The 57,671-nt window shown below is 59.0% G+C and carries 49 protein-coding genes and 1 pseudogene (1 of these 50 running past the window's edge); 25 read left to right on the top strand and 25 right to left on the bottom strand.

Features of this window, described 5'->3' with window-relative positions; all coding sequences use genetic code 11:
• From clpX to GIR22_RS19470, 5 genes are all read left to right on the top strand, one after another.
• Positions 1-358, top strand: partial view of an ATP-dependent Clp protease ATP-binding subunit ClpX gene (gene clpX / locus GIR22_RS19490; protein ID WP_154744901.1) — the end only. The gene continues 926 nt to the left of window position 1, outside the view; the window shows 358 of its 1,284 coding nt (coding positions 927-1,284); its start codon lies off the left edge, out of view; it ends in the stop codon at positions 356-358.
• A 145-nt stretch (positions 359-503) separates the two neighbouring features.
• A complete protein-coding gene (gene lon / locus GIR22_RS19485; RefSeq protein WP_154744900.1) occupies positions 504-2,900 on the top strand; it encodes an endopeptidase La in 2,397 nt (798 codons plus the stop codon).
• Positions 2,901-3,048: 148 nt separating this feature from the next.
• On the top strand, positions 3,049-3,321 hold the full coding sequence (locus tag GIR22_RS19480) for an HU family DNA-binding protein (protein ID WP_003174819.1): 273 nt from the start codon (positions 3,049-3,051) through the stop codon (positions 3,319-3,321).
• A 231-nt stretch (positions 3,322-3,552) separates the two neighbouring features.
• Positions 3,553-5,427: a SurA N-terminal domain-containing protein gene (locus GIR22_RS19475; RefSeq protein ID WP_154744899.1), complete on the top strand. Its 1,875-nt coding sequence runs from the start codon at positions 3,553-3,555 to the stop codon at positions 5,425-5,427.
• Positions 5,428-5,803: 376 nt separating this feature from the next.
• Positions 5,804-6,616, top strand: coding sequence for a DUF2242 domain-containing protein (locus tag GIR22_RS19470; protein WP_154744898.1), 813 nt, complete (start codon positions 5,804-5,806; stop codon positions 6,614-6,616).
• A 1-nt stretch (position 6,617) separates the two neighbouring features.
• Here the strand turns inward: GIR22_RS19470 and GIR22_RS25995 are convergent.
• A pseudogene (locus GIR22_RS25995) lies at positions 6,618-6,782 on the bottom strand (transketolase-like TK C-terminal-containing protein); the annotation flags it as partial.
• 99 nt (positions 6,783-6,881) lie between these two features.
• Here GIR22_RS25995 and GIR22_RS19465 point away from each other — a divergent pair.
• Positions 6,882-7,058 carry a hypothetical protein gene (locus GIR22_RS19465; protein WP_154744897.1) on the top strand — a complete coding sequence of 59 codons (177 nt, stop codon included), beginning with the start codon at positions 6,882-6,884 and terminating at the stop codon, positions 7,056-7,058.
• Positions 7,059-7,066: 8 nt separating this feature from the next.
• On the opposite strand, the gene GIR22_RS19460 is transcribed toward GIR22_RS19465, so the two are convergent.
• Together GIR22_RS19460 and GIR22_RS19455 are read right to left on the bottom strand one after the other, a co-directional pair.
• Positions 7,067-8,107 (bottom strand): AraC family transcriptional regulator, encoded by a 1,041-nt coding sequence (locus GIR22_RS19460; protein WP_154744896.1) that lies wholly within the window; start codon positions 8,105-8,107, stop codon positions 7,067-7,069.
• Positions 8,108-8,110: 3 nt separating this feature from the next.
• Positions 8,111-9,241 (bottom strand): carbon-nitrogen hydrolase family protein, encoded by a 1,131-nt coding sequence (locus GIR22_RS19455; RefSeq protein ID WP_154744895.1) that lies wholly within the window; start codon positions 9,239-9,241, stop codon positions 8,111-8,113.
• 211 nt (positions 9,242-9,452) lie between these two features.
• Between GIR22_RS19455 and GIR22_RS19450 the strand changes: the two genes are divergently transcribed.
• Positions 9,453-11,492, top strand: coding sequence for an NADPH-dependent 2,4-dienoyl-CoA reductase (locus tag GIR22_RS19450; RefSeq protein WP_154744894.1), 2,040 nt, complete (start codon positions 9,453-9,455; stop codon positions 11,490-11,492).
• Between the two features lie 56 nt (positions 11,493-11,548).
• Positions 11,549-12,445, top strand: a complete 897-nt coding sequence (locus tag GIR22_RS19445) for a 1-aminocyclopropane-1-carboxylate deaminase/D-cysteine desulfhydrase (RefSeq protein WP_154744893.1) — start codon at positions 11,549-11,551, stop codon at positions 12,443-12,445.
• On the opposite strand, the gene GIR22_RS19440 is transcribed toward GIR22_RS19445, so the two are convergent.
• From GIR22_RS19440 to GIR22_RS19430, 3 genes are all read right to left on the bottom strand, one after another.
• Positions 12,442-12,987, bottom strand: a complete 546-nt coding sequence (locus GIR22_RS19440) for a cytochrome b (protein ID WP_154744892.1) — start codon at positions 12,985-12,987, stop codon at positions 12,442-12,444. The genes GIR22_RS19445 and GIR22_RS19440 overlap by 4 nt on opposite strands.
• Before the next feature lie 802 nt (positions 12,988-13,789).
• Positions 13,790-14,620: a phosphonoacetaldehyde hydrolase gene (phnX, locus tag GIR22_RS19435; RefSeq protein ID WP_154744891.1), complete on the bottom strand. Its 831-nt coding sequence runs from the start codon at positions 14,618-14,620 to the stop codon at positions 13,790-13,792.
• 40 nt (positions 14,621-14,660) lie between these two features.
• Positions 14,661-15,770, bottom strand: coding sequence for a 2-aminoethylphosphonate--pyruvate transaminase (locus tag GIR22_RS19430; RefSeq protein ID WP_154744890.1), 1,110 nt, complete (start codon positions 15,768-15,770; stop codon positions 14,661-14,663).
• A gap of 127 nt (positions 15,771-15,897) precedes the next feature.
• On the opposite strand from GIR22_RS19430, the gene GIR22_RS19425 reads away from it, so the two are divergent.
• Positions 15,898-16,770: a LysR substrate-binding domain-containing protein gene (locus GIR22_RS19425; protein ID WP_154744889.1), complete on the top strand. Its 873-nt coding sequence runs from the start codon at positions 15,898-15,900 to the stop codon at positions 16,768-16,770.
• Between the two features lie 142 nt (positions 16,771-16,912).
• Positions 16,913-17,617 carry a YebC/PmpR family DNA-binding transcriptional regulator gene (locus tag GIR22_RS19420; protein WP_154744888.1) on the top strand — a complete coding sequence of 235 codons (705 nt, stop codon included), beginning with the start codon at positions 16,913-16,915 and terminating at the stop codon, positions 17,615-17,617.
• A gap of 101 nt (positions 17,618-17,718) precedes the next feature.
• On the opposite strand, the gene GIR22_RS19415 is transcribed toward GIR22_RS19420, so the two are convergent.
• The 3 genes from GIR22_RS19415 to GIR22_RS19405 form a co-directional block, all read right to left on the bottom strand.
• On the bottom strand, positions 17,719-19,032 hold the full coding sequence (locus GIR22_RS19415) for a leucine-rich repeat-containing protein kinase family protein (RefSeq protein ID WP_154744887.1): 1,314 nt from the start codon (positions 19,030-19,032) through the stop codon (positions 17,719-17,721).
• A gap of 120 nt (positions 19,033-19,152) precedes the next feature.
• Positions 19,153-19,902 carry an anti-sigma factor family protein gene (locus tag GIR22_RS19410; RefSeq protein ID WP_154744886.1) on the bottom strand — a complete coding sequence of 250 codons (750 nt, stop codon included), beginning with the start codon at positions 19,900-19,902 and terminating at the stop codon, positions 19,153-19,155.
• Positions 19,899-20,405 carry a sigma-70 family RNA polymerase sigma factor gene (locus tag GIR22_RS19405; RefSeq protein ID WP_154744885.1) on the bottom strand — a complete coding sequence of 169 codons (507 nt, stop codon included), beginning with the start codon at positions 20,403-20,405 and terminating at the stop codon, positions 19,899-19,901. The genes GIR22_RS19410 and GIR22_RS19405 overlap by 4 nt, the downstream gene beginning before the upstream one ends.
• A 170-nt stretch (positions 20,406-20,575) precedes the next feature.
• On the opposite strand from GIR22_RS19405, the gene GIR22_RS19400 reads away from it, so the two are divergent.
• Together GIR22_RS19400 and GIR22_RS19395 are read left to right on the top strand one after the other, a co-directional pair.
• Positions 20,576-21,658, top strand: coding sequence for a catalase family peroxidase (locus tag GIR22_RS19400; RefSeq protein WP_154744884.1), 1,083 nt, complete (start codon positions 20,576-20,578; stop codon positions 21,656-21,658).
• A complete protein-coding gene (locus tag GIR22_RS19395) occupies positions 21,655-22,194 on the top strand; it encodes a cytochrome b (RefSeq protein WP_154744883.1) in 540 nt (179 codons plus the stop codon). The genes GIR22_RS19400 and GIR22_RS19395 overlap by 4 nt, the downstream gene beginning before the upstream one ends.
• Before the next feature lie 3 nt (positions 22,195-22,197).
• Here the strand turns inward: GIR22_RS19395 and GIR22_RS19390 are convergent, their stop codons facing one another.
• Positions 22,198-23,397, bottom strand: coding sequence for an MFS transporter (locus GIR22_RS19390; RefSeq protein ID WP_154744882.1), 1,200 nt, complete (start codon positions 23,395-23,397; stop codon positions 22,198-22,200).
• 99 nt (positions 23,398-23,496) lie between these two features.
• Between GIR22_RS19390 and GIR22_RS19385 the strand changes: the two genes are divergently transcribed.
• On the top strand, positions 23,497-23,943 hold the full coding sequence (locus GIR22_RS19385) for a winged helix-turn-helix transcriptional regulator (RefSeq protein WP_154744881.1): 447 nt from the start codon (positions 23,497-23,499) through the stop codon (positions 23,941-23,943).
• A gap of 31 nt (positions 23,944-23,974) precedes the next feature.
• On the opposite strand, the gene GIR22_RS19380 is transcribed toward GIR22_RS19385, so the two are convergent.
• Positions 23,975-25,126 carry a M14 family metallopeptidase gene (locus GIR22_RS19380; protein WP_154744880.1) on the bottom strand — a complete coding sequence of 384 codons (1,152 nt, stop codon included), beginning with the start codon at positions 25,124-25,126 and terminating at the stop codon, positions 23,975-23,977.
• A 480-nt stretch (positions 25,127-25,606) separates the two neighbouring features.
• Positions 25,607-25,954 carry a DUF6124 family protein gene (locus GIR22_RS19375; protein ID WP_154744879.1) on the bottom strand — a complete coding sequence of 116 codons (348 nt, stop codon included), beginning with the start codon at positions 25,952-25,954 and terminating at the stop codon, positions 25,607-25,609.
• A gap of 130 nt (positions 25,955-26,084) precedes the next feature.
• On the opposite strand from GIR22_RS19375, the gene GIR22_RS19370 reads away from it, so the two are divergent.
• Positions 26,085-26,732: a LexA family protein gene (locus GIR22_RS19370; protein WP_154744878.1), complete on the top strand. Its 648-nt coding sequence runs from the start codon at positions 26,085-26,087 to the stop codon at positions 26,730-26,732.
• Here the strand turns inward: GIR22_RS19370 and GIR22_RS19365 are convergent.
• From GIR22_RS19365 to GIR22_RS19350, 4 genes are all read right to left on the bottom strand, one after another.
• Complete coding sequence (locus tag GIR22_RS19365) at positions 26,729-28,678, bottom strand: acetyl-CoA carboxylase biotin carboxylase subunit (protein WP_154744877.1); 1,950 nt, start codon at positions 28,676-28,678, stop codon at positions 26,729-26,731. The genes GIR22_RS19370 and GIR22_RS19365 overlap by 4 nt on opposite strands.
• A complete protein-coding gene (locus tag GIR22_RS19360; protein ID WP_154744876.1) occupies positions 28,675-29,481 on the bottom strand; it encodes a gamma-carboxygeranoyl-CoA hydratase in 807 nt (268 codons plus the stop codon). Before GIR22_RS19360 ends, GIR22_RS19365 begins: the two co-directional genes overlap by 4 nt.
• Positions 29,482-29,498: 17 nt before the next feature.
• Entirely contained in the window at positions 29,499-31,103 is a 1,605-nt protein-coding gene (locus GIR22_RS19355; protein WP_154744875.1) for a carboxyl transferase domain-containing protein, read from the bottom strand.
• A gap of 77 nt (positions 31,104-31,180) precedes the next feature.
• Complete coding sequence (locus GIR22_RS19350) at positions 31,181-32,344, bottom strand: isovaleryl-CoA dehydrogenase (RefSeq protein ID WP_154744874.1); 1,164 nt, start codon at positions 32,342-32,344, stop codon at positions 31,181-31,183.
• Positions 32,345-32,518: 174 nt separating this feature from the next.
• Here GIR22_RS19350 and GIR22_RS19345 point away from each other — a divergent pair, with 174 nt between their 5' ends.
• Positions 32,519-34,201: an AMP-binding protein gene (locus GIR22_RS19345; protein ID WP_154744873.1), complete on the top strand. Its 1,683-nt coding sequence runs from the start codon at positions 32,519-32,521 to the stop codon at positions 34,199-34,201.
• A 616-nt stretch (positions 34,202-34,817) separates the two neighbouring features.
• On the opposite strand, the gene GIR22_RS19340 is transcribed toward GIR22_RS19345, so the two are convergent.
• From GIR22_RS19340 to GIR22_RS19330, 3 genes are all read right to left on the bottom strand, one after another.
• Complete coding sequence (locus GIR22_RS19340) at positions 34,818-35,720, bottom strand: hydroxymethylglutaryl-CoA lyase (protein WP_154744872.1); 903 nt, start codon at positions 35,718-35,720, stop codon at positions 34,818-34,820.
• A gap of 11 nt (positions 35,721-35,731) precedes the next feature.
• Positions 35,732-36,130 carry a MerR family transcriptional regulator gene (locus GIR22_RS19335; protein WP_154744871.1) on the bottom strand — a complete coding sequence of 133 codons (399 nt, stop codon included), beginning with the start codon at positions 36,128-36,130 and terminating at the stop codon, positions 35,732-35,734.
• Positions 36,131-36,252: 122 nt separating this feature from the next.
• Entirely contained in the window at positions 36,253-37,203 is a 951-nt protein-coding gene (locus GIR22_RS19330) for a LysR family transcriptional regulator (protein WP_154744870.1), read from the bottom strand.
• A gap of 150 nt (positions 37,204-37,353) precedes the next feature.
• Here GIR22_RS19330 and GIR22_RS19325 point away from each other — a divergent pair, with 150 nt between their 5' ends.
• Entirely contained in the window at positions 37,354-38,583 is a 1,230-nt protein-coding gene (locus GIR22_RS19325; protein ID WP_154744869.1) for an acyl-CoA dehydrogenase, read from the top strand.
• A gap of 52 nt (positions 38,584-38,635) precedes the next feature.
• Here the strand turns inward: GIR22_RS19325 and GIR22_RS19320 are convergent, their stop codons facing one another.
• A complete protein-coding gene (locus GIR22_RS19320; protein WP_154744868.1) occupies positions 38,636-39,973 on the bottom strand; it encodes a substrate-binding domain-containing protein in 1,338 nt (445 codons plus the stop codon).
• A gap of 90 nt (positions 39,974-40,063) precedes the next feature.
• Complete coding sequence (xthA, locus tag GIR22_RS19315) at positions 40,064-40,876, bottom strand: exodeoxyribonuclease III (RefSeq protein ID WP_154744867.1); 813 nt, start codon at positions 40,874-40,876, stop codon at positions 40,064-40,066.
• A gap of 146 nt (positions 40,877-41,022) precedes the next feature.
• On the opposite strand from xthA, the gene GIR22_RS19310 reads away from it, so the two are divergent.
• From GIR22_RS19310 to GIR22_RS19280, 7 genes are all read left to right on the top strand, one after another.
• Positions 41,023-41,664, top strand: a complete 642-nt coding sequence (locus GIR22_RS19310; RefSeq protein ID WP_154744866.1) for a GNAT family N-acetyltransferase — start codon at positions 41,023-41,025, stop codon at positions 41,662-41,664.
• A 64-nt stretch (positions 41,665-41,728) separates the two neighbouring features.
• Complete coding sequence (locus GIR22_RS19305; protein ID WP_154744865.1) at positions 41,729-43,456, top strand: autotransporter assembly complex protein TamA; 1,728 nt, start codon at positions 41,729-41,731, stop codon at positions 43,454-43,456.
• Positions 43,453-47,127 (top strand): translocation/assembly module TamB domain-containing protein, encoded by a 3,675-nt coding sequence (locus GIR22_RS19300; protein ID WP_178122359.1) that lies wholly within the window; start codon positions 43,453-43,455, stop codon positions 47,125-47,127. Before GIR22_RS19305 ends, GIR22_RS19300 begins: the two co-directional genes overlap by 4 nt.
• Positions 47,128-47,339: 212 nt before the next feature.
• Complete coding sequence (locus GIR22_RS19295; protein WP_154744864.1) at positions 47,340-47,810, top strand: MarR family winged helix-turn-helix transcriptional regulator; 471 nt, start codon at positions 47,340-47,342, stop codon at positions 47,808-47,810.
• Positions 47,810-49,261: an efflux transporter outer membrane subunit gene (locus tag GIR22_RS19290; protein ID WP_154744863.1), complete on the top strand. Its 1,452-nt coding sequence runs from the start codon at positions 47,810-47,812 to the stop codon at positions 49,259-49,261. The genes GIR22_RS19295 and GIR22_RS19290 overlap by 1 nt, the downstream gene beginning before the upstream one ends.
• Positions 49,262-49,276: 15 nt before the next feature.
• Positions 49,277-50,479: an HlyD/EmrA/EmrK family protein gene (locus tag GIR22_RS19285; RefSeq protein WP_154744862.1), complete on the top strand. Its 1,203-nt coding sequence runs from the start codon at positions 49,277-49,279 to the stop codon at positions 50,477-50,479.
• Positions 50,479-52,008 (top strand): DHA2 family efflux MFS transporter permease subunit, encoded by a 1,530-nt coding sequence (locus GIR22_RS19280; RefSeq protein WP_154744861.1) that lies wholly within the window; start codon positions 50,479-50,481, stop codon positions 52,006-52,008. The genes GIR22_RS19285 and GIR22_RS19280 overlap by 1 nt, the downstream gene beginning before the upstream one ends.
• A 60-nt stretch (positions 52,009-52,068) precedes the next feature.
• Here GIR22_RS19280 and lpxH read toward each other — a convergent pair whose 3' ends face one another.
• Both lpxH and GIR22_RS19270 read right to left on the bottom strand, forming a co-directional pair.
• The gene (lpxH, locus tag GIR22_RS19275; RefSeq protein ID WP_178122358.1) at positions 52,069-52,818 is read right to left on the bottom strand and encodes a UDP-2,3-diacylglucosamine diphosphatase; all 750 of its coding nucleotides are present in this window, start codon (positions 52,816-52,818) and stop codon (positions 52,069-52,071) included.
• A complete protein-coding gene (locus tag GIR22_RS19270; RefSeq protein WP_154744859.1) occupies positions 52,815-53,318 on the bottom strand; it encodes a peptidylprolyl isomerase in 504 nt (167 codons plus the stop codon). Before GIR22_RS19270 ends, lpxH begins: the two co-directional genes overlap by 4 nt.
• Positions 53,319-53,584: 266 nt before the next feature.
• Between GIR22_RS19270 and GIR22_RS19265 the strand changes: the two genes are divergently transcribed.
• Together GIR22_RS19265 and cysS are read left to right on the top strand one after the other, a co-directional pair.
• Positions 53,585-55,282: a glutamine--tRNA ligase/YqeY domain fusion protein gene (locus tag GIR22_RS19265; protein WP_154744858.1), complete on the top strand. Its 1,698-nt coding sequence runs from the start codon at positions 53,585-53,587 to the stop codon at positions 55,280-55,282.
• Between the two features lie 40 nt (positions 55,283-55,322).
• A complete protein-coding gene (gene cysS, locus GIR22_RS19260) occupies positions 55,323-56,705 on the top strand; it encodes a cysteine--tRNA ligase (protein ID WP_178122357.1) in 1,383 nt (460 codons plus the stop codon).
• A 66-nt stretch (positions 56,706-56,771) separates the two neighbouring features.
• Here cysS and GIR22_RS19255 read toward each other — a convergent pair whose 3' ends face one another.
• On the bottom strand, positions 56,772-57,203 hold the full coding sequence (locus tag GIR22_RS19255; RefSeq protein WP_154744857.1) for a hypothetical protein: 432 nt from the start codon (positions 57,201-57,203) through the stop codon (positions 56,772-56,774).
• Positions 57,200-57,671, bottom strand: a 472-nt coding sequence (locus tag GIR22_RS19250; protein ID WP_154744856.1) for a scabin-related ADP-ribosyltransferase, incomplete at its 5' end; no start/stop codon positions are given. The genes GIR22_RS19255 and GIR22_RS19250, both read right to left, overlap by 4 nt.

The raw sequence follows: 57,671 nt of genomic DNA, 5'->3' as shown, positions 1-57,671 counted from the left end.
GCCGGTCCTGGCAACGTTGGACGAGCTGGATGAGGCTGCATTGATGCAGATCCTCACCGAACCGAAAAACGCCCTGACCAAGCAATATGCCAAGTTGTTCGAGATGGAAGGTGTGGATCTCGAGTTCCGTGCTGACGCGCTCAAGTCGGTGGCCAAGCGGGCACTGGAGCGCAAGACCGGTGCCCGTGGTTTGCGCTCGATTCTCGAAGGCGTGTTGCTCGACACCATGTACGAGATCCCCTCGCAGTCCGAGGTGAGTAAAGTGGTGATCGACGAAAGCGTTATAGAGGGCAAGTCCAAGCCACTGTATATTTATGAAAACAGTGAGCCGACAGCCAAGGCTGCACCTGACGCGTAAGCGTTGTCCTGTCGAAATGAAACAAGGGGCCTAATGGGCCCCTTTGTTTTTACTGTGTTTAACGACTGTCAATAAGCTTGTTTTTTTTGTAATCAGCCCCCATCTTGGCTTCAAGCTTACTTTCATCTGTCATAGAGGCGAAATCATGAAGACAACCATTGAATTGCCTCTCCTGCCGTTGCGTGATGTCGTTGTGTATCCGCACATGGTTATCCCGCTGTTCGTGGGTCGCGAGAAGTCTATCGAAGCCCTCGAGGCCGCGATGACGGGCGACAAGCAGATCCTGCTGTTGGCCCAGAGAAATCCTGCTGACGATGATCCTGGCGAAGACGCCCTGTATCGCGTTGGTACCATTGCTACGGTTTTGCAGTTGCTCAAGCTGCCTGATGGCACCGTCAAGGTGCTGGTGGAAGGTGAGCAGCGTGGTGCGGTCGAGCGCTTCATGGAGGTGGATGGTCACCTGCGAGCCGAAGTAACGCTGATCGACGAAGTCGAGGCCCCTGAGCGCGAATCCGAGGTCTTTGTCCGTAGCCTGCTCTCCCAATTCGAGCAGTACGTGCAACTGGGCAAGAAAGTCCCTGCAGAAGTCCTCTCCTCCCTCAACAGCATTGATGAACCAAGTCGCCTGGTCGATACCATGGCAGCGCACATGGCGCTGAAGATCGAGCAGAAGCAAGACATCCTCGAAATTATCGATTTGTCGGCTCGGGTCGAACATGTCCTGGCGTTGCTGGATGCCGAAATCGACCTGCTGCAGGTTGAGAAGCGCATCCGCGGTCGCGTCAAGAAGCAAATGGAGCGCAGCCAGCGCGAGTACTACCTGAATGAGCAGATGAAGGCCATTCAGAAAGAGCTGGGTGACAGTGAGGAAGGCCACAACGAAATCGAAGAGCTGAAAAAGCGCATCGATACCGCCGGGCTGCCGAAAGATGCCCTGGCCAAAGCCAACGCCGAGCTGAACAAACTCAAGCAGATGTCGCCAATGTCGGCCGAAGCCACTGTGGTTCGTTCCTACATCGATTGGCTGGTGCAGGTGCCGTGGAAAGCTCAGACCAAGGTGCGCCTGGATCTGGCCCGCGCTGAAGACATTCTTGATGCCGACCACTATGGCCTTGAAGAAGTCAAAGAGCGCATCCTCGAATATCTCGCCGTGCAAAAGCGTGTGAAGAAGATTCGCGGCCCGGTGTTGTGCCTGGTGGGACCTCCTGGTGTGGGTAAAACCTCGCTGGCTGAGTCCATTGCTCATGCGACAAACCGTAAATTCGTACGCATGGCCTTGGGTGGCGTGCGTGACGAAGCGGAAATTCGTGGTCATCGCCGGACTTACATCGGTTCGATGCCAGGAAGATTGATTCAAAAGATGACAAAGGTGGGTGTGCGCAACCCGCTGTTCCTGCTCGATGAAATCGACAAAATGGGCAGCGACATGCGTGGCGATCCGGCCTCGGCCTTGCTGGAGGTACTCGACCCCGAGCAGAACCACAACTTCAACGATCATTACCTGGAAGTCGACTACGACCTGTCCGACGTAATGTTCCTGTGCACCTCCAACTCCATGAACATTCCGCCGGCACTGCTGGATCGAATGGAGGTGATTCGTCTGCCGGGCTACACCGAGGACGAGAAGATCAATATCGCCGTCAAATACCTCGCGCCCAAACAGATTTCGGCCAATGGCCTGAAGAAAGGCGAGATCGAATTTGAGGTCGAGGCGATCCGCGATATCATTCGTTACTACACCCGCGAGGCCGGTGTACGGGGCCTTGAGCGTCAATTGGCGAAGATCTGCCGCAAGGCGGTCAAGGAACATGCCCTGGAAAAACGCTTCTCGGTGAAGGCTACTGCTGAGTCCCTGGAGCACTACCTGGGCGTGCGCAAATTCCGTTATGGCCTGGCTGAACAACAGGATCAGGTCGGTCAGGTCACGGGCCTTGCCTGGACCCAAGTGGGTGGCGAGTTGCTGACCATTGAGGCCGCCGTGATTCCGGGCAAAGGTCAGTTGATCAAGACCGGTTCCCTGGGTGATGTGATGGTCGAGTCCATCACTGCCGCACAGACCGTGGTGCGCAGTCGCGCCAAAAGCCTGGGGATTCCCCTGGACTTCCACGAGAAGCACGACACCCATATCCATATGCCGGAAGGGGCAACCCCCAAAGACGGCCCTAGCGCTGGCGTAGGCATGTGTACGGCACTGGTATCAGCCTTGACCGGTATTCCGGTGCGCGCCGATGTCGCCATGACTGGGGAAATTACCCTGCGTGGCCAGGTGCTTGCCATTGGTGGCCTCAAAGAGAAATTGCTCGCTGCACACCGCGGTGGTATCAAGACGGTGATCATTCCTGAAGAGAATGTTCGTGACTTGAAGGAAATTCCCGACAACATCAAACAGGATCTGCAGATTAAACCGGTTAAATGGATTGACGAGGTCCTGCAAATTGCGCTGCAATACGCGCCGGAGCCCTTACCGGATGTGGTTCCTGAGATAGTTGGAAAGGATGAAAAGCGCGAGACTGATTCCAAGGAAAGAATTAGCACGCATTAATACGTTTAAGCCTGGGGGGCTTCCTTGACAGCTTTTTAGAGCCCTTGTTATAAAGCGGCTCTTAAGTGTCTGTAGGCCATTCAGCACTGGTTTTTGCTTTCACCAAAAAAACTTAGAATTATACTCAATAGATATAAGGGGACTTAGAGTGAACAAGTCGGAACTGATTGATGCTATCGCCGCATCTGCTGATATCCCGAAAGCCGCTGCTGGCCGTGCGCTGGACGCAGTAATCGAATCCGTCACTGGCGCTCTCAAGGCCGGCGACTCTGTGGTACTGGTTGGTTTCGGTACTTTCTCTGTGACCGATCGTCCAGCTCGCACTGGCCGTAACCCACAGACTGGCAAGGCGCTGCAAATCGCCGCTGCCAAAAAGCCAGGCTTCAAAGCCGGTAAAGCCCTGAAAGAAGCCGTTAACTAAGCTTCGTTCAAGCTTTTGCCTATCCGGGTTGGACGCAGGTCCGACCTGGCAGCGGAGCGGCTGCTGACCTGAAGATCCATTGGGTCGCCATGCCGGGGGTGTGGGTTAAAACCTCCGTCCGCTCCGCCAGTTACGAGAAGGCGCATCCTCGGATGCGCCTTTCTTCTATCCGGACTCTACCCACGCTCCACGGTTGCCTAATTTTGAAGTTCAACCGTTTCTGGGGGACGCATGCTGCAGAATATCAGGGACAATTCACAAGGCTGGATTGCCAAGACCATTATCGGGATCATCGTCGTATTGATGGCGTTCACCGGTATCGAGGCTATTTTTCAGGCTTCGACCAACAATAGTCAGGACGCGGCCAAGGTCAATGGTGAGGAAATCACTCAAAACGAGTTGGGCCAGGCCGTCGAGATGCAACGTCGGCAGTTGATGCAACAGTTGGGTAAGGACTTCGATGCCTCCTTGCTGGATGAGAAACTGCTGCGCGAAGCTGCTCTCAAAGGCTTGATCGATCGTAAGCTATTGCTGCAAGGTGCTGCCGATTCGAAATTCGCTTTCTCCGAAGCTGCATTGGATCAAGTGATCCTGCAGACACCGGAATTCCAGGTTGATGGTCAGTTCAACGCCGAGCGCTTTGACCAGGTTATCCGTCAACTGGGCTACAGTCGTCTGCAATTTCGTCAGATGCTGACTCAGGAAATGCTGATCGGCCAGGTTCGCGCCGGTATCGCCGGCAGCGGCTTTGTCACCGATGCCCAGGTCTTGGCATTTGCTCGTCTGGAAAAACAGGCCCGCGATCTCGCCACCGTCAATATCAAGGCCGATCCTTCGGCAGTGACGCTCACTGACGATGAGGTCAAGGCGTACTACGACCAGCATGCCAAGGAGTTCATGACCCCGGACCAAGTGGTCATCGACTACCTTGAGTTGAAGAAGTCTTCCTTCTTCGACGAAGTCACGGTCAAGGACGATGAGCTGCAAGCGCAGTATCAGAAAGAAACCGCCAACCTCGCTGAGCAGCGTCGTGCCTCGCACATTCTGATTGAAGTCAACGACAAGGTTGACGAGGCACAAGCAAAAGCCAAGATTGAAGACATCCAGGCGCGCCTGACCAAGGGTGAAAGTTTTGAAGCCCTGGCCAAGGAGTTTTCCCAGGACCCGGGCTCGGCGAGCAGTGGCGGTGACCTCGGTTACGCGGGCCCTGGCGTCTACGATCCAGCCTTCGAAACAGCCCTGTATGCCTTGAGCAATGATCAGGTGTCAGCTCCGGTGCGCACCCCATTCGGTTGGCATCTGATCAAGCTGTTGGGCGTTGAAGCACCGCAAGTGCCTTCGTTTGCCAGCCTGAAAGACAAGCTGACCCGTGAGCTCAAGACCCAGCAGGTTGAACAGCGTTTCGTCGAAGCGACCAAGCAACTGGAGGACGCTGCATTTGAAGCTTCCGATCTGGCCCAACCGGCCTCGGACCTGAAGTTGACCGTGCACAGCTCCAAGCCGTTTGGCCGTGACGGTGGCGAAGGTATTACGGCGAACCGTGCCGTGGTCAGCGCTGCGTTCAGCCCGGAAGTATTGGATGAGGGTGCCAACAGCACCGCCATCGAACTGGATCCGGAAACCATTGTAGTGCTGCGTGCCAAAGAGCACCTCAAACCTGCACAGTTGCCGCTGGAAAGCGTTGCTGCAGCCATTCGTGCGCAAATGACCAAGGAGCGTGCGAGCGCTGCAGCGAAGGCCCGCGCCGATGAGTTGATTGCCAGCCTGCGCGATGGCAAGACTCCGCTGGATCAAGCGGTCGATGGTCAGGCCTGGAAAGTCACCGAAGCAGTTACCCGCAGCCAGGAAGGGATCGACCCTGCGGTGCTGCAAGCCCTGTTCCGCATGCCCAAGCCTGCGTCCCAGGACAAGCCGACCTTCACCAGTGTGTCCCTGGCGGATGGTAGCCTGGTGATCGTACGTCTGAACGGTGTCAACGAAGCCGCTGCCCCGACGGACGAAGAGAAGGCCCAGTACCGCCGCTTCCTCGCCTCGCGCGTGGGTCAGCAGGACTTTGCCGCTTATCGCAAGCAATTGGAAACCAAGGCTGACATCGAGAAGTTCTGATGTTGCCAGTCGCCTGAATAAAAAGACCCCGGCCTGAAATCCGGGGTTTTTTTTGCCTGTCGTATTTAGCGAATGTGTTTCGTCGGTACGTTGCAAACAGCGTGAGTAGTACCCATAAAGCGACGGCCTATGTGAATGAAACTGCAACAACATGCGGCATCCCAAGCCAGGCAAGGTGGCAGGGGGAGAGGGCTGCGCGGGACAGAAAAACAGGCTAAGATTTCGAATCTTTCAAGTGCTATCGACTCTATGTGTGCCCGGTTTTTTCCGGCAGACGCCGTCCAGTAGGTCACGGTGTTTTACCGACAGGAATCCGCGCGCCAGAACTCGGTTCTGTTGCACAATACCGCCCTGATCGTTTTCCTCTGGATTTTTAATGTCGACATCATTTCACTTGCGTGGCCTTGGATTGGCGCTGGTTCTGGCGGGCGCTGCGGGTTGCTCGTCACCCAAGACCGCTATCTATGAGCATGAAAATTTCGACGACTCCGGCACTTTTTCACGTGACTATCCGGTCAGTGATATCGCCGCCTGTGAGGCGGCCAGGCGTGCTTTGCTGAGCCAGGGCTACATCATTACCAGTAGCGATCCGAAGCTGGTGAGCGGCAACAAGAGTTTCCAGCAAACGGGTGAGACCCATCTGCAGATCAGCTTCAATGTGGTCTGTGCCGACAATGGTAGCGCCGATCACCACTCGACGATGTTTGCCAACGCCTTGCAGGATCGCTATGCGCTGAAGAAGGTCAATAATTCGGCGAGCCTGGGGGTGGGAGTATTGGGTTCGGTGTCGATGCCGATCGGTTCCACCGATGACTCGATGGTCAAGGTGGCCAGCGAGACGGTGACCGCGCCGAAATTCTATAACCGTTACTTCTCCTTGGTGGACGTTTTCCTGCCCCAGGAAGTGAAAAAAGCCGAAAGCATCCCCGAGAAGCCCAAGACCGACCTGGGGATTCCGGAGCCTAAGGCTGCACCCGCGGCCGATGCGGTCGAGCTGCCCAAAGAGGCTCCGGTGGCCCCGACCGCTCCAGCGGTCGAACCAGCGGTGTCGCAGCCGGTCGCGCCGCCACCCCAAGCCGAGCCAATTATGCCGCAGGAAACACCTACGCCAGCGCCCCCTGTTGAAACCACGCCGACGTTGCCAGCGCCGACAGAGGAAATTGCGCCACTGCCGACTCCGGCGCAGTAAGTCAGAGGGTGACGGGATTCGACTTGTCGACGTCGATCCCGTAGCGGCCAATGGCCTCGCTGACGCGACTGCGGCTGATCGCGCCGTCATCGGCCAAGGCTTTCAAGGCGGCGAGGGCGATGAAATGCCGGTCCACCCCGAAGAACGCACGCAAGGCTTCCCAGGTGCCTAATGAAATTTGGTATTTGATTGCACTTGCATTCGTGACGCGCCCTGTTAAATCCACCAAACGCTGCTACGTTTAATCTTGAAGTGCAGGAACGTCATGCTCCGGACATTTTTTCGTCATGACGGCACTTTAGGCTGGTTGTGCTGGTCATTAAGCAACCGCCTTTCTTTAAACAAGGAGTCAACAATGGACGATTATCAGGAAGAGCTGCTGGAATACCAGGCTTTTGAATGGGACCCGCTGGACCCGGCCGATGATGCGACAGAGCTGTAAGGCAGGCGTCAGGTGGAATGCCGCTGACTGCGGCGAAATTCCCCTGGGGTCTGGCTGTTCCACCGTTTGAAAGCCCGTTGAAAGGCTTGTGCTGAGGCAAAACCCAGCAAATAAGCGATTTCGCCAAACGCCAGTTCAGTGTCACGAATGTAGGTCATGGCCAGGTCGCGGCGGGTATCGTTGAGAATCTCGCGAAACTGGGTGCCTTCTTCCGCCAGTTTGCGACGCAAGGTCCAGGTTGGCAGCTTCAAGCGTGCCGCCACTTCCTCCAGGTCGGGTTCCCGGCCACCGTTGAGCATCGGCCCGAGCAAGCGGGTGATGCGCTCGCGCAGACTGCGGGTGCGAGTCAACTGCTCCAACTCTCTTTCACACAGCTGCAACAACCATTGCCAAGTACTGGGGCAATGTTCTGGATTACGCAGGGCCAGGGTGTTCTGGCTGAGGCGTAACTGATTGGACTCGGCGTCAAACTGGATCGGAGAATCTCCCAGCATACTGTAGCGTTCGCTGTAGTCGGGTGCGGCGAATTCAATTTCGATGCGTTCAGCCTGGATCGGTTGCCCGCTCAGGCTTGACAGTTGGCGTAGCCAACCGGCGATGATCGAGTCCACCACGAAGCGGTTGTAAGCGTTGTAGGGGCTGATCGAATAGAAGCGCAGCCAGGCGCCTTCGGCGTCTTCATGAAAGCTCGATTGGCCGCGATAGTTCGAACCGTACAGCGCCTCGAAGCGCGTCAGCGTGCGTGCGGCTTCTCGCACCGTGGGAGCCTGGGCGGCCGTGACACCGGCAAGCCCGGCCTGACTCAAGCGACTGAGCTGGCCCATGCGTAGGCCCAGGCCCGGATCCCCGGTCAGTTGAATGGCAGCGTGACCCAGGCGCATATAACGGGGGATCGAGAGGCGGGCGCCGGCCGCGCCGAGCCGTGCCGGGTCCAGGCCGTATTGCAGCAGCAGCGGTTGCGGGTCCAGGCCATGGCTGAGGATGGCGTCGGCCAGAGTGTGAACGAAACCCACCGACAGATCACCCAGACGCATCGGCGCAGGTTTCATGGTCTACAGCCAGATATTCAGCATGCGCGCGCCACGGGCATCGCCGTCGGGGAACAGTTGGCCGGTGCTGCTGACAAAGCTCTGGCCGCTGCTGCCTTGGTCGAAAAACTGCCCGCGCAGGAACACGCTCATGCCGGCGCGGGCCTGGCTGATGGGCTGCTGGCTGATCAGGGTCAGGCGGTGCCAGGCTTCGCCTTCGCTGAGTTCTTCAGGCTTGAGGCTGATTTCCGGCGGTGTCGAAACGCTTTTGAAGCCGCGCCACGGTTTGTCCCAGGTGTCGCGGCCAACGACGAACGCGGGTACCGCCACCAGTTGCGCGCCTTGTTCGTTGAGCTTGCGGTAGTTGTCCGGGTACCAACTGTCGCTGCCGATCAGGATGCCCAGGCGCCCGGCCGGGGTGTCGATCACGCGGATTGCGTTTTCATCGCCCGGTTCGATAAAGCCCCGTTCATCGAAGATCGGGTAGAGCTGGCGTTGTGGCTGGCCCAGCGGGATCCCGTCATGGCCGAACACCAGGCTGGTGTTGTACAGCGGGCCGTGGCCGACTTGCAATTGGCCTTGGTTGACGCTGGGATTGGGCAGGGTGATGGAGCCCGCTACCAGGGTAATGTCGAATTCCTTGGCCAGGCCGCCGAACAGAATCTGATAGTCCCGGGCCATGGCCGGTGCCTTCATGCGCAGATGAGCGTCGTCCATGCGGTTGTTGCCCTGGGCACTGATCAGTGCCCGCAGGAACAGCAATGGGTTACTGGCTGACAGCCAGTTCATCGCTTCTTTCAGGCTGGTGGCCTGATATAGCTCGTTCTTTTCGCCACGGACCATCAGCCAGGTCCCGATATGCTCCGGCAGCACCACGATGGTCTTATCGTTGAGCAAGCCCTGCTCCCGGGCCTTTTGCAGGTAGGCTGCAAGTTTCAGGTGCAGGCGTTCCAGGCTCTGGTAGTCGGCGGGAAACAGCTCTGGCTGGATGCCCAGCAAGTTGCCGCGATCGGCAGGTGTGCCTTCGTCTACCGCGAGGTTGATCCGCAGGTCCGACAGGTAATGCCCCACGGGGCGCTCCTGGGTCCAGACCAGATAGGCGGAAATGGCGGCGACCAGGGCCATGGTGAGGGTCAAAGCAAGAAGTTTACGCATGAGCAAAAGACAACGGACCAGAAGCAGGGTTCGCCATCTAGGGTAGGGCCCATGAACGCCATTGCCAAGGGCTGCTGCACATTTGGATCAATAACTTGTCAGTTTCAGTCATTGAGCGGTAAGAGGCAGGCTCTTAGTCTGTGAAGCATAAACCGATGGGAGGTCGCTCGAGCTTCCCACGTCCCGTGATGATCCGTTGTGGAGCTGTACCATGACCGCTGCTGCCTACCCGCACCTGCTGGCCCCGTTGGACCTGGGTTTCACCACCTTGCGTAACCGTACCCTGATGGGTTCCATGCACACAGGCCTTGAAGAGAAACCCGGCGGTTTCGAGCGTATGGCGGCTTACTTTGCCGAGCGCGCCCGGGGCGGCGTGGGCTTGATGGTCACCGGTGGCATTGGCCCGAACGATGAAGGTGGGGTGTATGCCGGTGCGGCCAAACTGACGACTGAGGAGGAGGCGCAGAAACACAAGATCGTCACCCGCGCCGTGCACGAGGCGGGCGGCAAGATCTGCATGCAGATTCTCCACGCCGGCCGTTATGCCTACAGCCCCAAGCAGGTGGCGCCGAGCGCGATCCAGGCGCCGATCAACCCGTTCAAACCCAAGGAGCTGGATGAAGCGGGCATCGAAAAGCAGATCAGCGATTTTGTCACGTGCTCGATACTGGCCCAGGTTGCCGAATACGATGGTGTGGAAATCATGGGTTCGGAGGGGTACTTCATCAACCAGTTCCTCGCAGCCCACACTAACCACCGCACCGACCGCTGGGGTGGCAGTTATGAAAACCGCATGCGCCTGCCAGTGGAAATCGTCCGTCGAGTGCGTGAAGCGGTAGGCCCCAATTTCATCATCATCTTCCGTCTGTCGATGCTCGATCTGGTGGAAGGCGGTAGCACCTGGGAAGAAGTAGTCCAGTTGGCCAAGGCCATCGAACAGGCCGGTGCGACCCTCATCAACACGGGCATCGGCTGGCACGAAGCGCGGATCCCGACCATCGCCACCAAGGTGCCCCGGGCGGCATTCAGCAAAGTGACGGCCAAGTTGCGCGGTTCGGTGAACATCCCCCTGATCACCACCAACCGGATCAATACCCCGGACATCGCCGAGCAGTTACTGGCTGAAGGCGATGCCGACATGGTTTCCATGGCCCGGCCGTTCCTGGCTGACCCGGACTTCGTCAACAAGGCCGCAGAAGGCCGCGCCGACGAAATCAATACCTGTATTGGCTGCAACCAGGCCTGCCTGGACCACACCTTCGGCGGCAAGTTGACCACTTGCCTGGTTAACCCCCGGGCGTGCCACGAAACCGAGCTCAACTATCTCCCGGTCAAGCAGATCAAGAAGATCGCCGTTGTCGGTGCCGGTCCAGCGGGTTTGGCAGCCGCTACCGTCGCAGCCGAGCGCGGTCATCAAGTGACCCTGTTCGATTCCGCCAGCGAGATCGGTGGCCAGTTCAACATCGCCAAGCGCGTACCTGGCAAGGAAGAGTTTTTCGAAACCCTGCGCTACTTCAAGCGCAAGTTGCAGACCACCCATGTCGAGCTGTGCCTCAATACGCGGGTCGACGTGCAACAACTGGTGGCCGGCGGTTACGACGAGGTCATTCTGGCCACCGGTATTGCCCCGCGTACACCGGCGATTCCGGGTATCGGGAACGCCAAGGTGTTGAGCTACCTGGACGTGATCCTGGGGCGTAAACCCGTGGGCAAAAGCGTCGCGGTAATCGGGGCCGGAGGTATTGGGTTTGACGTCTCGGAGTTCCTGGTGCATCAAGGCGTGTCCACCAGCCTGGACCGCGAGGCGTTCTGGAAAGAGTGGGGCATCGACACCCATCTACAGGCGCGCGGTGGCGTGGCGGGTATCACGGCCGAGCCGCATGCACCGGCACGGCAGGTGTTCCTGTTGCAGCGCAAGTCTTCCAAGGTCGGTGATGGCCTGGGCAAGACCACTGGCTGGATTCACCGTGCCGGCTTGAAGAACAAGCAGGTGCAGATGCTTAACAGTGTCGAGTACCTGAAGGTCGACGATGAAGGCTTGCACATCCGCATCGGCGCGCAGGGCGAACCTCAGGTGCTGGCGGTGGACAACATCGTGATCTGCGCCGGTCAGGACCCACTACGGGAGTTGCAGGATGGCTTGGTTGCCGCGGGGCAAAGTGTGCACTTGATCGGCGGTGCCGATGTGGCGGCTGAGCTGGATGCCAAGCGCGCCATCAACCAAGGGTCACGCCTGGCGGCCGAGCTGTAAGTACCAGGAAGGGGCGGGTTAGACTACCGCCTCTTTTTTCATGCAGATCCGCCTTCATGGGTCCCTTCGACTGGCTTCCCCACGCTCCCCTTGAACCCCTGTACTTGGATTGGCTCTCCGAGGCCCATGTCGAGGTCGCGGTGCTGCGCCTGGATCGTATCGATCCGCTGATCTCGGGCAACAAGTGGTTCAAGCTGACTGCACACCTGGCACAAGCCCGACAAGTCGGCGCCACCGGCATCATCAGCCTGGGTGGGGCTTACTCCAATCATCTGCACGCTTTGGCCGCCGCCGGGAAACGCTTCGGTTTCTTAACCGTTGGCCTGCTGCGTGGCCATCGGCAAGAAACTCCCACCGTCCTCGACCTTGAAGCCTTCGGCATGCAACTGCATTGGCTGGGTTACGGCGGCTATCGGGCGCGCAATGAGCCCGGTTTCTGGTTGCCCTGGCAAGCACAGTATCCACACCTTCATCCGGTGCCCGAGGGTGGCAGTGGCTTGTTGGGTGCGGCAGGTTGCAAGCCACTTGTGGATCAGGCACGGGAACAGTTGGGCAGCCTGGGTTGGCAAGGCTATGACGCTTGGTGGCTGGCAGTGGGCACGGGCACTACCCTGGCGGGGCTGGTGTTGGCCGAGGCGGGCGTGCATCGGGTGTATGGCGCGCTGGCCGTGCCGGATGACCATGGTGTCGCGCAGTCTGTGCGCGGGATCGTACAAAATGGGTATGAGCTGATCGATGCCAGCCGGGGTGGATTTGCCAAGGTTGATCCGCAGTTGCTGGCATTTATCGACGCTACGCAGCGCTCCTGCAACATGCCCCTGGAACCGCTTTACACCGGCAAGGCGTTACTGGCCTTGAAGGAGCAGATCAAGGCCGGACGTTTCGCGCCAGGCACTCGCCTGATCTTCCTTCACTCCGGAGGTTTGCAGGGACGTCGGGGGTTTGCGGATTAGCGCTTGGGCATCATCCGCTGCACGGTGTTATCCCTTATGAAGTAATGGTGGTAGAGCCCCGCCAAGGCGTGCAACCCGATCAACCAATAACCGAGGGTTCCCCCCAGTTCATGCCAGCCTTTGATCTGCTTGGCCAGGTCCTTGTTTTCAGCGATCAATGGCGACAATTCTATCCCGTAGAACATCACTGACTGCCCGTTGGCGCTGACCGTCAGCCAACCGAAGATCGGCATGCCGATCATGAACACATACAGCGCCACATGCATCAGTGTGGCGAGCGCCGCCTGCCATTGCGGCGGTGCCGGGACGATTTTTGGCGCGGCTCCAAGGCTACGGGCAAACAGCCGCAACCAGACCAGCACAAACACGGTCAGGCCGAACATGTAGTGCATTTGCACGATCAACGTTCTCGCGTCACTGCCCTTGGGAAACTGCCCGCGCAACTCAATGCAGGCGTAAACCACCGCCAGCAGCACTAACATCAGCCAGTGCAGGGCAATCGATAGGGAACTGTAGCGGGTATCGGAATTTTTCCACGGCATCACTGTGCTCCTCACTCATCAGGCAAGCTTCCGTTCTCTGGCGACGGAGTGACTTAAATGTAAGCCTATTCTTCGTGGATCGCCTGCGCCTGATCAATGTTTTGCGAGTTCTGGGGGGGCATTGCTGGGGTTGCTGGTGGATCGCGCCCCTTTATTGAGAATTTCCCTATAGCGTTTCTCGAGGAAAGCCGCCTTTCGTTACATCTCTGCGACTCTCCCAGGGGAACCCGATCATCCAAGTGGCCACTGACAGAGGCCGAAGTGCTCGTGTTTATTTGAACTTCGGTTAGGCGAAAGATTTAATTTTTACTTGGCTATAGATAGGTGAGGTTATGGTTTGAATATTTCCAAAGGTCGGTTTTTTTCAGGAACCAACCGAAGCGACGGACCCCACGACAAGGCGGCCCATGCTCAACAGGCACCTTGCTCGAGAGAGGTCGGTAGACCTGACCATCGGTTTGCGCAAAGACAAGAGAGCCAGCCTGCTGAAAGGCAACGGGCTGCGGAGTACGGGACACTGCCCAACCCGTTTACCTTTTTGTCCCATGTATTGGGTCGGTTTCTATCGGCAATAAAGCATTTTTTCTGGGGGGATCAGTCACATCACTCACATCACCCGCACTCCTCACATCCTATGAGTACTCATGAGGCGAGGTCGTAGGGTGCGCAGGTTGACAGGGACGTGAGCAAACAAGTGAGTGGCTTACTGTTTCAATCGATATGAGCAATACCAAGCCGTGTGCCGGTTTTTTGCGCTCACTGTGGATTTGTCAAAGTGAGCGTTTTTTCGCTGGCCGTGGACTTAGTTGCCCTGAGGCATCTCGCCTCGCGCCAGGCGTTGATTGATGTCGACGATAACGGCGGGTAGATCAATGATGGTGTCGATCATGTAGTGCGGGCGCGAGCCTTCAAACAAGGCATGGATGCGTTTGCGCTCGCTGGCGAGCGTGTCGCCGTCCAGGGCCTGGAACTGTTCATGGGTCAGGCCCAGTGCGTTGCCTGAACAGATCAGTGCCACAGTCCACATCCCGGCGCGACGGCCTTCGAGGATGCCAGGTACGGTGTCGTCGATCTTCACGCAGGCAGCCACATCATCAATGCCCAGGGCGATGACATTGGCCAGGGCCTGGGATGGCCATGGGCGGCCATTGGGCACTTCGTCGGTAGCGACCACATGGTCGGCGATGTAGCCGTTAGTGGCGGCCAGTTCGACGACTTTGTCCATGACTTGCTTGGGGTAGCCGGAGCACGAGCCGATCTTGATCCCTTGCTGGCGCAACTGGGCAATGGTGTCCAGGGCGCCGGGGATCAATGCCGAGTGTTCGGCGATTTTCTCGATCTGCAACGGCATGAAGCGTTGGTAGATGGCAGTCACATCGTCATCGGTCGGTGTGCGGCCAAAGGCCTTGCGATAGCGCTCGGCAACCTGCGGCTGGTCGCACAGGGTGCGGATGTGGTCCCACTTGCCCATGCCCATGGGGCCACGGGCTTCTTCGATGGAGACCTGCACGTCGAACTCGGCGAAGGCTTCGACAAAGATCTGAGTCGGCGCGAAGGAGCCGAAGTCGACCACGGTGCCGGCCCAGTCGAGGATGGCGGCTTGCAGCTGGTTTGGGTTTTGGTAGTTGTTCATGGCTCAAGTCCTGTGGGTAAAGGGGGTAATGTAGGGGCGATCAGATATCCAGTACTTCCATCTCTTGCAGTACCTCGGCCACCGCTGTGACCGCCGCTTGCATCTCGACTTGGTTGACGTGGCCGATGCAGCCAACACGGAAAGTCTCGACCTGGGTCAATTTTCCGGGATAAAGAATGAAACCCTTGGCCTTGACCCGTTCGTAGAACTCCCTGAACTGGTAGCGCGGGTCTTTGGGGGCGTGAAAGGTGACGATGATCGGCGCCTGGATCGCGGCCGGCAGGAAACTGTGCAGGCCCAGTTCGGCCATCCCGTCCAGCAGCACCTGGCAGTTATTGGCATAGCGCTGGTGGCGGGCCGGCAGGCCACCTTCTTCGTTGTATTGCAGCAACGCTTCGTGCAGTGCGGCGACCACGTGGGTGGGTGGGGTGAAACGCCATTGGCCGGTCTTGGCCATGTAAGTGTGTTGGTCGAACAGGTCCATCGCCAGGGAGTGGCAATTGCCTTGGGCTGCGGCCAGCGCTTGTTTGTCGGCGAAGACGAAGCCCATGCCAGGCACACCTTCCAGGCATTTGCCCGAGGCCGCGATCAGCGCGTCGAAGGGAACTTCGCGGGCATCAATCGGCAGCGCACCGAAGGAACTCATGGCGTCGATGATCAGGCGTTTGCCGTGGCGGGCGACGACCTGGGCGATCTCCGGCAGCGGGTTGAGGATACCGGTGCTGGTTTCGCAATGTATCAGCGCTACATGGGTGATGCCGTGGTCGGCGTGCAGCAGGCGATCCACGTCGGCAGCGGTGGTGGGTTCGTCTTCAGCGGTTTCGAACGTACTGAACGAGCGGCCCAGTACGTCGCAAATCTTCGCCAGGCGTTTGCCGTAAGCGCCATTGATCAGCACCAGCACCTTGCCGTCTCGCGGCACCAGGGTACCGATTGCTGCTTCTACGGCGAAGGTACCGCTGCCCTGCAACGGCACGCAATGATGGCTGTCGGTGCCATTGACGATGGTTAGCAGTTGCTCGCAGAGGCTGGCGGTCAGTTGGTTGAAGCGCTCATCCCATGAACCCCAGTCGACCATCATCGCCTGGCGGGTGCGGGCGGAAGTGGTCAAGGGGCCAGGGGTCAGCAGGATCGGCGCGGCAGTACTCATTCTCTAGTCCTCGCAAAACGTCGGAATGAAGCTCTCTGAAATGAAGCTACGGGGCATAAATTGCAGCTTGGCTTGCCATCAATCAAATTGTTTGTTGTTATGCTAATCATCAGTGAGACCGATAACTATGAACCTGTTTCAACTCCGTGCATTTGATGCTGTGGCCCGTGAGGGCAGTTTTACCCGGGCCGCCGCGCGCCTGTTCATCAGCCAGCCAGCGGTCACCGGGCATATAAAGGCGCTGGAGGAGCATTACCAGATCCCGCTATTGAGGCGTACTGCCCGACGTGTGGAGCTGACCGAGGAGGGCACCAGGCTGGCGGCGATCACCCGGGCGATCTTCGGCCTGGTGGAAGAAGCGCAGACAATGCTGGAAGCCAATCGACAACTGCTCACCGGGCGCCTGGAAGTGGCGGCGGACGGGCCGCACATGGTCATGCCGATGCTGGCCAGCCTGCGCGCCCGTTACCCGGGAATTACCGTCAATTTGCGCCTGGGCAATGCCCAGGAAACCCTTGCCGCACTGCTCTGCGAACATGCCGACGTCGCGGTGCTGACGGAGGTGGAGCCGCGCAAGGGCCTGCACCTGCAACCCTTGATCGAGTCACGTATCTGCGCGCTGGTACCGGCTGAGCATCCCTGGCTGGTGGATCCCGCCGGGATTGACCTGGAGCAACTGGACCAGGTGATCATGGTGCTGCGTGAGCCCAGCTCCATCACCCGGCGTACCTTTGATCACGCCTGTGCCCTGGCCGGGGTGCAGCCCAAGGTGTTGCTGGAACTGGACAGCCGTGAGGCGGTGACAGAAGCCGTCGCCGCGCAGTTGGGGGTGGGGGTGGTGTCATCGCTGGAAGTCAGCCGCGACCCACGGGTGCATGTGGTTCCCATCCGTGGCGAGGGGCTGGTCAACCGGCACGTGATCGGCTGCATGGAGCGGCGTCGGGAGTTGCGCCTGATCCAGGCGTTTTTCGAATTGGCGTCGGGGGCGGGTGTTAACTGAACATTCAGTCGACTGCTATCGCCAAGGCCGCTGCGGGGCTGGCCGGTTTTTTGGTGGATTAGAGACTTTTTGCCCTATAAACTCTGCCCCCAAAGCGCCGGCCAGTAGACGTCTCGGCGCGATGGATAGAAGAGAGTGAGTCATGGGCGCACAGTGGAAAGTCAAACATAGAGAAGCAGCAGCCAATGCCAAGGGCAAGATTTTCGGCAAGCTGGTGAAAGAGATCACCATTGCTGCCCGTAACGGTGCTGATACCGCCACCAACGCCCACCTGCGTCTGGTGGTGGAACAGGCCAAGAAGGCCTCGATGCCCAAGGAAACCCTGGATCGCGCGATCAAGAAAGGCGCAGGCCTGTTGGGCGAGACCGTGCAGTACCATCGCGTGACCTACGAAGGGTTTGCCCCGCACCAGGTGCCGCTGATCGTTGAGTGCCTTACCGACAACATCAACCGCACGGTGGCGGAAATCCGCGTGGCGTTCCGCAAGGGCCAACTGGGTGCCTCCGGTTCGGTGGCCTGGGACTTCAGTCATGTCGGCATGATCGAAGCCTCGCCGGACAGCCCGGATACCGATCCGGAAATGGCGGCTATTGAAGCCGGAGCCCAGGATTTCGAGGAAGGTGAAGAGGGCGCGACCCTGTTTATTACCGAGACGACCGATCTGGACGCCGTGCAGAAAGCCTTGCCTGAGCAGGGGTTCACGGTACTGTCCGCAAAGCTGGGCTACATTGCGAAGAACCCGGTCACTGGCTTGACCGACGAGCAAATGGCCGAGGTCGAAGCCTTCCTGGAAGGTTTGGACAACCATGATGACGTGCAGGATCTGTTTGTCGGCTTGGCGGGCTGAACTTCTTGTAGCCGCTGGCGCAGCCTGCAATCGGCTGCGCAGCTGCCGCCTGGGCCTTGAAAGTCTACAAGAGCGCCGCTTTCAGATGGGTTCTGCACTGCTTACAGAGCGTGCAACAGCCCTTCGATTTCCCCAAACCTCGGCCGCGCCAACACATCCGGTTGGCAGCAACGTTCGCGTAACGTTTCCAGTTGCTGACGCTTCGCCTCATCCAAACTGCTATCGACTCGCTCCAGCAACTCCCCCAACAACACCCCGAATGCCCGCACCTCAATGCGTTGCAAGGCTCTGGTTTCAAGGCTTTCTGCGATGGCATGGAACGAAGCCGCGCCAAAATCCCCCAGCAGGCAATCACCGGCCTCGTTGCACATAATATTGTGGCCATACAGGTCGCCGTGGGTGATGCCCTGGTGGTGCATGTGGGCCGCCGCCGAGGCTATCCCGCGGGCTATGCGCAGGGCCGCGTCGGCACTCAAGCGAGTGGTGGGTGCATAGACGTCGCGGGTACAGGAGGCCAGGCTGGGCAAGGCTGCCAGGTTACGGTAGCGCGGATCGATCAACTGCATTACCAAGGCTGCCTGGTTGTCGGGATGGTCGGTAACCCGTCCTTCAACCTTGATCAGGTTGCTGTGCTGGCCGGCCGCGATGCAGGCTTGCATTTCGTGCAGTGGTGAGCCGTCGCTGGTGATGCTGCCTTTATACATTTTGACCGCGACCGCCTGTGGTGGGCGGTTTGGCGGCGTCCAGGTCGCCTGGCGGATGATCCCGGAGGCGCCTTCGCCCAGCACCTGCTCCAGAGCAAGCTGTGACCAGGGTATGTTCGGTGTTGCGTCGTTACTGGCAAGCGCCACGGCCATCTCCACCGGATTGCCTGCATAGGCCAGCCAAGTCAGGCGAGGCAAGGCCAGCAGCCAGCCCGGCAGGTGGGTCAGGCGGTTGGAGGCAATGCGGATCAGTTCCAGGTTGTGGCAGTTGGCCAGGCTTTCCGGCAATTGTTCCAGGCGGTTGCCGGCCAGCATCAGTTTTTGCAGCCGCGCACGTTCACCCAGTTCCGTCGGCAACTGGCTGATCTGGTTGTCGGTGAGGATAAGCCAGCGCAATAGCGGCGGCAGGGAGGCCCCCGGGACCTTTTCGATACGGTTGGCCTTGAAAGCGACCATGCTCAACTGCGGGCATTGGCCCAGGCATTCAGGTACTTCGGTGAAGGCGTTGTCCGAGCAGAACAGCACGCGCAAGTGGCGCAGGCGATGCAGGTCATCCGGCAAGCTGCTCAAGGCATTGCCGCTCAGATTGAGGATCTCCAGGGAGTCCGCCAGGTCGAATATTTCCCGGGGAAATTCGCTTAGTCCGCAGGACAGATCCAGGCGTGTGGCGCCGGCCAACTGGCCGGCTTTGAGTTGGGCAAGGGTATCCATGAACAGCGCAGTCACTCGGTAATAGGGACGTGAATGACTGTCATGATAGCGGCTCGAGAGGGCCAAGGCCCCGCTCAAATGTGCTGGGCCTGCCCTCCTCAGGGCGAAGCTGGCCGGTGGCTAAAACTTCAGCGTGTGCTTGAGCATCTGCGTGGTTGGCTCGTCCGAAGGGCTGACCATCGCATAGTTGTAACCACCGCCGGACCAGTACTGGGCCTGCAACCCATCGGCCTGGCTGCTGCCACGGGGCAGCAGTTTGTTCTGCGGACCCGGTGGCCGGATGTAGAAGCTGATGCGCCGGCCCTGCGGGTCTTCATACAACACCATGGCCGCCGCGCCTTGCTCGGTGGTGAGCAGGCGCCCGCTGACCGCCTTGAAACCGGCCTGGGCCAGGTCCGGCAAGCGGTTGGCTTGGGTGAAGTAGCGGTCGAGCCAGGTTTGCATGTCGCCGTTGCCTTGCACGCGGTAGTCAGCGGGCAGGATGCCGTTCTGGGCAAACAGACGGTAGGCCTGCATGGCGTCGGTCATGGGGAGCACTGTGCCCTGGCTCATCTGCCGAGCCTGCCAGCCGCCCAAGCCCCCCAGGCTGACGGTAATCAACAGCACCGCAGCGGTGGCGAGGTGGCGGCGGGACTGGTGCTTGATCCGCTGGCGAATCAGTGCCGGATCCAGGTCCGGGTTAGTCGTTTGTTGCAGCGCTCCGCTCAAGGACGCTCGCAGGTGTTGGGCATCCCGTTGCCACTCTTGGACCTGGGCCGCGACGTCGGGGTGGGTCGCCAGCCAGGTTTCGAGTAGGCGTCGATCAGACTCCAGGAGCTGGTGATCGACGTAGGCGTGCAAGTCGCGTTCGCTGGGAGGCAGGCTGATCATTTGAGTATCCGCAGGGAAGGGCTGGTGATTTCGCCGTCGCTGAGTTGGCGCAAGGCCTGGCGCGCGCGGGACAGGCGAGACATTACGGTGCCGATAGGCACATCGAGGATATTGGCGACCTCTTTATAGCTCAAGCCCTCGACCGAGATCCAGAGCAGCAGGGCGCGTTGTTCGGTGCTTAGTTGATCGAAGGCTTGCAGGGCCGACTGGGCCATGACAGTGCGCTCAACCGAGGGTTGGGCGTCATCACGGTCGGTGAAAAATGCCAACATCCGTGCGTAACGCCGGGAACGGCGGTGGGCGTCGAGGAACTGTCGATAAAGGATCGAGAACAGCCACGCTCGCAGGTCGCCTTCTGGGCGTTTGTCGGCCCAGCGGATGATCGCACGTTCAAGGCTGGCCTGAACCAGGTCATCGGCGCTGCTGGAGTTGCGTGTCAGGGATACCGCAAAACGCCGCAGCCTGGGGATGAGTTCACGTAACTGTTCGTCGAATTCGTGCATGGGGTTCTGGCTAGTCGCTAGGCTTGGACTAGGAAGACGTCCGAGGTTGAAGGTTATTCCAGAGGCTGAAAAATAAACAGCGGCGACGGGAATAAAGTCTCCCGGCGTTCGTCCTATTGCTCCGACCTTCCGGTTTCACCCCTCAAGGCCTCTGGCCCTGGAGTTTTTTCATGGTAGAACACTCATCACCGCCACGTGCGCCGCTAAGCACCGCAAGCCTGATCGCTCGATTGGTCGGCATCGGCGTGGTGGTGGCGGTTGTGGCAGGGGCATTCGCCTACGTCAATGGTACGCTCGACCCGCAGCGCCTACGCCCCAAGACGCTAGTCAATGCCCTGGAAACCAATAGCGGTATACACCTGGGCTACCGTCGCAACCACGCCAAGGGTGTATGCGTGGCGGGTTATTTCCAGAGCAGCGATCAAGCGCGCCCATATTCCAGTGCCCAGGTGTTCAGTGAGGCGCGTACGCCGATTATCGGCCGTTTTGCCTTGCCCAGTGGCAACCCATATGCGCCGGACAGCAGTGTGCCGATCCGCAGCTTGGCCGTGCAGTTCAGCTTGGCCAACGGCCAGCAATGGCGTACCGGGATGAATAGCATGCCGGTGTTTCCGGTGGGTACTCCCGAGGCGTTCTACCAGATGCTCAAGGCCGGCGCCCCGGACCCTGCCACCGGCAAGCCGAACCCGGCCAGCATGCCGGCTTTTTTCGCGTCCCATCCAGAAAGTTCGCCCTTCCTGGCGTGGGTCAAGACTGCCAAGCCTTCGGCCAGTTTTGCCACTGAAGCCTATAACGGTATCAATGCCTTTTACCTGGTAAATGCCAACGGTCAGCGCCAGGCGGTGCGCTGGGTCGTGGTGCCGCTGAGCCAGGACGCGCCGGGTGCAACGGCGCCTGAAGGCAGTGATTTCCTGGAAAGAGACCTGGCTCAACGCCTGGCTGCAGGCCCGCTGCGCTGGCAATTGAGCATCACCCTGGCCAACCCCGGGGATCCGGTCGATGACGCCAGCAAGGCCTGGACCGGCCCACACACAGTGTTGAACGCTGGGACGCTGGTGTTGGAAAGCAGCCAGCCACAAATCGATGGCGATTGCCGCGACATCAACTTTGATCCGTTGATCTTGCCCAGCGGGATTGAAGCCTCGAGCGATCCGCTATTGGCAGCGCGTTCGGCGGCATACTCCAGTTCCTACTTGCGTCGCACCAGTGAAGTTGGACAGTTGCACAGCGCCCCTCAGGAGTCGAAGCCATGAATGTTCAATCTCGGTTTTTCAGTCCTCTGGCGCGGTTGCTGCATTGGCTGATGGCGTTAATGGTCATCGCTATGTTGTTTATCGGGGCAGGGATGGCAGCGTCGGTGTCGGAGCGGCATGAATGGCTGCTCCACCTGCACAAGCCCCTGGGGATCGCCATTCTGGCCTTGGTGATTGTGCGACTGGTGGTACGTTTCTCCACACGCCAGCCACCGTTACCCGTTGATTTGCCGCTATGGCAAGTGCTGGCGGCCAAGGTTTCCCACGTGGTGTTGTATGCCTTGATGCTGGTGTTGCCCCTGCTGGGATGGTCGATGATCTCGGCGGCGGGGGATCCGGTAATGCTTGGCAGTTCCTTGCAGTTGCCAGCATTGGTCCCGGCCAATGCGCAACTGTTTGCGTGGTTGCGCAAGGCCCATGGGTTTCTTGCCTACCTGTTGTTTCTGACGGTGCTGTTGCATCTGGCGGCGGCGTTGTTCCATGGGCTGATCCGCCGCGATGGCGTGCTGCAAAGCATGACCGGCACCAAAGACTGATACCTAGCCTTGCGCCGGCTGTGATTGTGCCGCCGGTGCTGGGCCCAAGGTGATCAGCCAGTAGATCAGCGCCAGCAGATTGATCGCTGCACCCAGGCTGCACACGCTGATCCATCCTCCCCAAGCGTACATCATCGTCGATCCTGCCGACCCTAACGCGCTGCCCACCGAATAAAACAGCATGTAGCCGGCCGCCAGCCGACTCTGGGCTTCGGGGCGCACGCTGTAGATCAGGCTCTGGCTGGTGACGTGGACTGCTTGCAGGCCCAAGTCGAAGGCAATCACCCCGAGCAACAGCGCCCACAGGGACGATTGGGTAAAGCCGATTGCCAGCCAGGACACCAGCATCAGGATCAGGGCACCACCGCTGGTCCACTGGGCGAAGCCGCAATCGGCCAGGCGTCCGGCACGGGCGGCACCGAGGGCGCCTGCTGCTCCGGCGAGTCCGAACAACCCTATTTGTGTGTGAGACAACGACAGTGGCGGGGCACTCAGGGGCAGTACCAGCGGCGTCCACAACACCGTGCCGGCAGCAAAAACCAGTAGGGCCAGGACCGCACGATCGCGCAGTGTTTTTTCTTGTTTGAACAGGCTGAATACCGAGCGGATCAACTGTGCATAAGAGCCGGTGGCACGTGGTTGCTCGAGAGCGGGCAAGATTCGCCAGAGCAACAGCGCCATCAGCAAGGTCAATCCTGCCGACAACAGGTACACCGAACGCCAGCCGGCCAGGTCCGCCATGGCACCCGACACTGTGCGGGCCAAGAGCAGGCCGACAACGATGCCACTCGTGACTAGGCCCACGACATGCCCACGCTGCTCGGGCTGCGCCAGGTTGGCGGCAAAGGCCACCAGTGTTTGTGTGACCACTGCCAGCAGGCCGGTCAAGGCCATGCCGACCAGCAGCCAGAAACTGTTGGAAGAGAGCGCCACTAGTAGAACCGTGAGGGTCGACAGCAGCAGGTGGCTGACGATCAAGCGACGACGGTTGAGCAGGTCTCCCAGAGGCACCAGCAGCACCAGGCCAATGCCATAGCCGATTTGGGTCAGGGTAATGACGATACCGACCGTAGCGTGATCCATGGCGAAGGTATCGGCCATGGCATCCAGCAAGGGCTGGGCGTAGTAGACATTCGCCACCGCCAGGCCACAGGCGATAGCGAACAGCAGCACCACGGCGCTGCTTAACGGGGATTTGGACATGAGGCGCTACCTATTCCGGTTTTGAATTAAAACCAGTTGTACGGTAAGGATTCTAGTTTTATATTGCAACTACATTTCTTCTAAGGCAGGTAAGTTCCCATGGTCAAGCTCACCCGCTTTGAAAGCGCCGAATGTCCGGTGGCCCGCTCCCTGGACGCCATTGGTGACGGTTGGTCGCTGCTGATTATTCGCGATGCCTTTGACGGTATTCGGCGGTTTGGCGAGTTTCAGCGCAGCCTTGGAGTGGCCAAGAACATCTTGTCTACACGCTTGCGCACGCTGGTGGCCCACGGGATTTTCGAGATCGTTCCGGCGTCGGACGGCAGTGCGTATCAGGAGTACGTGTTGACAGAAAAAGGCAGGGCACTATTTACCGTGATCATTGGCTTGCGGCAGTGGGGCGAGGGGTTTTTCTATGGGAAAGGGGAGGTGCATTCGGTGATTGTGGACCGCGAGCAGGGTGAGCCTGTGCGTACGCTGGAGTTGCGCTCGGCGGATGGGCGGCTGCTGGGGCCGCAGGATTGCCGGCGCGTGGCGGTTCAATAAGGGCCCCAACCCTGGGCCCTTTATTGCAGGGCTAACGCAATACGCAAACGATATCCGCCACGGTGCTCAACACATCCTTACCCAACTGCATTGAACGTTTGCCCGACCAACCGGTGTGTGCATTAGGTGCATCGTCATTGTCCTTGAAGGGCATCTCCAGGGTCAGTGACAGGCAGTCGAATTTCTCGCCGACGCTGTTGCAGGCCAGAGTCATATTGGCTTGGCCCGGCAGGTCACGGGTGTAGCCGTGAGCGGTCTGGAAGTCGCGGGTCAGGGCGCTCAGGTGGCTTCGGAAACGTTTTTCCAGCTGTTCGATGCGTGGCGTATAGCCAGGGTTACCTTCGCAGCCGGCGGTGAATACGTAGGGGATTTCTTCGTCGCCGTGAATATCCAGGAACAGATCGACACCGTATTTTTCCATCTGCTGCTGGACGAATAGCACTTCCGGGCTGATTTCCTGGCTCGCATTCTGCCAGGCGCGGTTGAGGTCCTGGCCCATGGCGTTGGTACGCAGGTGGCCGTGGAAGGCGCCATCGGGGTTCATGTTTGGCACCAGGTACAGGTCGGCGGTAGCCAGGAGTTGTTTCAGTTCATCGTCGCCATCTTGTTGCAGGCGTTCGATGATGCCTTCCATAAACCATTCGGCCATGTGTTCGCCGGGATGCTGTTGGGCAATGATCCACACCTTGCGCTGTCCTTCGCGGCCTTTGCCACGGCGCAATAACTGAATATCGCGGCCCTCGACGCTTTTACCGGTGGCCAGCAATTGCGTGCCGGCACGATTCAACGCCTGCTCGATCAACCCATCATGACGATCACGGCTGTAGGGTTCGAAATAGGCAATCCACGCCTGCTTTTCCCGGGACTCCAGCGAGATATGCAACGTCTCGCCATCAAAGCGGGTGGGCACACGAAACCAGTTGATATGGTCGTAGGACGCAACAGCGTTGTAGCCGCTCCAGGCATGTTTGTAGGAGGACTGGCCGGCATTGCTCAGGCGGAAGGTATGGGTGTGGCCCACATACATGCCTTCGGCCTTGAAATGGAACCACTGGAAGTGCTGGCTGCGGGTATCGGGCTTGATGGCCAGCAGCAACTGATGGGCATCGCTGGCGTCGAGGACCTGGATATTTCCGCTGTCGAAGTTGGTACTGATTTTGATGGAGGTCAAGGCCACGGTCATAGTCTGGTTGCCTGAATATGAGTGTTATGGCGGGCATTTTACACAGGAGCGGGGGGAGGTCGGGGAGCAAATACTGAGGTGCAGGAGGGGGGGCGTCATCCATGACGCAGCAGCAGCTTAGAATCTATGAGATTGATTCTCAAGCGCTATTTTTGAAAGACTGGGGCTAGAGCGCTCAATCACCTTTTTTCGGCGATATTCTTTTGCTACCATGCGCGCCATTAAGCAACACACAGTCTTCATTAGCCTGAAGCCATGCCAGAAAAACTGGCAAAAAAAAGACCCGGCCAAAGAGCCGGGTCAAAAACCGTGATTAGCCTGATGAGGAGATATTCCAAGAGTCCGACCTAAGGTCCCTTGGTCTATCGACTGATCTCGCGATCAGCTGATGCAATAATAATCATTATCATTTGCAAGTCAAATGTTTTTATCCCGTGGATAGAAATATTTTTCTCTCCCGTCTTTCGGCAACGCCTCCAGCTATCGATTTGCCCTGCCTGGTGCTCGTAGCGATCGCTCTACCATGGCCTTGGCCATATCAATCAAATACACCACCGAAAACGCCAGGTCCCGGCTATTGCCCAGGCTGCTGTTCGCTGACTCATAGGCGGTGGCGGCCGCACTGCGTAACAGGTCGCAAGCGTGGACCAGGGCTTCTTCATCACTGACATCGGTCTTGACTTCAAACAACGCGTCGTCGATGCAGGGTCCTGATACATTCTCTTTCAAGTAATAGTCGATCGCGCGCTGGGCAGCGCCACTGCTGCGAAGGTTCAGCAGTTCATCATCGTTGAGTGTGTTGGGCTGGTAATCCGGGGATGTTGTCATGAGGTCAGTACTCGGGGTGGGGTGTCGAATGCCTGGGTTGAATAATAGTACGATCCGTATTTGTGTCATTTGATTGATTAATACAAAGTGTTTATTGTGGCTGTAAGTACACACCGTATTGTCAGGCCCCATGGATAAATGGATAGCGTTGGTCAAAGCCAACATGAAGGACCGCAAGGTCACGCAGGATCAATTGGCCGAACGCTTGGGGATGTCTCAGGGCGGTGTTGGTCATTGGCTGAACAAGCGGCGCGAGCCAAGCATTTCTGACATGAACCGGGTGATGGAGGCGCTGGGTCTGGGGTACCTTGAAGTCACCCTGGTGATCCGCGCAAAACCCACCCTGCCTATGGGCGACGAGTTGCCACCGGAGGAGCAATACAACCCGTATTTCCGTTACCCGGTCAGCGACTGGAAAGGAGCCTGCGAAGTGCGAGAAGAGCCAGCGCCCTACGGCGCCGCCCGTTTCGAGTTGACCGACTATCATGCCCGGGGTGCGGCATTCTGGCTGCGGGTGATGGGTGATGCCATGACGGCCCCCGCAGGCTTGAGTATCAGCGAGGGCATGATGATCCTGGTGGACCCGGCGATCGAAGCCGAGCCCGGTAAGCTGGTGGTCGCACAATGGGCCTTCAGCCCCCAGGCGACCTTTCGCAAATTGATGGAGGAGAGCGGCCAGCTTTACCTGGTACCGCTCAACCCGACCTACCCTAAAATGCTATTCAGCGATGAATGCCGGATCATCGGCGTGGTGGTGCAGGCGATCGCGAAATTTTAATCTTCCAGTTCTACCAATGCATTGCCTTCGGCGACCATTTCACCTTCCTGGCAATACAATGCCTTGACTACCCCGGCATGGGGCGCGCGGATGCTGTGCTCCATCTTCATGGCCTCCAGCACCACCAGTTGTGTACCCGCCTCGACCGTTTGCCCGACGTCCACCAGTATCCGTACGATGCTGCCGTTCATCGGTGCGCTCAGGCCGCCTTGATGAAGCTGGTTGGCTTCGACTGCGGCAATCGGGTCAAACAGGGTGACGCAGTGCATTTCATCGCCCCAGCGCAGAAATAGTGCGTTCTCACCTGGCACAGCCAGGTATGAGCGGCGTACGCCGTGCTGTTCGATCACCAAGTGTTCACCTTGTAGTTCTGGCGCCTCGTCGCCGCCTTGCAAGATCACCAGTCGATCCTGCCCATTGCAGCTCAAATGCAACGACGTCTCGGCAGGTAAGCCTGAGCGAAAGCCGTTGGTATGGGCCCAAGGCGAGCCCGGATCATCCGTTCGTACCCTGGCGGCGCGACTCTGTATCAAACCGTGGCCAGCGGCCTGCCAGAACTCATCGCTCAACTCGCTGGCCGCTGGCAATAATTGCTCCTGATAACGGGGGATAAAACCGGTATCCAGTTGCGCTGCCGCAAACGCCGGATGGCCAATGATGCGCCGCAGAAAGCCCAGGTTGGTCTTCAGCCCGCCGATGGCAAATTCATCCAGCATGGCCAGTAACCGCAGGCGTGCCTGTTCGCGATCCTCGCCCCAGGCAATCAGCTTGCCCAGCATCGGGTCGTAGAACGGCGAGACGCTGTCCCCTTGCTCGACGCCGCTGTCCACTCGACGCCCCGGCCCCGGCGTAGGCTCACGGTACAGTGCCAGGTGCCCGGTGGCCGGCAGAAAGTCGTTGCCCGGGTCTTCGGCGTACAACCGTACCTCAATGGCATGGCCCCGTAGCGGCACTTGCTCTTGCGTCATTGGCAGCGGCTCGCCCTGGGCGACGCGAATCTGCCAGGCCACCAGGTCCAGGCCGGTGATGGCTTCGGTGACCGGGTGCTCCACCTGCAGCCGGGTGTTCATTTCCATGAAGAAAAACTCACCCCGGGCATCCAGCAGGAACTCCACGGTTCCGGCTCCGACGTAGCCGATGGCTTGTGCCGCACGCACGGCCGCGTCCCCCATGGCCTTGCGTTGCGAAGGGCTGAGGCCAGGCGCGGGTGCTTCCTCGACCACTTTCTGGTGTCGACGCTGGATCGAGCAGTCGCGCTCGTTCAGGTACAGGCAATGACCGTGCTGATCGGCAAATACCTGGATTTCTACATGGCGAGGCTTGATCAGGTACTTTTCCACCAGCATCTGCGAATTGCCAAAAGACGACAGTGCCTCACGTTGCGCCGACGCGAGGGCTTCGGCCAATTGGCTGATATTCTCGACCACCTTCATGCCCTTGCCGCCACCGCCGGCGGTCGCCTTGAGCAGCACCGGGTAGCCAATGCGTTCAGCGGCCTGGCGGAAAGTCTCCAGGTCCTGGGCCTCGCCGTGGTAACCGGGTACCAGGGGTACGCCAGCGGTTTCCATCAGTGCCTTGGCGGCGGACTTGCTGCCCATGGCATCAATGGCCGAGGCGGGAGGGCCGAGAAAAATCAGCCCTGCGGCTTCGATGGCACGGGCAAACCCGGCGTTCTCCGAGAGAAAACCATAGCCAGGATGAATCGCCTGGGCGCCACTGGCCTTGGCTGCGGCAATCAACTTGTCGATTTGCAGGTAGCTGTCGGCGGCCTTGCTGCCGCCCAGGTCGACACGGATATCGGCCTCGCGGCTGTGGCGTGCATCACGGTCCGTGGCGCTGTGCACGGCGACGGTGGTCAACCCCATGGCTTTGGCGGTACGCATGACGCGGCAGGCGATTTCGCCACGATTGGCCACCAATACAGTATTGAGAACGGGTGAACTCATGAACGCGGCTCCTGAGACTGCCAACTGGGCGCTCGTTTCTGCAAAAAGGCCCGCAAGCCTTCCTGGCCTTCGCTACTGACGCGGATGCGGGCAATGGCGTTTTCGCAATAACGACGCAGGGCCGGGGTGAGGGCGCCGTGACCCACTTCTCGCAGCAGATCCTTGCTGGCGCGCATGGCCGCCGGACTATTGAGTAGCAGGTTGGCGATCCATTGTTCGACTTGGCGCTCCAGTTCGCCGGCCGGATAACTCTCTGCCAGCAGTCCGATCTCCCGTGCGCGCTGGCCGCCAAAACGTTCCGCCGTCAGGGCATAGCGCCGGGCCGCACGCTCGCCAATCGCCTGGACCACAAACGGGCTGATCACCGCAGGTGCCAGGCCGATGCGCACTTCCGACAGACAGAACTGCGCATCATCGGCGCCAATGGCCATATCGCAGCAACTGATCAGGCCCAGGGCGCCACCGTAGGCCGCGCCCTGGGCCACTGCCAGGGTCGGAATCTTCAGCTTGGCCAGGTTGTACATCAACTCGGCCAGCTCCCGGGCGTCATCCAGGTTGGTGTGATAGTCCAGTTCGGCCGATTGCTGCATCCAGGCCAGGTCGGCGCCGGCGCTGAAGTGCTTGCCACGCCCGCGCAACACCAGGAAGCGCAGGGTTGGGTCGCCCTGGACCTGATCCAGGGCGATGATCAGTTCGCGGATCATTTCGGCGTTGAAGGCGTTGTTCTTTTCTTCGCGGCTCAGCCACACAGTGGCAAAACCACGGGGGTCGATGACCAGTTCGAGGGTGTTGAAATCGCTCATGTACGAGGCTCCTGCGGTCACATGCGGAACACGCCGAAGCGGCTCGGCTCAATGGGGGCATTCAAAGAGGCGGACAAGGCCAGGCCCAGCACGTCACGGGTCTGCAACGGATCGATGACGCCATCGTCCCACAGGCGGGCGCTGGAATAGTAAGGGTGGCCCTGGGTTTCGTATTGGTCGAGGATCGGCTGCTTGATGGCCGCTTCTTCTTGGGCACTGAATGCCTGGCCGGCACGTTCGGCCTGTTCTCGCTTGACCTGCACCAGCACGCCGGCGGCTTGTTCGGCGCCCATGACGCCAATGCGCGCGTTGGGCCACATCCACAAAAAACGCGGGTCATAGGCGCGACCGCACATCCCGTAGTTACCGGCACCGAAGCTGCCGCCGATGATCACCGTGAACTTCGGCACCTTGGCACAGGCTACCGCGGTCACCAGCTTGGCGCCGTGCTTGGCGATGCCGCCGGCTTCGTATTTCTGGCCGACCATGAACCCGGTGATGTTCTGCAGGAACAGCAGGGGAATCCCGCGCTGACAGGCCAGTTCGATAAAGTGCGCACCTTTTTGCGCGGCCTCGGCGAAGAGGATGCCGTTGTTGGCCAGGATCGCAATCGGGTAGCCATGCAGATGAGCAAAACCGCACACCAGGGTGGTACCAAACAGCGCCTTGAACTCATCGAATACCGAACCGTCCACCAACCGGGCAATGACTTCCCGCACATCGAACGGTTGCTTGGCGTCTGCTGGAATGACCCCATACAACTCGTCGCTGGTATACAGCGGTGCCACCGGAGTGCGCTGCTGCAACTGGCCCTGCTTGCGCCAGTTGAGGTTGGCGATGCTGCGCCGGGCCAATGCCAAGGCATGTTCATCACTGTCGGCATAGTGGTCGGCCACGCCGGAAATCTTGCAGTGCACATCGGCACCGCCGAGGTCTTCGGCGCTCACCACTTCACCGGTAGCCGCCTTTACCAGCGGCGGCCCTGCGAGAAAGATCGTCGCCTGTTGGCGGACCATGATCGCTTCGTCCGCCATGGCTGGTACATAAGCACCACCTGCGGTGCAGGAACCCATCACCACCGCAATCTGCGGGATGCCCTGGGCGCTCATGTTGGCCTGGTTGAAGAAGATTCGTCCGAAGTGCTCGCGGTCGGGGAACACTTCATCCTGGCGTGGCAGGTTGGCACCGCCTGAGTCCACCAGATAAATGCATGGCAGGCGATTCTGTTCGGCGATGGTTTGCGCCCGTAGATGTTTTTTCACCGTCAGTGGGTAGTAGGAGCCGCCTTTCACGGTGGCATCGTTGGCGACAATCATGCACTCGACGCCTTCGACCCGACCGATCCCGGCAATCACGCCAGCGGCTGGCACCTCTTCGCCATACACTTGATAGGCGGCCAGTTGGCTGAGTTCCAGAAACGGCGAACCAGGATCAAGCAGGCGATTGATCCGCTCCCTGGGCAACAATTTGCCTCGGGACGTATGGCGTTCCTGAGCCTTGGCACCACCGCCTTGCTGCACGTGGGCGAGCAGGGTGTGCAGGGCATCGACCTGCTTGAGCATCACCGCGCTGTTGGCGGCGAACTCCGCCGAGCGCTGGTTGAGTTGGGTATGCAAAATCATGGCTTACTCCGTAAGCGCTGCAAGCTGCAAGTATGAGCGTGGTGTTCTTGGCGCTTGTTGCTTGCAACTGCCGAAATTCATTTCGTTTCGTTAAACAGTTCGCGACCAATCAACATGCGCCGAATCTCGCTGGTACCGGCGCCGATTTCATACAGCTTGGCGTCACGCAGCAGGCGACCGGCGGGGAATTCGTTGATATAGCCGTTGCCGCCAAGAATCTGGATCGCATCCAGGGCCATCTGTGTAGCGTGTTCGGCGCTGTAGAGGATCACCCCGGCAGCGTCCTTGCGGGTGGTTTCACCGCGCTCACAGGCTTGGGCGACGGCATAAAGGTAGGCCCGGCTGGCGTTGAGTTGGGTGTACATGTCGGCGACCTTGCCCTGGATCAGTTGGAACTCGCCGATGCTTTGGCCGAACTGCTTGCGGTCGTGGATGTACGGAACGATCAGGTCCATACAGGCCTGCATGATCCCGGTAGGGCCGCCAGACAGCACCACGCGTTCGTAGTCCAGGCCGCTCATCAGCACTTTCACACCGCCATTGAGTGCGCCGAGGATATTTTCTTCGGGCACTTCAACGTCGTCGAAAAACAGCTCGCAGGTGTTGGAGCCGCGCATGCCCAGCTTGTCGAACTTGTTGCTGCGACTGAAGCCTTTCCAGTCCCGCTCGACGATAAAGGCGGTGATACCGTGCGGGCCCTTTTCCAGGTCGGTCTTGGCGTAGATCACGTAGGTGTTGGCGTCGGGACCGTTGGTGATCCAGGTCTTGCTGCCGTTGAGTACGTAGTGGTCACCGCGCTTGTCGGCGCGCAGCTTCATCGAGACCACGTCGGAGCCGGCATTCGGCTCGCTCATGGCCAGGGCGCCGATGTGCTCGCCGCTGATCAACTTGGGCAGGTACTTGAGTTTCTGCTCGTGGTTACCGTTGCGGTTGATCTGGTTGACGCACAGGTTGGAGTGGGCGCCGTAGGACAACGCGACCGACGCCGAGCCACGGCTGATTTCTTCCATGGCTACCACATGGGCCAGGTAACCCAGGCCGGCGCCACCGTACTCTTCCGCGACGGTGATGCCCAGCAGCCCCATGTCACCGAACTTGCGCCACATGTCGGCGGGGAACAGGTTGTCGATGTCGATCTGCGCAGCCCGGGGCGCAAGCTCCTTGGCGACGAAGGACTGTACCTGGTCGCGCAGTATGTCGATGGTTTCACCGAGGGCGAAGTTCAGGGAGGGATAGCTCATGGACGGGCACCTTCTAAGCTTTGTTGTTGTGTGGGCTGATTGCGCGGAGGAGGGCGCTCACCTTTACGTTAACGTAAGCTTGCATTGCATGGCTGTCAATCGTAGTTTACGTTAACGTCAAGCTCGCTCGGTATAGAGCATCGTCCACCTACAAAAAAGACAATAGGGGCCGTTATGGAACAACCGGATCAGAGCTACAGCCGTGGCTCCCAGAGCAAGGCCTTACTGGCTGAAACCATCGGCCAGGCGTTCGATCGCACCGTGGCAGAGTATCCCGATGGCGAAGCGCTGGTGGTTCGACACCAACACCTGCGCTACACCTGGCGGCAACTGGCCGACGCTGTCGACCTGCATGCCCGCGCCCTGTTGGCGCTGGGCTTGCAGACAGGTGATCGGCTCGGCATCTGGGCCCCCAACGGTGCCCAGTGGTGCATCAGCCAGGTGGCCAGCGCCAAGCTGGGAGTGATTCTGGTCAACATCAACCCGGCCTACCGCAGCAGCGAGTTGGAGTACGTGCTCAAGCAGGCCGGTTGCCAATGGCTGATCTGTGCCGGCTCGTTCAAGTCCTCCGATTACCACGCCATGTTGCAAGAGTTACTGCCGGAACTGGCGCAGCAGTCCAGTGGCCAGTTGCAGTGCGAACTGTTGCCTGAACTGCGTGGGGTGATCAGCCTTGATCCGCGACCGCCCTCGGGATTCCTGCCCTGGTCGCAGTTGTCGGTCATCGGCGCAGGCGTCCCGCCAGAGCAGTTGCATGCTCGCCAGGCCAGCCTGCACTTCGATCAGGCCGTTAACATCCAGTACACCTCCGGCACTACCGGCTTTCCCAAGGGAGCGACCCTCAGTCATCACAACATTCTCAATAACGGCTACATGGTCGGCGAAAGCCTGGGTCTCACGGCGCAAGATCGCCTGGTAATCCCGGTGCCGCTTTATCACTGCTTCGGCATGGTCATGGGTAACCTGGGCTGCATCACCCACGGCACCACGATGATTTACCCCAACGATGGGTTTGACCCATTGCTGACCCTGATGGCTGTCGCCGAAGAACAGGCCACCGGCTTGTACGGCGTGCCCACCATGTTTATCGCCATGCTTGATCATCCGCGCCGTACCGAATTCGACCTGTCGTACCTGCGCACCGGGATCATGGCCGGTTCTACCTGCCCCATCGAGGTGATGCGCCGGGTGATCAGCGAGATGCACATGAGCGAAGTGCAGATTGCCTATGGCATGACCGAAACCAGCCCCGTATCGCTACAGACCGGACCGGATGACGGCCTGGAAGTACGCGTCACCACCGTTGGGCGTACCCAGCCACACCTGGAAAGCAAGATTATCGACGAGGCCGGTAACACTGTTCCCCGCGGCCAGACCGGTGAACTGTGTACCCGCGGTTACAGTGTGATGCTCGGTTACTGGAACAACCCCACCGGGACCCGCGAAGCCATCGACGACGCTGGCTGGATGCACACCGGCGACCTGGCGACCATGGACGAGCAGGGCTATGTATGCATCGCCGGGCGCAACAAGGACATGATCATTCGTGGCGGCGAGAACGTGTATCCGCGGGAGCTTGAAGAGTTTTTCTTCACCCATCCGGCGGTGGCGGATGTGCAGATCATCGGCATCCCGGACGCGTGCTACGGAGAAGAAATTGTCGCCTGGATCAAGTTCCACCCCGGCCATGTTGCCAATGAGTTGGAGCTGCAAACCTGGTGCAAGGGGCGGATTGCCCACTTCAAGACGCCCAAGTACTTCAAGTTCGTGGACGAGTTTCCGATGACGGTGACAGGCAAGATCCAGAAATTTCGGATGCGCGAGATGATGATAGAGCAACTGCGTGCGCAGGATTGAGAGCGGCGTAAATCGAATATGGGGTGGGCTTGATCGCTTCGGCATCAGCCCGATGATGGCCTCAGGAATACCTTTATCCAGAAAGCAACAAAGGGGACCCGAAGGTCCCCTTTAATTTGTTGTCACGTGCTCTTTTTTTATTATTGAGGGGCGGTCTATTGTTGTTTTTAGCAACCGTGGCCCTTTACCGCTATTTTTGGCGACCCCCATCCGGGGTCAAGAGCAAACGTATTTTTTTGAACGCTGACCTGCTTCTTCGTATGCGATCCAACCAGTGGGTAGCTACCTTGGGGTAGTTTTATTATTCTCTGCCCGGTTGCGAGTGGCGGCATCTGCCGTACCCTGCGAAGCACATCTTCTCCAAAAAAATCTGTTAGCTGCGTCTCTGCCGTGTTGTTTTTGTTATGCCAGAGTCGTTACGTCTTATTTTTATTAGGTTTGGTGCTTTTTATTCTTGTTATGCCATAGAGATAGCAGAAGCCGTGCCAACTTTTTAAATTTCTTTAAAAACAATTACTTATGGTTTTGTGGGAAATTGACACCGCGTCAAAGCCAATGAATATGTTCCCGTGTTACTCGATGTGTATGCGTGCGGTAACACATCCCCCCGGCAACGCTACTCACCCAGACTGCGGGCCTTGGCCACTCGCGAGCCCGTGGGGCGGCCAAGTACTGAACAAATCTGCTGGCCCGCCAGGATCAGCGACTCCATATCGATCCCGGTGTGGATACCCAGGCCATTGAGCAGGTACAGCACGTCCTCGGTGGCCACGTTACCGCTGGCACCCTTGGCATACGGGCAGCCACCGAGGCCGGCGATAGAACTGTCAAACACCTGGATGCCCTCCAGAAGGCTGGCGTAGATGTTGGCGATGGCCTGCCCATAAGTGTCATGGAAGTGCCCCGCCAGGTTTTCCCGTGGCACATGGGCACCCACCACCTCGAACATCCGTCGTGTGGTGCCTGCCGTACCGGTGCCAATGGTGTCACCCAGGGAGACTTCGTAGCAGCCCATGGCAAACAGCTCGCGGGCCACCGCCGCAACTTGTTGCGGGGCGACCTGGCCTTCGTATGGGCAGCCCAGCACGCACGACACATACCCGCGTACGCTGACGTCATGCTGTTTGGCTGCCGCCATGATCGGCGCAAATCGCTCCAGGCTCTGGCTGATGGAGCAGTTGATATTGCGCTGGGAAAACGCTTCGGAAGCCGCCGCAAACACCGCTACTTCCTTGACCCCCGCCGCCAACGCATCTTCAAAGCCGCGAAGGTTTGGCGCCAGTGCACCATAGGTCACGCCCGGCTTGCGCTGGATTTTCGCAAAAACCTCGGCCGAACCGGCCATCTGTGGCACCCATTTGGGCGACACAAAACTGCCGACCTCGATGTAGCCCAGGCCTGCAGCCGTGAGGGCGTTTACCAGCTTGACCTTGTCAGCCACGCTGATGGGCTGGGCTTCGTTCTGCAATCCATCGCGAGGGCCAACCTCCACCAAGCGTACGTGAGAGGGAACGGACATGGCATTTACCTCTATGAATGGCCAATCTGGCTCTGAATGGTCTGTTCCAACACCTGGGTGCAACGCTCTTCGGCGGTATCGAGCTCCAGCTTCATCTGTTCGATATCCAGCAGCTGTTGTTCCAGCTGTTCGCGGCGCTCGGCGATTTTCATCAGCATGCTGTGCAGCTGTTTCTGATTACCGCTGCTGGGGTCGTAGAGCTCGATCAGTTCACGGCACTCGGCCAGGGAGAAACCGATGCGCTTGCCCCGCAGGATCAACTTGAGACTGACCTTGTCCCGCGGTGAATAGATACGCTCCTGACCCCGGCGTTCCGGGGACAGGAGGCCTTGTTCCTCGTAGAAGCGAATAGCGCGGGTGGTGATGTCGAGCTCGCGGGCGAGGTCGGAGATGCTGTAGGTCGTGCTCATGAGGGCGCCCAAGGAATGTCTTGGGCGTTAAGCTAATGGTTGGTTGACGTTTACGTCAAGCAGGTCTCCCTTCTATAAGAAGCGAGTTTGTCTATAGACGTCCCGCATGAACGCGGTGCCCTTCAGTTCTTCGCGAGCAAGCTCGCTCCTGCATCCAGCTTCTTCTCATGGGCCGTCACTTGCTGGCACAACTCAATCATCTGCTCGCGCATCCATCGGTTGGCCGGGTCCTGGTCGGTGCTTTCGTGCCAGTACAGGTGGGTTTCCACTGACGGAACGTCATTGACCGGCAGGTTGAACCAATGCAACTCATTACGACGGGCAAATCGCTCCGGTACTGTCATTACCATGTCAGTTTGTTGCAACACTTGCGAGGCCATCAGGTAATGCTGGGAACGCAGGACGATCTTGCGCTGGATACCCATCTTGCCCAATGCCAGGTCAACATGGCCCAGGCCGTTGCGTCGGCTGGAAATATGGATATGGGTCAGCGCCAGGTAGTCATCCAGGCTGAGTTTTTCCTTGGCCGCCATCGGATGACCCTTGCGCATGGCGCACACATAGCGGTCCTCCATCAGCTTGACATGACGTACTTGCGGGTCGGTGTTAAGCGGTGCGTCCACCGCAAAATCCAGGCGGCCAGCGGCCAGGTCCTTGGTGGTTTCCCGGCGTTTAGATAGAAAGCTCTCGATAATCACCGTCGGTGCCAGGCGACGCAGGCGCTGGAACAGTGGCGGTAAAATCACCGCTTCGGTCAGGTCGGTCATGCTGATACGGTAGGTTTTGGCCGCCTGCAGTGGGTTGAATATGCGGCTTTCCTGCACCGACACCCGCAGCAGCGACAACGCATTGCGCACCGGGCCGATGATATTCTGGGCCATGGGCGTCGGTACCATGCCTTGGGCGGTACGCACGAACAGTGGGTCGTTGAAGGTTTCCCGCAAGCGTGCCAGCGCATTCGACACCGCCGGCTGGGTAATGCCGATAATCTGCCCGGCGCGGGTCAGGTTGGCTTCGGTGTAGATCGCGTCAAAGACGATGAAAAGGTTGAGGTCGACCTTGCTCAGATTCATTTCGCTGCGCTCTTATTGTTTGGTGTTCATACGCCGATCATATATCGGTGATGAATGTTAATACACGCCGAGAATAGGTTAGGTAAATTATCAGCGCTGTTCTAGCATCGATCACATGACCTAAACAACCTCCAAAGAAGGTAGCCGATCATGGATTTCTCCTATTCGCCCAAGGTTCAGGAACTGCGTGAACGCGTCACCGCGTTCATGGACGCTTACGTCTACCCGGCCGAACCGGTGTTCGAGCGCCAGGTCAGCGAAGGTGATCGCTGGCAGCCAACGGCCATCATGGAAGAGCTTAAGGCCAAGGCCAAGGCCGAGGGCTTATGGAACCTGTTCCTGCCGGAATCGGAGTTGGGGGCCGGCCTGACTAACCTGGAATACGCCCCCCTCGCGGAAATCATGGGCCGCTCATTGCTGGGGCCCGAGCCGTTCAATTGCTCGGCACCGGACACCGGTAATATGGAAGTGCTGGTGCGCTACGCCAGCGAAGAACAGAAACAACGCTGGCTGGCACCGCTGCTGCGGGGTGAAATTCGTTCTGCGTTTGCCATGACCGAGCCGGATGTGGCTTCTTCCGATGCCACCAACATGGCCGCTTGTGCGGTTCGCGATGGCGACGAATGGGTGATCAACGGTAAAAAATGGTGGACCTCCGGCGCCTGCGATCCGCGCTGCAAAATCCTGGTTTTCATGGGCCTGAGCAACCCTGATGCGCCGCGCCACCAGCAGCACTCGATGATCCTGGTGCCGACGGACGCCCCTGGGGTAAAGATCGTCCGTCCGCTGCCAGTGTTCGGTTATGACGACGCGCCCCATGGCCACGCCGAAGTGTTGTTCGAAAACGTCCGTGTACCGTATGAAAACGTTCTGTTGGGTGAGGGTAGGGGCTTTGAAATCGCCCAGGGCCGCCTTGGCCCAGGACGTATTCATCACTGCATGCGTTCCATCGGTATGGCCGAGCGTGCGCTGGAATTGATGTGCAAACGTTCCGTGAGCCGGACCGCGTTCGGCAAACCATTGGCGCGCCTGGGGGGCAATATCGACAAGATTGCCGACTCGCGAATGGAGATCGACATGGCGCGTCTGCTGACCTTGAAAGCCGCCTACATGATGGACACCGTCGGCAACAAAGTGGCGAAAAGCGAAATCGCCCAGATCAAGGTAGTGGCACCGAACGTGGCCTTGAAGGTGATCGATCGGGCGATCCAGATCCATGGTGGCGCAGGGGTTTCCAATGACTTCCCGCTGGCCTATATGTACGCCATGCAACGCACCCTGCGCCTGGCCGACGGCCCGGACGAAGTACATCGGGCGGCCATTGGCAAGTTCGAGATTGGCAAATATGTGCCGCGGGAGATGATGCGTAGCGGGCAGTAGTCGATGATCATTCCCACGTTTTGCGTGGGAATGTCGCCCTGCAGGCTCTGCGTCAATACACCCAGACCTCTACCCGCCGATTCTTGATCCGGCCCTCATCCGCCGTATTCGCCGCCACCGGCATCTCATCGCCAAACCCGCGAATATCGCGTAATACCACGCCGTGCTTGACCAACTCCCGACGTACCGCCATGGCTCGCAACTTCGAGAGCAGGGTGGCGCGTTGCGAATCATCCTTGGCATCGCCAAACCCGGCCAGCGTCACTTGTTTATTGAGCTTGTCATGGTTGCGCAGATAGGCCGCCACCCGCATCACGTCCTGGCGCGCCTTGTTGTCCAGGCTGGCGCTGCCTTCCTCGAAACGAAAATTCACGGTCAGCCGTTGGGCCTCACGGGCAATGGCTTGATAAGCCTCGGGCATCGGTGCGCGCGGTTCCACCCTCATGGCCCGTACCTGTTGCGCGATAAAACCGTTGGCAGCCACGATTGCCTGCCCCTTGGCACTTTGGGCAAAGTCCACCAGGGCCTTGGCCCATGGGTTCTGGCCCACGGGCGGCAGGTAAAAGTACAGGCGTCGTGACAGCGGGTAGTCTTCAGTGGCAATCAAGCTATTGAGGGGCGGCATGGCTTGCGAGTCACCGTCGACAATCGCTACGGCCTTGGCCTGGCGTACATATGGCAAGCCGATAAAACCGATGCCCTGGGGATCGTGGCTGACGCCATCCGATAACTTTTCGCTCGACTCAAAGCGTTTTGCTCTGGGGTCCAGGGATGTGTCCCGGGGGGCGAGTACCAACTCCTTGAAGGTGTCATAGGTACCGGACTGATCATCCCTGGCATATAGATGAATCTTCCCGCCGCTACCGCCCAGCGCTTCCCAGGTGGTGACCTCACCACTGAAAACCTGCGCCAGTTGCTCTGTGCTCAGCGCGTTCAGCGGGTTGTGGGGGTGGAGGATGATCGCCAGGCCATCAATGGCGATAACGTGTTCGGCGTCCGGGCTTTTCAAGTCGCCCAAGGGTTCCAGCGCCATCCGTTCATTGTCCTTGATCGGGCGGGACGAGGCAGCAAGGTCGGCGTTGGCCTTTTGCAGCGCGGTAAAGCCGGTGCTGGAACCGTGGGCGGCGACCTCTATAGTCACGCGCTTGCCTTGACGGGTTTTACCCATGACGTGTTGTTCATTGGCCTGGCCAGATGAGGCGCTGTGCACATCCTGCAAGCCCTGTTGTTCCATCAGGCCCTTGACCAGGGCTGGACCCAGGGTGGCGCCAATGGTGTTGGAACCTTGTATGCGCAAGGCTGGGCCGTGGACAGGAAGGGGCAGTTGAGTCGAAAAAGCAGGGAAGGGAACGCAGCAAATTGCCAGCAGATACAGAACGCGCAGCATCATGCCGGCACCTTCTCAAACCAAGGAAGTGCCGGAAGATTAAGTCAGGCAAGTTGCATAAATATGACGGTGGTCTCTGTGGGGCGAGGCAGATCAGCTCAACTCAAGCCAGATCGGCGCATGATCGGACGGCTTTTCCAGGCCGCGCAAATCATAGTCCACGCCGGCGTCCTTGACTCGAGGCAGCAAACCTTGGGATGCCATGATCAAGTCAATCCGCAGCCCACGCTTGGGCTCATCTTCAAAACCACGGCTGCGATAGTCGAACCAGCTGAAGCGGTCGACCACATCCGGGTTCAAATGGCGGAAGCTGTCCACCAGGCCCCAATTCTTCAAGCGGGCCAACCACTCACGTTCTTCCGGGAGGAAGCTGCACTTGCCGGTCTTCAGCCAACGCTTGGCATTGTCGGCACCGATACCGATGTCGCAGTCTTGCGGGGAAATATTCACGTCGCCCATCACCACCACCGCCTGGTCATTGCTGAACTGGCTCTCCAGCAACTGTTGCAGGTCTTCGTAGAAACGTTGTTTGGCCGGAAATTTGGTGGGGTGGTCGCGGCTTTCGCCTTGTGGGAAATAGCCGTTCATGATGGTGATCGGGTTGCCGTTGGTATCGGCGAAAGTGCCCCAGATAAACCGCCGCTGGGCGTCTTCGTCGTCACTGGCAAAACCTTTGTGCACCGCCAGCGGTTCCTGGCGTGAGAGCAAAGCAACACCGTAGTGGCCTTTTTGCCCGTGGTAATACACGTGATAACCCAGGGCTTGCACCTCGGCCAATGGAAACTGGTCGTCGTGAACCTTGGTTTCCTGCAGGCCAATCACATCCGGTTGATGTTTCTCGATCAGTGCCGCCAGTTGATGAGGGCGCGCGCGCAGTCCGTTGATGTTGAAGGAGACGATTTTCATGGTCGGCGGTCCGGTCCTGGCAAAACAACGATGCTAGCCGACAAGTCGGATGGGAGCCAGCGGCTACAATGAACGAGTTGTACCGCAAAGGCTCGTAATAATAAGAGCGCAGCCTTTTGAGTCGCGTCCAGGGGAGAACAACAGTTATGCCTGACACCTCGACCCAGATCCACATGCTCGACAGCGGCTACTCCCGCGAAGCTCGCTCCCTGTTGTACCAGGCGTATCGTCATGAGCCGACCTTCGCCTACCTCTTCGAAGCCGAGCGCCCTGGTTACGAACAACGGGTGCGCGCCACGGTGCGCGAGTTGGTCAAGCAGCACTTCTTGCAGGACTTGCCGGCCATCGGGCTGCTGGTCAATGACCGGCTGATTGGCATCGCATTGATCGCTCCGCCACAACGACGACTGGGCATTACCGACAGCTGGGCCTGGCAATTGCGCATGTGGCTGAGCACCGGCGTGCGCGGTACCCGGCGCTACCTGGAATACCACCAGGCGGTGCTGGCATGCCTGCCATCGGATGCGGTGCACATGCTCCCGCTGCTAGGGATTCATCCGCAATTCCAGGGCCAGCACTACGGCGAGCAATTGCTGGAAGCGGTCCATAACTGGTGCGCCGAGGACCCTCATTCTTCGGGTGTGGTGCTGGACACTGGCAACTCCCTTTACCTGGAGTTTTACAAGCGTCAGGGGTATGAAGAAATTGGCGAAGTCGCAGTAGGGCCGATCCTTGAACACGTGTTTTTTCATCCAAATCCGCAGGTGTTACATGTTGCAACGGGTTAGCGCAGAATTATTCAGACAAATCCGGGTTCTATGATGTTCCCAAGCTCGTGTAGCATCCGCGCCTATGAAGCTTCCAGGAAGATATACCAGCGGCTTGATTCTGCTGTTCACAAGCTGTGGCGCGCTGGCGCAAAGCGAATTGGACGTACGCATCAAACCATCAAACGACGCGTTGAAAGCCAACATCGAGGGCTATATCGGCGGGGTTGGCGACCGTGATGAAGAAGCACTGCTGCGTTTCAGCCGTGGCGCCGAGGAGCAGGCCCGCAAAGCCGCCCAGGCGCTTGGTTTTTATCAGCCGCAGATTGCCAGTGACGTCAAGGGTGGCAAGAATCCTCGCCTGATCCTCACGATCGACCCCGGCGAGCCGGTGCATTTGCGCAATGTGACCATTCGGGTTGAGGGGCCGGCGGCCGCCCTCAAGTCCTTTCGTGTGCCTGCCAGCGACGACCTCAAGTCCGGCGCTGCGCTTAACCACGGCCACTATGAAGATGCCAAGCGCCTGATCCAGAACCAGGCCTCGCGCTTCGGATTTTTCAGCGGTCGTTTTACCCGCCAGAAACTCTCTGTTGACCCCCAGGCAGGCGTGGCCGATATCGAACTCATTTACGACAGCGGTCCGCGCTATGCCTTGGGCGAGGTCAGCTTTGCCGGCGATACGCCCTTCGATGAAGAGCTGCTGCAACGCATGGTGCCGTTCAAGAGCGGCGCGCCCTACGACTCCGAACTGATCGCCGAACTCAACCAGGCCCTGCAAGGCAGCGGCTTTTTCGAGGGCGTACGAGTGGACGCCGCGCCTGCTGCGGCGGCCAATGATGTGATACCGGTCGCCGTGCAACTGGAAACCCGCAAGCCCCGGACCATGGGGTTCGGCCTGGGTTACTCCACCGACGTCGGACCGCGCGGCAAGGCCAACTGGACCCGGCACTGGGTCAACCCCCAGGGGCACAGTTATGGTTGGGAGGCAGAGCTGTCGGCACCGCGGCAGAACGTCGGGCTGTGGTACGACATTCCCCTCGACCCGCCGTTGACCGACAAACTGCGTTTTGCCGGTGGTTATCAGAATGAAGAAATAGCCAACACCGACACCCTGAGTAAATTGCTGACAATCGGGCCCGAGTGGCACAGCAAGTTGCCCAGTGGCTGGACACGGGTGATCTCGTTGAAATGGCAGCGTGAAGAGTATCGCTTGGGCAATGATTCGGGCCTGAGCAATCTGCTGATGCCTGGCGTCAGCTATTCCTACTTGCGCAGCGACAATCGCATTGACCCGCACAACGGTTATCGCCTGCAATTCGAGACCCGGGCGGCCAAGGAAGGGTTGATGTCCGATACCAACCTGCTCTATGGCACGGCGATGATCAAGGGTTTGACCACTGTATGGGACAAGCACCGCTTCCTCGGTCGGGCCCAGGTCGGCGGCAGTGCCACCAACGGCTACAAATCCATCCCACCGTCCTTGCGCTTCTTTGCCGGTGGCGACCAGAGCGTGCGCGGTTACGAGTACCAGACGCTGTCGCCGGAAAACGACCGGGGTGACCGTATCGGTGGTCGCTACATGGTGGCCCTGAGCGCCGAGTATCAATATTCCATCGCCGAAAAGTGGCGGGTCGCGACCTTTATCGATCAGGGCAACTCCTTCAACAACCTCGACCTGCCTAGCCTGAAAATCGGCGTCGGCGTCGGCGTACGCTGGGTCTCCCCGGTAGGGCCGATCCGTCTCGACCTGGCGCATGCGCTGGAAGACCCGGGCGGCATTCGTTTGCACTTTTCAATGGGGCCTGAGCTGTGACGCGTGGTTTGAAAATAGCGGGGCTGGCGATTCTTGCCGTCCTGGCGTTGCTGGTGTTGACCCTGTGGTCAGTGCTGGGCACCCAGGCGGGCAGCCGCTGGGCATTGAGTCAGGTGCCGGGCTTGACCGTGGACAATTTCCAGGGGCGCCTGGGTGGGCAATGGCGCGCCGATCACTTGCTGTGGGAACAAGACAGCAGCCGGGTCGAGCTCAACGCGCCGAAATTCGACTGGTCACCGGCATGCCTGATGCGCATGACCCTGTGCATCAACCAACTGGATGTGGAGCAGGTCAGCCTGCAGTTTCCACCGAGCACTGAAGACAGCAGCGGCCCCATCGCTTTGCCGCAGCTGAAGCTGCCGGTGGCGATCGAGCTGGGTGAAGTGCATATCGCCCGCTTGCTGTTCAACGGCAGCGAAGCACTCAAGGAGCTGCAATTGGCGGCCCACTGGACCGCCGAAGGGATGAAGATCGATTCGGTGCGCCTGCAACGGGATGGCCTGGCCCTGGACCTGTCCGGTTTACTGCAACCCACCGGCGACTGGCCACTGACGGCCACCGGTAACCTGAGTTTGCCTTACGCCCCCGGTGGGGCGCCGTGGGCCGTGGCCCTCAAGGTTGATGGCGACTTGCTCAAGACCCTCAGGCTCGATGCCACCAGCAGTGGCTACCTGCCGGCCACGCTCAGCGGCGAGCTGCAGCCTTTGGTTGAAAACCTGCCAGCACAGCTGCACATCACCGCTGACGGTTTCAAGGCCAGTGCCGATTTGCCCGATACCCTGCAACTCAATCAGCTTGATCTGACGGCTAAGGGCGACCTGAAAGATGGTTACCAACTGCTGGGCAAGGCAGTCTTGCCCGCCGAAAAAGGTCCGGTGGACCTGCTGCTGCAAGGCAAGGTCAACGCCAAGGGCGCGCAAATCGCCGGGCTCGACCTGAATGCCGGTGACCAGCAAAGCCTCAAGCTCAGCGCTCAATTGGATTGGCAGCAAGGCTTCAGTGCCGAGGCGAAACTCGACTGGCTGGACTTTCCCTGGCATCGCCTCTACCCGTTGATCGATGAACCCCAAGTGGTCTTGCGCACCTTCAATGGTGAGGTTTCCTATAAGGACGGCAACTACCTCGGCAACTTCAAGGCCGACCTCGATGGCCCGGCCGGCCAGTTCAGCCTGAGCAGCCCGTTCAGTGGCGACCTCAGGCAAGTGTTCCTGCCCGAGCTGAAGTTGGCGGCCGGCCAGGGCAAGGCCGAAGGCCACCTGAACCTGCAATTCGCCGACGGTATCGCCTGGGACACTGCGCTGGACCTGTCGGCGATCAACCCGGCGTACTGGGTCGCTCAGTTGCCAGGTACGCTCGCCGGACCATTGCGCAGCAAGGGTGAGATAAAAAACCAACGGCTGATGCTCAACGCCGACCTCGATCTGAAGGGGCGGTTGCGCGGCCAACCTGTGGTATTGCAGGCCCGCGCCGAAGGCGGGGGCGAACAATGGACCCTTGGCGCCCTGGATATCCGCCTCGGTGACAACCGCATCCATGGCAGCGGCAGCCTGCAACAGCGCCTGGCCGGGCAGATCGATATCAAGCTGGCACGCCTGGCCCAGTTGTGGCCGCAACTGCGCGGGCAGGTCAACGGTCGGCTCGACGTGGCTGGCACCTTGCAGGCTCCCCAAGGCAAATTCAACCTGCTGGGCCAGCAACTGGCGTTTGAAGACAAGCGTCTGCGCAACCTGACCCTGGGCGCCAGCCTCGACAGCGCCCAACGGGCCAACATCGACCTGACGGGCACTGGTATTCAAGCCGGCGAAACCCAGGTTGGTACCCTGACCGCCAGCGCCCAGGGCGATATCAAGAAGCAGAAAGTCCAGCTTGATCTCAAGGGGCCACTGGTCAAGCTGGCCCTGGCTCTCGACGGCAACCTGGACAAGGGCAACTGGCGCGGGCGCCTGGCCAGCGGCGATGTGCAGGCCGGTGGCCAGGACTGGAGGCTGCAAGCCCCGGCGAAAATCGAACGCCTGGCCGATGGCAAGCTGACGTTTGCCGCCCACTGCTGGGTGTCTGGCCCCGCCAGTCTGTGCGGTGAAGACCAGCGCCTGATGCCCGAGCCCAAGCTGCGTTATCACCTCAAGCAATTTCCCATCGATAGCCTGGCGCAGTGGCTGCCCAAGGATTTCGCCTGGCAGGGCAAACTCAACGCCGACGTGCAGCTCGACTTGCCGGCCAGTGGCCCCAAAGGCGTGGTGGCAGTAGATGCCAGCGGTGGCACGCTGCGGATCAAGGACAATGACCAATGGCTGGATTTCCCTTATGACACCCTCAAGCTGGAAACCACCCTTAACCCCAAGCGCATCGATACCCAGCTGAATTTCCATGGCGGCAAATTGGGGGAATTGCTGCTGCAGGCCCAGATCAACCCGTTGGCGAAGAACAAACCGTTGACTGGCAACTTCAGCCTGACCGGCCTGGACCTGGCGGTGGCCCGGCCGTTTGTGCCGATGGTGGAGAAACTCCACGGCAAGCTCAATGGCAGTGGTCGGCTGTCTGGTGGCCTGCTGGCGCCCCTGGTCAACGGCAGCGTGAACCTGGTAGGCGGTGAGATTTCCGGGCCTGAATTACCCATCAGCCTTGAAGACCTGAACGTCCAGGCCTTGATCGCCGGCGAAAGCGTACAGCTCAATGGGGGCTGGAAAAGCGGCAAGGCCGGGCAGGGCAGCGTGAAGGGCCAGATCAACTGGGGCCAGGCACTGGCGGTGGATATCAGCCTGCAAGGTAAGCAACTGCCGGTCACCGTTGAACCCTACGCGGAACTGGAAGTGGCCCCCGACCTGAAAATCACCCTGAAGAACGACAAGCTGGCGATTGCCGGCGACGTGCACATTCCTCGCGGTGAGATCACCGTGCGCGAACTGCCACCGTCGACGGTCAAGGTCTCCGATGACACGGTGATCGTCGGCAGCCAGACCGAGGAAGGCAAACCGCCGATGGCCATGGCCATGGATATCAACGTGGTGGTGGGTGAAGACACGTTGAGCTTTGCCGGCTTCGGCCTGACCGCCAAGGTGCAAGGCCGTGTGCATATCGGCGACAACATGGACACCCGTGGCGAACTGTGGCTCAACGACGGCCGCTATCGCGCCTACGGCCAGCGCCTCAACGTGCGCCGCGCACGCCTGCTGTTCGCCGGGCCCCTCGACCAGCCTTACCTGGACATCGAAGCTATTCGTAAGACCGACGATGTGATCGCCGGCATTCGCTTGAGCGGTAGCGCCGAACAACCGACCACACAAATCTTTTCCGAACCCGCCATGAGCCAGGAACAGGCGCTGTCTTACCTGGTGCTGGGGCGTCCGTTGAGCACCACCGGCGAAGACAACAATATGCTGGCCCAGGCGGCATTGGGCTTGGGCTTGATGGGCAGTGCCGGAGTGACCTCAGACATTGCCAAAAACCTCGGTATCCAGGATTTCGAACTCGATACCCAGGGCAGCGGCAACAACACGGCCGTGGTGGCCAGCGGCAAAATCTCGGAAAAACTCAGCTTGCGCTATGGCGTGGGGGTGTTTGAGCCGGCCAATACCATTGCCTTGCGGTATTTACTGAGCAAAAGGGTGTACCTGGAAGTGGCCAGCGGCGTGGCCAGCTCGTTGGATATTTTCTATAAACGGGATTTCTAGCCCCGCCGTCGATCAAAAATGTGTGCCTGCTCAAGAGTGCGGTTAAAACCGCAATCTCGAACAAGCACACAGCGACTGCATCCCTACCGCGATATCACCCATTCTGCGACGACACGCTACCAAGCAACCTAACTATTGGGTTGACATTCACTGCCTAGGCAGTAATATCCTGTCATACATTCGCTGCCTAGGCAGTCAATAGGCAGGACTCGATGAAGCACTTCACCCCTGAAAACTTCCACAACTGCCACCTCGGCCTGTTGCTGGGTCGTGCAGCCTTGCTCAAAGACCGGATTATCGACACCCACATGGAACCCCACGGCATCACTGCCGCGCAGTTCAAGGTATTGATCATCATGGCTCAGTACGGCGTCGATACTCCGGCCGAGTTGTGCCGCAACCTGTCCCTGGACAGCGGTTCGATGACCCGCATGCTCGACCGCCTGGAGCAAAAGGAACTGTTGGCGCGCAAACGTTCCGAGCAGGACCGGCGTCAAGTGCAGTTGGTGCTCACGCCTGAGGGCCAGCGATTGGCGGACATGCTGCCGCACATCGGTGCCCAGGCGCTTAACCAACTGGCCAGTGCCCTGGAGCCGGGCGAGTTGCAGACCCTGGAACACATCCTCAAGAAAATTCTGATAGCTGCGGGTGATGCCATCACCCTTCAACGGGTGGGTAAGTAATGAACACGCGTGCCCTTTGCCTGGTGCTGGCGGCCATGAGCATGGCCGGTTGCGCCAACTACCGAGGCCTGGACACCGAAGGCAAACGCCTTGAGGCCAACAACCTGCAAACCAGCAAGTCCTTGAGCGGTGTGACCCTGTCGCCGGCCGCCTGGCCAAAAGCCGGCTGGTGGAAAAGCCTCGGCGACCCACAACTCGATGGTCTGATCGAGGAAGCCCTGCGCGACAGCCCCGACATGCAAGTGGCCAGCGCCCGTGCCCACCAAGCACAGGCCGCTGCCTACGCCGCCAATGCCGCGCGCATGCCAACCCTGGACGCCAGCGCCGGTGTGAGTCGTTCACGCCTGGCCAAGGATCAGGACCCGCGAGGCGAGGGCGATGCTTACTCTACCGTGCGCAACATCAGCGCCGGCTTTAACTACAACTTCGATCTCTGGGGCGGCCAGCGTGCTGCCTGGGAAGCTGCATTGGGCCAGGCCCGTGCTGGCGAAATCGATCAGCAGGCGGCGCACCTGACCCTGGCCGCCGATGTGGCCAAGGCCTACAGCGACTTGGGCCAAGCCCATATCGTTCGTGACCTGGCCAATGATGATCTGAAGCGCACCCGGCAAATGCTCGACCTGGGCAAGCGTCGTCTGAGTTCCGGCATCGACAGCCAGTACCAGTACCAGCAAACCGAAAGCCTGGAAGCCAGCTCTGAGTCGCAACTGATCGACGCCGAGAAAAAACTGCAGAGCGCCAGGATCGCCTTGGCGGTGTTACTGGGCAAAGGTCCGGATCGCGGCAATGAACTGGCCCGGCCGAACGTGCTCAAGCCCAGTGCGGTTGCCGTGCCGTCGGTGCTGCCCGCCGAGTTGCTGGGCCGTCGCCCTGACCTGATCGCTGCTCGTTGGCGTGTGGAAGCGGCCAGCAAGAACATTGCCGCCAGCAAAGCCAACTTCTACCCCAACCTCAACCTGAGCGCGAGCGCCGGGGCCGAGTCGTTGCTGGGGGATGCGATGTTTGGTTCCGCCAGTCGCTTCTTCAATATCGCGCCGACCATTTCCCTGCCGATTTTCGAGGGTGGACGCCTGCGGGCCGACCTTGATGCGCGGGATGCCGACTACGACCTGGCCGTGGCCCAGTACAACAAAACCCTGGTGCAAGCCTTGGGTGATGTCGGCAACACACTGTCGCAACTGCGCGATACCGCCCGGCAGATTCAGGCTCAGCAGCACGCCACCGAGATTGCCCAGCAGTCCTACGCCACCGCCGTCCAGCGTTACGGCTCAGGTATCGGTAATTACCTGGACGTGCTCAGCATCGAGCAGCAATTGCTGCAGGCCCAGCGCCAGCTGGCCAGCCTGAATGCCGAGCAAATCGATCTTTCGATTCAATTGATGCAGGCCCTGGGGGGCGGTTTCAACGCCGACAACGTGGCGTCGACCACCCCAGCCACGCGCACTGAATAACTCAAGGTACTTGTCATGGCCACTGCCGAAACAAACAACACAAGCCAACAACCCGACGACACCAGCAATCCACGCAAACGCAAAGTCATGCTGCTGGGCCTCACGCTGATCGTCATCCTCGGCGTCGTGGGCGTCTGGGGCTGGTACGAACTTTATGGCCGCTGGAACGAAAGCACCGACGACGCTTATGTGAACGGCAACGTGGTGGAAATCACTCCGCTGGTTACCGGCACCGTGGTGAGTATCGGTGCCGACGATGGCGACTTGGTGCATGAAGGCCAGGTGCTGATCAACTTCGACCCCAACGACGCCGCTGTCGGCCTGCAAAGTGCCCAGGCCAACCTGGCCCGCACTGTGCGCCAGGTGCGTGGTTTGTACAGTAATGTCGACGGCATGAAAGCCCAGGTCAACGCACAGAAAGCTGAAGTGCAAACCGCCCAGGACAATTACAACCGTCGGAAAAACCTGGCCCAGGGTGGGGCGATTTCTCTGGAAGAGCTATCCCACGCTCGCGACAGCCTGACCTCGGCGAAGAACGCCCTGGCGAACCTCGAACAGCAACTCAAGACCACCAATGCCTTGGTGGATGACACGGTGATTTCGTCCCATCCGGACGTGCAGGCCGCCGCCGCGCAGTTGCGTCAGGCGTACTTGGCCAACGCGCGCAGCACCCTGATCGCGCCAGTCACCGGTTATGTGGCCAAGCGCACCGTGCAGTTGGGGCAGCGCGTCCAGCCGGGCACTGCGCTGATGGCCGTGATTCCGTTGAACCAACTGTGGATCGACGCCAACTTCAAGGAAACCCAGCTGCGCCAGATGCGTATTGGCCAGGCGGTGGAGATCGAGTCTGACATTTATGGCAGCGACGTGAAGTTCAACGGTACCATCGACAGCCTCGGTGCCGGGACCGGCAGTGCTTTTGCCTTGCTGCCGGCACAGAACGCCACCGGTAACTGGATCAAGATCGTACAACGGGTGCCGGTGCGCATTCATATCAATGCCGATCAGTTGGCCGAGCATCCGCTGCGGGTGGGCTTGTCCACCCTGGTCAATGTCGATCTGCGCGACCAAAGCGGCCCGGTACTGGCCCAGCAGGCTCCGCAAAAGGCTTCGTTCACCACCAATGTCTACGACCGCCAACTGGTCGAGGCGGACGCCATGATCGACCAACTGATCCATGACAACAGCCTGGCGGCACCCAAGGCTGCGCAACGCTGATGAGCAACCAGGCCTCCTTCACACCGCCTAGCCTGCTGATGGCAACCATCGGTCTGTCTTTGGCGACGTTCATGCAGGTGCTCGACACCACCATCGCCAACGTGGCGTTGCCGACCATCTCCGGCAACCTCGGCGTGAGTTCGGAGCAGGGCACCTGGGTCATTACCTCGTTTGCGGTGAGTAACGCCATTGCCTTGCCACTCACGGGTTGGCTGAGCCGTCGTTTTGGTGAGGTGAAGCTGTTTCTATGGGCCACTGTCCTGTTTGTGCTGGCCTCGTTTCTCTGCGGTATCTCCACCTCGATGCCCGAACTGATCGGCTTTCGAGTGCTGCAAGGCCTGGTGGCCGGCCCGTTGTACCCGATGTCGCAAACATTGCTGATTGCTGTTTATCCGCCGGCGAAACGGGGCATGGCCCTGGCGTTGCTGGCGATGGTCACGGTGGTGGCGCCGATTGCCGGGCCGATTCTCGGCGGCTGGATCACTGACAGCTACAGTTGGCCGTGGATATTCTTCATCAATGTGCCCATCGGCGTCTTTGCGGTGATGGTGGTGCGCTCGCAACTGAAAAAACGGCCAGTGGTTACCAGTCACCAACCTATGGATTACGTCGGCCTGTTGAGCCTGATCGTCGGCGTGGGCGCCTTGCAGATTATCCTCGACAAGGGCAATGACCTGGATTGGTTCGAGTCGAACTTCATCATCATCGGCGCCCTGATTTCGGTGATCGCCCTGGCGGTGTTCGTGATCTGGGAAATGACTGACAAACACCCGGTGGTCAACCTGCGGCTGTTTGCCCATCGCAACTTCCGTATCGGCACCATTGTGTTGGTATTTGGCTATGCCGGTTTTTTCGGGATCAATCTGATCCTGCCGCAATGGCTGCAGACCCAGATGGGCTACACCGCCACCTGGGCAGGGCTTGCGGTGGCCCCTATCGGGATTCTGCCGGTACTGATGTCGCCCTTTGTCGGCAAGTACGCCCACAAGTTCGACCTGCGTTTGTTGGCGGGTCTGGCCTTCCTGGCGATTGGCTTGAGCTGTTTCATGCGCGCCGGTTTTACCAATGAGGTGGACTTTCAGCACATTGCGCTGGTGCAATTGTTCATGGGCATCGGCGTGGCGCTGTTCTTCATGCCGACCCTGAGCATCCTGATGTCTGACCTGCCGCCGCATCAGATCGCCGACGGCGCAGGCCTGGCGACCTTCCTGCGGACCTTGGGCGGCAGCTTTGCGGCTTCGTTGACCACCTGGATCTGGATTCGCCGGGCGGATCAGCATCATGCGTATATGAGTGAGAGCATGAGTACCTATGATTCAGCCACCCGGGATGCGCTGAATGCGTTGGGTGGGGCCGGCCATAAGGCCTACGCGCAACTGGAGCAGATTCTCACCAGCCAGGCGTACATGATGTCCACCGTGGATTACTTCACGTTGCTGGGGTGGATGTTCATGGGGTTGATTCTGCTGGTGTGGCTGGCGAAACCGCCGTTTACCGCTAAGGCGGGGCCGGCTGCGAGCGGGCATTGATACAGTATTGCCCACCACTGTAGGAACTAGGCCTCTCCCTGGCTCCTACAGAGGGTAGTGTCAGGCGCCAGGCAATGCCAATTGCGGATTGACGAAATCAAACGCTGCCAGCTGAAAACCTTGCTCATCCACCTGCAACGCCCAACCTTGCTTGTCCCAATCCCCCAGCACAATTCGCTTGGCCGCTTGCTCGCCAATCTGCAGCTTGTGAATCGCCGGCCGATGGGTATGCCCATGCACCAACGTACGCACGCCAAACTCCTGCATCACCCGCGGCACTTCCTCGGGTGTGACATCAACAATATCGTTGGTCTTCATCCGTGTCTGCGCACGGCTTTCGCTGCGCAGCTTACGCGCCAGCTTGTGCCGCGTGCGCAATGGCAAGTGCCGCAGAATGAACAAGGTGATAGGGTTACGCAGGATGCGCCGCAGCTTCATATAGCCAACGTCGCGAGTGCAAAGGCTGTCGCCGTGCATCAACAGCACCGGCTCGTCATAAAACTGCACGACACTCGGGTCCTTCAGCAAGGTTGCGCCTGCGGCTTTGCAGAACGCCTTGCCAATCAGGAAATCCCGGTTGCCGTGCATGATAAAAATCTGTGTGCCGCTATCACTCAGCTCCCGTAGAGCTTCGCAAATGGAACGCTGGAAGGGCGTCATCCCATCGTCGCCAATCCAGGCTTCAAAGAAGTCCCCCAGAATGTACAACGCCTGGGCCGAACGGGCGCGGCCGTTCAGCAGGCCCAGGAACGCCCGGGTAATGTCCGGGCGCTCCTCTTCCAGATGCAAATCTGAAATCAGCAATATCACCCAACGATCTCGGCTTTCTCGACGATCACGTCGTCTACCGGTACGTCCTGGTGGCCAGCCTTGCTGGTGGTTTGCACACCTTTGATTTTGTCGACAATGTCAGTGCCGGCGGTCACTTTACCGAACACCGCGTAGCCCCAACCCTGAACGTTCTTGCCGCTGTGGTTGAGGAAGGCGTTGTCGGCGACGTTGATGAAGAACTGCGCGGAGGCCGAATGCGGTTCCATGGTACGGGCCATGGCGACGGTGTACTTGTCGTTGGAAAGGCCGTTGTCCGCTTCGTTCTGGATGCTTGGACGCTTGTCTTTCTTTTCTTTCATGCCTGGCTCGAAACCACCGCCCTGGACCATGAAGTTGCCGATCACACGGTGGAAAACGGTGTTTTCGTAGTGGCCAGCGTTCACGTACTCGATGAAGTTGGCGACGGTGATCGGCGCTTTCTCGGCGTTCAGTTCGATGACGATCTCGCCGTGGTTGGTGGTCAGTTTGACTTGAGTCATGTTCACTACTCTTTTCAGGGAATTCGTGGGTTCGGGCGCCTTTGCGCCTTACCTGTTTGGCTAAACTGCGGCCAAGGGGCGCAGTTTAACGTGAGCTGCGGGAATTTCGAGGTGGTTTTTTACCGCCCAGGCAATAAAAGCAGCAGTTTTTGGCTATGGCCTGTCAGGTGCTTGACAGCTTCGGCTATGATGCAGCACTGATTTAATAGCCCCTTTTGTTTTATCGGCCAGCTTCTGGCCAAGCACTTCGTCTGTTCAAGGATCCTATGAGCAAGCCCACTGTCGACCCTACCTCGAATTCCAAGGCCGGACCTGCCGTCCCGGTCAATTTCCTGCGCCCGATCATCCAGGCGGACCTGGATTCGGGCAAGCACACGCAGATCGTCACCCGCTTCCCGCCAGAGCCCAACGGCTACCTGCACATCGGTCACGCCAAGTCGATCTGTGTGAACTTCGGCCTGGCCCAGGAGTTCGGTGGCGTCACGCACCTGCGTTTCGACGACACCAACCCGGCCAAGGAAGACCAGGAATACATCGATGCTATCGAAAGCGACATCAAGTGGCTGGGCTTCGAGTGGTCCGGTGAAGTGCGCTATGCCTCGAAGTACTTCGACCAGTTGTTCGACTGGGCCGTCGAGCTGATCAAGGCCGGCAAGGCCTACGTCGACGACCTGACCCCCGAGCAAGCCAAGGAATACCGTGGCAGCCTGACTGAGCCTGGCAAGAACAGCCCGTTCCGTGATCGCTCCGTGGAAGAGAACCTGGACTGGTTCGCCCGCATGAAAGCCGGCGAATTCAAGGACGGCGAGCGCGTACTGCGGGCCAAGATCGACATGGCTTCGCCGAACATGAACCTGCGCGACCCGATCATGTATCGCATCCGTCATGCCCATCACCACCAGACCGGTGACAAGTGGTGCATCTACCCCAACTACGACTTCACCCACGGTCAGTCGGACGCCATCGAAGGCATCACCCACTCCATCTGCACCCTGGAGTTCGAAAGCCACCGTCCGCTGTATGAATGGTTCCTCGACAGCCTGCCGGTACCCGCGCACCCGCGTCAGTACGAGTTCAGCCGTCTGAACCTGAACTACACCATCACCAGCAAGCGCAAGCTCAAGCAACTGGTGGACGAGAAGCACGTTCACGGCTGGGACGACCCACGCATGTCGACGCTTTCGGGCTTCCGCCGTCGTGGCTACACCCCTAAATCCATCCGTAACTTCTGCGACATGGTTGGCACCAACCGTTCCGACGGCGTGGTGGACTTCGGCATGCTCGAGTTCAGCATCCGTGACGACCTCGACCACAGCGCCCCGCGTGCCATGTGCGTACTGCGTCCGCTGAAAGTCGTGATCACCAACTACCCGGAAGGCCAGGTCGAGAACCTCGAACTGCCCCGTCACCCGAAAGAAGACATGGGTGTTCGCGTATTGCCGTTTGCCCGTGAAATCTATATCGACCGTGAAGACTTCATGGAAGAGCCGCCAAAAGGCTACAAGCGCATGGAGCCAGCCGGCGAAGTGCGCCTGCGCGGCAGCTACGTGATCCGCGCCGACGAAGCGATCAAGGACGCCGATGGCAACATCGTCGAACTGCGTTGCTCATATGACCCTGAAACACTGGGCAAGAACCCTGAAGGCCGCAAGGTCAAGGGCGTGGTGCACTGGGTGCCGGCTGCGGCCAGCGTCGAGTGCGAAGTGCGGTTGTACGATCGTCTGTTCCGCTCGGCCAATCCAGAAAAGGCCGAAGACAGCGCCAGTTTCCTCGACAACATCAACCCAGGCTCCCTGCAAGTACTCACGGGTTGTCGTGCTGAGCCATCCCTTGGCAATGCACAGCCGGAAGACCGTTTCCAGTTCGAGCGCGAAGGCTACTTCTGCGCGGATATCAAGGACTCCAAACCTGGTCATCCGGTATTCAACCGTACCGTGACCTTGCGTGATTCGTGGGGCCAGTGATGCAGCCGTGAGTGGCTTTGCATAGAGAGAAGGAAACGTCGTGCTAACGATCTACAACACGCTCAGCAAGAGCAAAGAAGTCTTCAAGCCTCTGGATGGCAACAAGGTGCGCATGTACGTGTGCGGCATGACCGTGTACGACTACTGCCACATCGGCCACGGCCGCAGCATGGTTGCCTTTGACCTGGTGACCCGCTGGTTGCGTTTCAGCGGCTACGATTTGACGTATGTGCGCAACATCACCGACATCGACGACAAGATCATCAACCGCTCCAACGAAAATGGCGAGTCATTCGACGCGCTGACCGAACGCATGATCGCCGCCATGCACGAGGACGAGGCTCGCCTCAACATCCTCAAGCCGGACATGGAACCGCGTGCCACGGACCATATCCCTGGCATGCACGCGATGATCCAGACCCTGATCGACAAGGGTTACGCCTACGCCCCGGGCAATGGCGACGTGTACTACCGTGTCGCCAAGTTCATGGGCTACGGCAAGCTGTCGCGCAAGAAAATCGAAGACCTGCGCATCGGCGCGCGCATCGAAGTCGACGAAGCCAAGCAAGACCCGCTGGATTTCGTGCTGTGGAAAGCCACCAAGCCCGGTGAGCCGAGCTGGGAATCGCCATGGGGCGCTGGGCGTCCGGGTTGGCACATCGAATGCTCGGTGATGTCTACCTGCTGCCTGGGCGAGACCTTCGACATTCATGGCGGTGGCAGCGACCTTGAGTTCCCCCACCACGAAAACGAAATCGCCCAAAGCGAAGCCGCCACCGGCAAGACCTACGCCAACGCCTGGATGCACTGCGGCATGATCCGCATCAATGGCGAGAAGATGTCCAAGTCCTTGAACAACTTCTTCACCATCCGCGACGTGCTGGAAAAGTACCACCCGGAAGTCGTGCGTTACCTGCTGGTGTCGAGCCACTACCGCAGCGCGATCAACTATTCGGAAGACAACCTCAAGGACGCCAAGGGCGCGCTTGAGCGGTTCTACCATGCGTTGAAAGGCTTGCCTGTTGTAGCTCCCGCTGGCGGCGAAGCGTTTGTTGAGCGCTTTACCCAAGTGATGAACGACGACTTCGGCACCCCGGAAGCATGCGCGGTGCTGTTTGAGATGGTGCGTGAGATCAACCGGTTGCGCGAGAGCGACCTGGACGCGGCGGCTGGTTTGGCTGCTCGTCTCAAGGAGCTGGCGAGCGTCTTGGGCGTGCTGCAAATGGAAGCTGATGACTTCCTGCAAGCCGGCGCCGAAGGGCGCGTTGATGCAACTGAGGTTGATGCACTGATTCAGGCGCGTTTGACTGCTCGCGCCAACAAAAATTGGGCAGAGTCCGATCGAATCCGCGACCAACTCACCGCCATGGGCGTGGTATTGGAAGACGGGAAGGGCGGGACGACGTGGCGGTTGGCTGACTGACGACTGCACGCTGAATGACAAACGCCCCGACTGGTTCGGGGCGTTTTTGTTTTCATATACATCTCATTAATCGTCGCCTTTGCTCAAGTTTGAGGGTGAGGGCCGATCGGCACCTATTGATGTGATCCACTCTTTGTAGAATTTTTGCTGTTCTTGTGGGTCGTTTGTTAAGTTGTGTTCTTCATAGTCGAATATGTGAACCAGATCTTCTTGTGTAGTGCGCTTTCCTAGAGTTAGCTCATAGGCAACCAATCCTGCGCTCATTTGTGAGGCCATGCTTGAAGGTCTGACGTTTATTTTTGCACCTTTGCACAAAAACTGTATATGAGGAAACTCTGTTCTAACTTTTGCTAGGCAAATATAGATGTCTTCTCCGGTATATACCTTTTCAAATTTTTCTGCTTCGGAGAAGCTTAGCCTTAAATGGGCTGAGTCATATTTAAAGGTGACGTATTTTACGGTGTTGTTTATTATTGCTTTCACTTGCCTGGTTTTCATTTGATTTTCCTGTTTGGATTTGGGATTGAGTAGCCTACATAGCTTCCGTCGCGCTTCATTGGCGTCGCCCCCAATATGTCTTCCGTATTGATTTTACTCTGTATTGCAATTTCTGCCTCGGTGTCAAAAGGAGCAAGCTTTCCCAACTCCTTGTTTACATCTCGGCCAGGTATTTTACTCAGCGTATAGAGGAATCCTTTTCTGGTTTCATACTGAGTGGCGAAATTGATCCCGACATGTTTGAGTGGAGATGTACTTATGAAGTTACTAGGAGGATCGTTGCTATCTAGTGCGTGTAAATACAAGTCATTGCTGTCGCCCTTGCTTTTAAATCCGTATTGAAAGACATGGGTTGGGATTTTGTCGTCTCCGCGATAAAGGTACTGACTGCCGCTTTTTGTCGGTTGTTCAGGCTCCTCATTATCTACAGTTGCTGTTTTCGCCGGATCTGCGATTTCAGCTTTTGGT

Source organism: Pseudomonas karstica, from assembly GCF_009707515.1.
GTDB classification, from domain to species: Bacteria; Pseudomonadota; Gammaproteobacteria; order Pseudomonadales; family Pseudomonadaceae; genus Aquipseudomonas; species Aquipseudomonas karstica.
This window is presented reverse-complemented; position numbering and strand designations above follow the sequence as displayed.

Bases quoted from the DNA above. Each gene is read 5' to 3' on its own strand.
- lon (WP_154744900.1), top strand. From the start codon at position 504: ATGAAGACAACCATTGAATTGCCTCTCCTGCCGTTGCGTGATGTCGTT.
- GIR22_RS19475 (WP_154744899.1), top strand. From the start codon at position 3,553: ATGCTGCAGAATATCAGGGACAATTCACAAGGCTGGATTGCCAAGACC.
- GIR22_RS19470 (WP_154744898.1), top strand. From the start codon at position 5,804: ATGTCGACATCATTTCACTTGCGTGGCCTTGGATTGGCGCTGGTTCTG.
- GIR22_RS19465 (WP_154744897.1), top strand. From the start codon at position 6,882: ATGCTCCGGACATTTTTTCGTCATGACGGCACTTTAGGCTGGTTGTGC.
- GIR22_RS19460 (WP_154744896.1), bottom strand. From the start codon at position 8,107: ATGAAACCTGCGCCGATGCGTCTGGGTGATCTGTCGGTGGGTTTCGTT.
- GIR22_RS19455 (WP_154744895.1), bottom strand. From the start codon at position 9,241: ATGCGTAAACTTCTTGCTTTGACCCTCACCATGGCCCTGGTCGCCGCC.
- GIR22_RS19450 (WP_154744894.1), top strand. From the start codon at position 9,453: ATGACCGCTGCTGCCTACCCGCACCTGCTGGCCCCGTTGGACCTGGGT.
- GIR22_RS19445 (WP_154744893.1), top strand. From the start codon at position 11,549: ATGGGTCCCTTCGACTGGCTTCCCCACGCTCCCCTTGAACCCCTGTAC.
- GIR22_RS19440 (WP_154744892.1), bottom strand. From the start codon at position 12,987: ATGCCGTGGAAAAATTCCGATACCCGCTACAGTTCCCTATCGATTGCC.
- phnX (WP_154744891.1), bottom strand. From the start codon at position 14,620: ATGAACAACTACCAAAACCCAAACCAGCTGCAAGCCGCCATCCTCGAC.
- GIR22_RS19430 (WP_154744890.1), bottom strand. From the start codon at position 15,770: ATGAGTACTGCCGCGCCGATCCTGCTGACCCCTGGCCCCTTGACCACT.
- GIR22_RS19425 (WP_154744889.1), top strand. From the start codon at position 15,898: ATGAACCTGTTTCAACTCCGTGCATTTGATGCTGTGGCCCGTGAGGGC.
- GIR22_RS19420 (WP_154744888.1), top strand. From the start codon at position 16,913: ATGGGCGCACAGTGGAAAGTCAAACATAGAGAAGCAGCAGCCAATGCC.
- GIR22_RS19415 (WP_154744887.1), bottom strand. From the start codon at position 19,032: ATGGATACCCTTGCCCAACTCAAAGCCGGCCAGTTGGCCGGCGCCACA.
- GIR22_RS19410 (WP_154744886.1), bottom strand. From the start codon at position 19,902: ATGATCAGCCTGCCTCCCAGCGAACGCGACTTGCACGCCTACGTCGAT.
- GIR22_RS19405 (WP_154744885.1), bottom strand. From the start codon at position 20,405: ATGCACGAATTCGACGAACAGTTACGTGAACTCATCCCCAGGCTGCGG.
- GIR22_RS19400 (WP_154744884.1), top strand. From the start codon at position 20,576: ATGGTAGAACACTCATCACCGCCACGTGCGCCGCTAAGCACCGCAAGC.
- GIR22_RS19395 (WP_154744883.1), top strand. From the start codon at position 21,655: ATGAATGTTCAATCTCGGTTTTTCAGTCCTCTGGCGCGGTTGCTGCAT.
- GIR22_RS19390 (WP_154744882.1), bottom strand. From the start codon at position 23,397: ATGTCCAAATCCCCGTTAAGCAGCGCCGTGGTGCTGCTGTTCGCTATC.
- GIR22_RS19385 (WP_154744881.1), top strand. From the start codon at position 23,497: ATGGTCAAGCTCACCCGCTTTGAAAGCGCCGAATGTCCGGTGGCCCGC.
- GIR22_RS19380 (WP_154744880.1), bottom strand. From the start codon at position 25,126: ATGACCGTGGCCTTGACCTCCATCAAAATCAGTACCAACTTCGACAGC.
- GIR22_RS19375 (WP_154744879.1), bottom strand. From the start codon at position 25,954: ATGACAACATCCCCGGATTACCAGCCCAACACACTCAACGATGATGAA.
- GIR22_RS19370 (WP_154744878.1), top strand. From the start codon at position 26,085: ATGGATAAATGGATAGCGTTGGTCAAAGCCAACATGAAGGACCGCAAG.
- GIR22_RS19365 (WP_154744877.1), bottom strand. From the start codon at position 28,678: ATGAGTTCACCCGTTCTCAATACTGTATTGGTGGCCAATCGTGGCGAA.
- GIR22_RS19360 (WP_154744876.1), bottom strand. From the start codon at position 29,481: ATGAGCGATTTCAACACCCTCGAACTGGTCATCGACCCCCGTGGTTTT.
- GIR22_RS19355 (WP_154744875.1), bottom strand. From the start codon at position 31,103: ATGATTTTGCATACCCAACTCAACCAGCGCTCGGCGGAGTTCGCCGCC.
- GIR22_RS19350 (WP_154744874.1), bottom strand. From the start codon at position 32,344: ATGAGCTATCCCTCCCTGAACTTCGCCCTCGGTGAAACCATCGACATA.
- GIR22_RS19345 (WP_154744873.1), top strand. From the start codon at position 32,519: ATGGAACAACCGGATCAGAGCTACAGCCGTGGCTCCCAGAGCAAGGCC.
- GIR22_RS19340 (WP_154744872.1), bottom strand. From the start codon at position 35,720: ATGTCCGTTCCCTCTCACGTACGCTTGGTGGAGGTTGGCCCTCGCGAT.
- GIR22_RS19335 (WP_154744871.1), bottom strand. From the start codon at position 36,130: ATGAGCACGACCTACAGCATCTCCGACCTCGCCCGCGAGCTCGACATC.
- GIR22_RS19330 (WP_154744870.1), bottom strand. From the start codon at position 37,203: ATGAATCTGAGCAAGGTCGACCTCAACCTTTTCATCGTCTTTGACGCG.
- GIR22_RS19325 (WP_154744869.1), top strand. From the start codon at position 37,354: ATGGATTTCTCCTATTCGCCCAAGGTTCAGGAACTGCGTGAACGCGTC.
- GIR22_RS19320 (WP_154744868.1), bottom strand. From the start codon at position 39,973: ATGATGCTGCGCGTTCTGTATCTGCTGGCAATTTGCTGCGTTCCCTTC.
- xthA (WP_154744867.1), bottom strand. From the start codon at position 40,876: ATGAAAATCGTCTCCTTCAACATCAACGGACTGCGCGCGCGCCCTCAT.
- GIR22_RS19310 (WP_154744866.1), top strand. From the start codon at position 41,023: ATGCCTGACACCTCGACCCAGATCCACATGCTCGACAGCGGCTACTCC.
- GIR22_RS19305 (WP_154744865.1), top strand. From the start codon at position 41,729: ATGAAGCTTCCAGGAAGATATACCAGCGGCTTGATTCTGCTGTTCACA.
- GIR22_RS19295 (WP_154744864.1), top strand. From the start codon at position 47,340: ATGAAGCACTTCACCCCTGAAAACTTCCACAACTGCCACCTCGGCCTG.
- GIR22_RS19290 (WP_154744863.1), top strand. From the start codon at position 47,810: ATGAACACGCGTGCCCTTTGCCTGGTGCTGGCGGCCATGAGCATGGCC.
- GIR22_RS19285 (WP_154744862.1), top strand. From the start codon at position 49,277: ATGGCCACTGCCGAAACAAACAACACAAGCCAACAACCCGACGACACC.
- GIR22_RS19280 (WP_154744861.1), top strand. From the start codon at position 50,479: ATGAGCAACCAGGCCTCCTTCACACCGCCTAGCCTGCTGATGGCAACC.
- GIR22_RS19270 (WP_154744859.1), bottom strand. From the start codon at position 53,318: ATGACTCAAGTCAAACTGACCACCAACCACGGCGAGATCGTCATCGAA.
- GIR22_RS19265 (WP_154744858.1), top strand. From the start codon at position 53,585: ATGAGCAAGCCCACTGTCGACCCTACCTCGAATTCCAAGGCCGGACCT.
- GIR22_RS19255 (WP_154744857.1), bottom strand. From the start codon at position 57,203: ATGAAAACCAGGCAAGTGAAAGCAATAATAAACAACACCGTAAAATAC.